At 30.8% G+C, this 41339-nt stretch carries 45 protein-coding genes, 3 pseudogenes and 1 riboswitch; of the genes and pseudogenes, 35 read left to right on the top strand and 13 right to left on the bottom strand.

Translation table 11 applies throughout. The features are described from left to right. The 4 genes from FYJ33_RS12900 to FYJ33_RS12885 all read left to right on the top strand — a co-directional run. A partial coding sequence (locus tag FYJ33_RS12900) for a site-specific integrase (protein ID WP_235900849.1) occupies nt 1-829 on the top strand: 829 nt, incomplete at its 5' end. Between the two features lie 118 nt (nt 830-947). After that, a complete protein-coding gene (locus tag FYJ33_RS12895) occupies nt 948-1835 on the top strand; it encodes a PIN domain-containing protein (RefSeq protein WP_154532130.1) in 888 nt (295 codons plus the stop codon). A 46-nt stretch (nt 1836-1881) separates the two neighbouring features. Further along, nucleotides 1882-2115 (top strand): hypothetical protein, encoded by a 234-nt coding sequence (locus FYJ33_RS12890; protein ID WP_154532129.1) that lies wholly within the window; start codon nt 1882-1884, stop codon nt 2113-2115. A gap of 143 nt (nt 2116-2258) precedes the next feature. Continuing rightward, the gene (locus FYJ33_RS12885; protein WP_154532128.1) at nt 2259-2603 is read left to right on the top strand and encodes a hypothetical protein; all 345 of its coding nucleotides are present in this window, start codon (nt 2259-2261) and stop codon (nt 2601-2603) included. 46 nt (nt 2604-2649) lie between these two features. Here FYJ33_RS12885 and FYJ33_RS16895 read toward each other — a convergent pair whose 3' ends face one another. Then, nucleotides 2650-3588, bottom strand: a complete 939-nt coding sequence (locus FYJ33_RS16895) for an acyl-CoA thioesterase/bile acid-CoA:amino acid N-acyltransferase family protein (protein WP_328598706.1) — start codon at nt 3586-3588, stop codon at nt 2650-2652. A 164-nt stretch (nt 3589-3752) separates the two neighbouring features. Between FYJ33_RS16895 and FYJ33_RS12875 the strand changes: the two genes are divergently transcribed. Both FYJ33_RS12875 and FYJ33_RS12870 read left to right on the top strand, forming a co-directional pair. Beyond that, nucleotides 3753-4358, top strand: a complete 606-nt coding sequence (locus FYJ33_RS12875) for a TetR/AcrR family transcriptional regulator (RefSeq protein ID WP_154532126.1) — start codon at nt 3753-3755, stop codon at nt 4356-4358. Between the two features lie 60 nt (nt 4359-4418). Further along, on the top strand, nt 4419-4724 hold the full coding sequence (locus tag FYJ33_RS12870; protein ID WP_154532125.1) for a DUF2268 domain-containing putative Zn-dependent protease: 306 nt from the start codon (nt 4419-4421) through the stop codon (nt 4722-4724). On the opposite strand, the gene FYJ33_RS12865 is transcribed toward FYJ33_RS12870, so the two are convergent. Continuing rightward, nucleotides 4696-4872: a helix-turn-helix transcriptional regulator gene (locus FYJ33_RS12865; protein WP_328598705.1), complete on the bottom strand. Its 177-nt coding sequence runs from the start codon at nt 4870-4872 to the stop codon at nt 4696-4698. The genes FYJ33_RS12870 and FYJ33_RS12865 overlap by 29 nt on opposite strands. A gap of 116 nt (nt 4873-4988) precedes the next feature. Here FYJ33_RS12865 and FYJ33_RS16475 point away from each other — a divergent pair, with 116 nt between their 5' ends. The 8 genes from FYJ33_RS16475 (at nt 4989) to FYJ33_RS16890 (ending at nt 13824) form a co-directional block, all read left to right on the top strand. After that, nucleotides 4989-5522 carry an HAD family hydrolase gene (locus tag FYJ33_RS16475; RefSeq protein WP_328598704.1) on the top strand — a complete coding sequence of 178 codons (534 nt, stop codon included), beginning with the start codon at nt 4989-4991 and terminating at the stop codon, nt 5520-5522. 135 nt (nt 5523-5657) lie between these two features. Beyond that, nucleotides 5658-6581: a phosphotransferase gene (locus FYJ33_RS12855; protein WP_154532123.1), complete on the top strand. Its 924-nt coding sequence runs from the start codon at nt 5658-5660 to the stop codon at nt 6579-6581. 98 nt (nt 6582-6679) lie between these two features. Further along, nucleotides 6680-7372 carry a response regulator transcription factor gene (locus FYJ33_RS12850; protein WP_154532122.1) on the top strand — a complete coding sequence of 231 codons (693 nt, stop codon included), beginning with the start codon at nt 6680-6682 and terminating at the stop codon, nt 7370-7372. Nucleotides 7373-7382: 10 nt separating this feature from the next. Next, a complete protein-coding gene (locus FYJ33_RS12845) occupies nt 7383-8369 on the top strand; it encodes a sensor histidine kinase (protein ID WP_154532121.1) in 987 nt (328 codons plus the stop codon). 108 nt (nt 8370-8477) lie between these two features. Beyond that, on the top strand, nt 8478-9329 hold the full coding sequence (locus tag FYJ33_RS12840) for an undecaprenyl-diphosphate phosphatase (protein WP_154532120.1): 852 nt from the start codon (nt 8478-8480) through the stop codon (nt 9327-9329). 15 nt (nt 9330-9344) lie between these two features. After that, nucleotides 9345-10094: an ABC transporter ATP-binding protein gene (locus FYJ33_RS12835; protein ID WP_154532119.1), complete on the top strand. Its 750-nt coding sequence runs from the start codon at nt 9345-9347 to the stop codon at nt 10092-10094. After that, on the top strand, nt 10091-11869 hold the full coding sequence (locus FYJ33_RS12830; protein ID WP_154532118.1) for an ABC transporter permease: 1779 nt from the start codon (nt 10091-10093) through the stop codon (nt 11867-11869). Before FYJ33_RS12835 ends, FYJ33_RS12830 begins: the two co-directional genes overlap by 4 nt. A 224-nt stretch (nt 11870-12093) precedes the next feature. Next, nucleotides 12094-13824, top strand: coding sequence for a carboxypeptidase regulatory-like domain-containing protein (locus tag FYJ33_RS16890; protein ID WP_154532117.1), 1731 nt, complete (start codon nt 12094-12096; stop codon nt 13822-13824). Nucleotides 13825-13897: 73 nt separating this feature from the next. Here the strand turns inward: FYJ33_RS16890 and thiC are convergent, their stop codons facing one another. Further along, nucleotides 13898-15199, bottom strand: coding sequence for a phosphomethylpyrimidine synthase ThiC (gene thiC / locus FYJ33_RS12820; RefSeq protein WP_154532116.1), 1302 nt, complete (start codon nt 15197-15199; stop codon nt 13898-13900). 69 nt (nt 15200-15268) lie between these two features. Beyond that, nucleotides 15269-15374: riboswitch (TPP riboswitch) on the bottom strand. Nucleotides 15375-15510: 136 nt separating this feature from the next. Here thiC and FYJ33_RS12815 point away from each other — a divergent pair. The 3 genes from FYJ33_RS12815 to FYJ33_RS16710 are packed head-to-tail and all read left to right on the top strand — an operon-like array spanning nt 15511 to nt 16562. Continuing rightward, nucleotides 15511-15996 (top strand): methylated-DNA--[protein]-cysteine S-methyltransferase, encoded by a 486-nt coding sequence (locus tag FYJ33_RS12815; protein WP_154532115.1) that lies wholly within the window; start codon nt 15511-15513, stop codon nt 15994-15996. A 22-nt stretch (nt 15997-16018) separates the two neighbouring features. Then, nucleotides 16019-16384, top strand: coding sequence for a zinc ribbon domain-containing protein (locus tag FYJ33_RS12810; RefSeq protein WP_154532114.1), 366 nt, complete (start codon nt 16019-16021; stop codon nt 16382-16384). A 43-nt stretch (nt 16385-16427) separates the two neighbouring features. Continuing rightward, entirely contained in the window at nt 16428-16562 is a 135-nt protein-coding gene (locus FYJ33_RS16710; RefSeq protein ID WP_268891466.1) for a hypothetical protein, read from the top strand. A gap of 242 nt (nt 16563-16804) precedes the next feature. Here the strand turns inward: FYJ33_RS16710 and nagA are convergent, their stop codons facing one another. After that, nucleotides 16805-17944: an N-acetylglucosamine-6-phosphate deacetylase gene (gene nagA / locus FYJ33_RS12805; protein WP_154532113.1), complete on the bottom strand. Its 1140-nt coding sequence runs from the start codon at nt 17942-17944 to the stop codon at nt 16805-16807. A gap of 245 nt (nt 17945-18189) precedes the next feature. Between nagA and FYJ33_RS12800 the strand changes: the two genes are divergently transcribed. The 4 genes from FYJ33_RS12800 (at nt 18190) to FYJ33_RS12785 (ending at nt 20848) form a co-directional block, all read left to right on the top strand. Then, nucleotides 18190-18915 (top strand): GntR family transcriptional regulator, encoded by a 726-nt coding sequence (locus FYJ33_RS12800; protein WP_154532112.1) that lies wholly within the window; start codon nt 18190-18192, stop codon nt 18913-18915. A gap of 102 nt (nt 18916-19017) precedes the next feature. Beyond that, nucleotides 19018-19749, top strand: a complete 732-nt coding sequence (gene nagB / locus FYJ33_RS12795) for a glucosamine-6-phosphate deaminase (protein ID WP_154532111.1) — start codon at nt 19018-19020, stop codon at nt 19747-19749. A 14-nt stretch (nt 19750-19763) separates the two neighbouring features. Next, complete coding sequence (locus FYJ33_RS12790) at nt 19764-20336, top strand: histidine phosphatase family protein (RefSeq protein ID WP_154532110.1); 573 nt, start codon at nt 19764-19766, stop codon at nt 20334-20336. Continuing rightward, entirely contained in the window at nt 20333-20848 is a 516-nt protein-coding gene (locus FYJ33_RS12785; protein WP_154532109.1) for a GrpB family protein, read from the top strand. Before FYJ33_RS12790 ends, FYJ33_RS12785 begins: the two co-directional genes overlap by 4 nt. 171 nt (nt 20849-21019) lie before the next feature. On the opposite strand, the gene FYJ33_RS12780 is transcribed toward FYJ33_RS12785, so the two are convergent. From FYJ33_RS12780 to murQ, 3 genes and pseudogenes are all read right to left on the bottom strand, one after another. Further along, entirely contained in the window at nt 21020-21856 is an 837-nt protein-coding gene (locus tag FYJ33_RS12780; RefSeq protein WP_154532108.1) for a MurR/RpiR family transcriptional regulator, read from the bottom strand. Between the two features lie 39 nt (nt 21857-21895). Next, nucleotides 21896-22132, bottom strand: a complete 237-nt coding sequence (locus FYJ33_RS17035) for a hypothetical protein (protein WP_407928911.1) — start codon at nt 22130-22132, stop codon at nt 21896-21898. Between the two features lie 7 nt (nt 22133-22139). Next, a pseudogene (murQ, locus tag FYJ33_RS17030) lies at nt 22140-22334 on the bottom strand (N-acetylmuramic acid 6-phosphate etherase); the annotation flags it as partial. A 128-nt stretch (nt 22335-22462) separates the two neighbouring features. Between murQ and FYJ33_RS12770 the strand changes: the two are divergent. After that, nucleotides 22463-23365 carry a PTS transporter subunit EIIC gene (locus FYJ33_RS12770; protein ID WP_328598703.1) on the top strand — a complete coding sequence of 301 codons (903 nt, stop codon included), beginning with the start codon at nt 22463-22465 and terminating at the stop codon, nt 23363-23365. Here FYJ33_RS12770 and FYJ33_RS12765 read toward each other — a convergent pair. Next, nucleotides 23340-23759: pseudogene (locus FYJ33_RS12765) on the bottom strand (PocR ligand-binding domain-containing protein); the annotation flags it as partial. The gene FYJ33_RS12770 and the pseudogene FYJ33_RS12765 overlap by 26 nt on opposite strands. Nucleotides 23760-24058: 299 nt before the next feature. On the opposite strand from FYJ33_RS12765, the gene FYJ33_RS12760 reads away from it, so the two are divergent. From FYJ33_RS12760 to FYJ33_RS12705, 12 genes are all read left to right on the top strand, one after another. Continuing rightward, nucleotides 24059-24568: a peptidase M56 gene (locus FYJ33_RS12760; RefSeq protein ID WP_154532106.1), complete on the top strand. Its 510-nt coding sequence runs from the start codon at nt 24059-24061 to the stop codon at nt 24566-24568. A 156-nt stretch (nt 24569-24724) separates the two neighbouring features. After that, complete coding sequence (locus tag FYJ33_RS12755) at nt 24725-25369, top strand: HAD family hydrolase (RefSeq protein WP_154532105.1); 645 nt, start codon at nt 24725-24727, stop codon at nt 25367-25369. Between the two features lie 41 nt (nt 25370-25410). After that, complete coding sequence (locus FYJ33_RS12750; protein WP_154532104.1) at nt 25411-25614, top strand: hypothetical protein; 204 nt, start codon at nt 25411-25413, stop codon at nt 25612-25614. A gap of 23 nt (nt 25615-25637) precedes the next feature. Continuing rightward, nucleotides 25638-26294: an HAD family hydrolase gene (locus FYJ33_RS12745; protein WP_154532103.1), complete on the top strand. Its 657-nt coding sequence runs from the start codon at nt 25638-25640 to the stop codon at nt 26292-26294. A gap of 176 nt (nt 26295-26470) precedes the next feature. Next, a complete protein-coding gene (locus tag FYJ33_RS12740; protein WP_154532102.1) occupies nt 26471-26983 on the top strand; it encodes a hypothetical protein in 513 nt (170 codons plus the stop codon). Nucleotides 26984-27102: 119 nt separating this feature from the next. After that, a complete protein-coding gene (locus FYJ33_RS12735) occupies nt 27103-28872 on the top strand; it encodes an aminopeptidase P family protein (RefSeq protein ID WP_154532101.1) in 1770 nt (589 codons plus the stop codon). 422 nt (nt 28873-29294) lie between these two features. Then, nucleotides 29295-31151: a DUF2207 domain-containing protein gene (locus FYJ33_RS12730; RefSeq protein ID WP_154532100.1), complete on the top strand. Its 1857-nt coding sequence runs from the start codon at nt 29295-29297 to the stop codon at nt 31149-31151. 40 nt (nt 31152-31191) lie between these two features. Continuing rightward, nucleotides 31192-31740, top strand: coding sequence for a LemA family protein (locus FYJ33_RS12725; protein ID WP_154532099.1), 549 nt, complete (start codon nt 31192-31194; stop codon nt 31738-31740). Nucleotides 31741-31746: 6 nt separating this feature from the next. After that, nucleotides 31747-34032 carry a DUF2207 family protein gene (locus FYJ33_RS12720; protein WP_154532098.1) on the top strand — a complete coding sequence of 762 codons (2286 nt, stop codon included), beginning with the start codon at nt 31747-31749 and terminating at the stop codon, nt 34030-34032. Nucleotides 34033-34077: 45 nt separating this feature from the next. Further along, on the top strand, nt 34078-36441 hold the full coding sequence (locus FYJ33_RS12715; RefSeq protein ID WP_154532097.1) for a DUF2207 domain-containing protein: 2364 nt from the start codon (nt 34078-34080) through the stop codon (nt 36439-36441). Between the two features lie 203 nt (nt 36442-36644). Beyond that, nucleotides 36645-36842, top strand: coding sequence for a helix-turn-helix transcriptional regulator (locus FYJ33_RS12710; RefSeq protein WP_321106732.1), 198 nt, complete (start codon nt 36645-36647; stop codon nt 36840-36842). Nucleotides 36843-36844: 2 nt separating this feature from the next. Further along, the gene (locus tag FYJ33_RS12705; protein WP_154532096.1) at nt 36845-37363 is read left to right on the top strand and encodes a hypothetical protein; all 519 of its coding nucleotides are present in this window, start codon (nt 36845-36847) and stop codon (nt 37361-37363) included. Nucleotides 37364-37415: 52 nt separating this feature from the next. Here the strand turns inward: FYJ33_RS12705 and FYJ33_RS12700 are convergent, their stop codons facing one another. The 5 genes from FYJ33_RS12700 to FYJ33_RS12680 all read right to left on the bottom strand — a co-directional run bounded on the left by FYJ33_RS12700 (nt 37416) and on the right by FYJ33_RS12680 (nt 40588). After that, the gene (locus FYJ33_RS12700; protein ID WP_154532095.1) at nt 37416-37592 is read right to left on the bottom strand and encodes a hypothetical protein; all 177 of its coding nucleotides are present in this window, start codon (nt 37590-37592) and stop codon (nt 37416-37418) included. Between the two features lie 425 nt (nt 37593-38017). After that, a complete protein-coding gene (locus tag FYJ33_RS12695) occupies nt 38018-38662 on the bottom strand; it encodes an ABC-2 transporter permease (protein ID WP_154532094.1) in 645 nt (214 codons plus the stop codon). Beyond that, a complete protein-coding gene (locus tag FYJ33_RS12690) occupies nt 38662-39519 on the bottom strand; it encodes an ABC transporter ATP-binding protein (protein WP_154532093.1) in 858 nt (285 codons plus the stop codon). The genes FYJ33_RS12695 and FYJ33_RS12690 overlap by 1 nt, the downstream gene beginning before the upstream one ends. Before the next feature lie 2 nt (nt 39520-39521). Beyond that, the gene (locus FYJ33_RS12685) at nt 39522-39896 is read right to left on the bottom strand and encodes a GntR family transcriptional regulator (RefSeq protein ID WP_154532092.1); all 375 of its coding nucleotides are present in this window, start codon (nt 39894-39896) and stop codon (nt 39522-39524) included. 293 nt (nt 39897-40189) lie between these two features. Further along, nucleotides 40190-40588 carry a class I SAM-dependent methyltransferase gene (locus FYJ33_RS12680; protein WP_235900848.1) on the bottom strand — a complete coding sequence of 133 codons (399 nt, stop codon included), beginning with the start codon at nt 40586-40588 and terminating at the stop codon, nt 40190-40192. 568 nt (nt 40589-41156) lie between these two features. On the opposite strand from FYJ33_RS12680, the pseudogene FYJ33_RS12675 reads away from it, so the two are divergent. Beyond that, nucleotides 41157-41339: pseudogene (locus FYJ33_RS12675) on the top strand (helix-turn-helix domain-containing protein); the annotation flags it as partial.

The raw sequence follows: 41339 nt of genomic DNA, 5'->3' as shown, positions 1-41339 counted from the left end.
TGCATTTTCCTTAAATTCCTTATCATACTGTTTACTCATTTCAATTCCTCCAATTCATCATATTTTTATTATAACTCTTTTTGAGAAATATCCACTTTTAACTTGTACTATTTATATTCTAGCTCCAGCTATCAGCAAAGACCAGATGAGAAAGTTCCTGAAGTTCGTGCATGATGATGTGGTGTACTGCAAATATTATGAAGTGGTCTACATCCTCTTTCACACAGGAATGCGAATATCGGAATTTTGTGGTCTTACACTGAAAGACATTGATTTGGAAAAGCGAATTGTTAATATCGACCATCAGCTGCAAAGAACATCAGATATGAGGTATATCATAGAAACTACAAAAACGGATGCTGGAACAAGGAAACTTCCCATCACAGAGGATGTAGCGCAGATGTTTCAGGCAATTATTGAGGACAGAGTACCTCCTAAGGTTGAGAAAGTTATTGATGGGTATAGCGGATTTCTTTTCTACGATGAAAATGATATGCCACTTGTGGCAATGCACTGGCAGCACCGATTCAATCACATGGTTGGCAGGTACAATGACATCTACCGGGTGCAGATGCCGAACATCACGCCTCATGTGTGCCGACATACCTACTGTAGCAATCAAGCGAAAGCCGGGATGACCCCCAAAACACTTCAGTACCTTATGGGGCATTCTGATATTAGCGTTACAATGAATGTGTACACACATATCGGGTTTGATGATGCAGAGGAAGAATTGAAACGAATGGAAGAGTTCCGGAAGGCACAGGCAGAAATGGAGAAGCAGAAAGGTGAAAAGCCAGTGTCACAGAAGATGTTCAAGGTAGTTTAATATTGAGAAGATAGATGATGCTCTGGTGTATGGCTGGGGCATTTTTTTGTGTGGAAAAAAACAAGGGTGTATGATAGTATTATTTTGAATAATTTTTTTCAAGAAGAGGGTGATTATTGTGGAAACACATTATTTAATAGATTATGAAAATGATGGAAAAAATGGACTTAAGGGATGTGAGAAACTTACTATTTCTGATTTTATTCACTTATTTTACACTGATAATTCAAAAAATACAACTCTTGATATTTTTACAAATCATGGTAAAGCGGAACTTGATATTAAAAAAGTTCCGGCGGGAGACCAATCGTTGGACAAACATTTAATTGCATATTTAGGTTATTTAGTGGGAAAGAATGCTAATATACAAACTGAGTATGTGATTATATCATCGGACAAAGGCTATGATAAAGTATGTGAGTTCCTACGAGATGAGTGTGGAAATAGCATATCTGTTTCGAGGAGAAGTACGATTGCTCTCAAACAAGTTACACAGAAAAAAGAAGTGAAACAAAATGCTGAAAAGAAAACTAGTGTATCTAAGGTGGATCCGGCAAAGAAAACAAAGCTGAATCAACAGATACAACAAGCTTTGAGTTCCTCTGAAACACAGTATAGACCTGGTGTGATGAATGAAGTTGCAAAGGTTGTAACCTCGTTGTATGGCAATGAAAAATTCATGAATGATGTTCATAATGCTTTGCGCGGGATGTATCCCGAGGACTATCTTGATGTATATGGAGACATCAAGTCTATATTAAGTAAATATGCAACAAATCAGGATAAGAAAGCTGATTGCGATAATAAAACACTACTTCATAATGAAATACAGCAGATTTTGAGTAAGGCAAATGTTGGCAAGGAAGTTATTGCTTATGTGCCGGGATTAGTAATTAAACATTGTGATGAGAAGAATGATTTGCAGACCATATATAGAGCAATAATACAAAAATTTGGTCAAAAGAAAGGTTTGGACATCTACAATAGGATAAAAAAACATATTTAGGAAAATTCCATGGCACAAAATGTAGGTCTGTTGGAGGATAAAAAGAATGAAAAAGCTTTTAAAGAGAATTGGTTTTGCCGTTTTGGTAATTGCTATACCGTTATTAATTGATATTTGTATATTTGGTAACTCATTTCCAAGTAATATTGAAAACCAAGCGTGGGCAGGCTTTTTAGGAAGTTATTTAGGTGGAATAGCAACCCTGGTGGCCGTTTTTATTACTATATCAGACAATAATAAAAAATTGAGGAGCAGAAAAAACTCGAGAAAGAGCAACTGACAGAAGAAAAGAAGTATGCAGTTAGACCATACCTTGATACTAGATATATTTTCTTTAATGAGAATTCGGAGTTTGGGCTAAATGACAGAGTATTTGACATTAAAGAGAGGACAGTAGAGAAGGTTCGATATGGTTTTACATCAATGGATGAACAGTGTATAAAAATGAGACAATCAGTACCCAATTATATATATTTGAAATATATAATTAGAAATATTGGTGCTGCCAGTGCCGTGGATATGAAGGTTAGTGTAAATGGTTTTTCTGAAAAAATATCTATTGCTAAAGATGAAACAGTGAATCTTTTTATGATTATTAGCATGGGAAAGGAAGAAACAGTGCCTTTTAGTATCCTATTAGATTATTGGGATGTGGAAAAGAGAGCTCATTATAATCAAGAGGATGGGTTTGAAATTTTGGTTAAGGGTACAGAGCAAATAATTAAGCCGAAAGAACATACTCTCCCAACTGAAATTAAAAATCCTTAGTAGTAAACTTTTCCGTTTTACTACCAATTTTACTACTAACAGGTAGTCACAACTTGCACCATCTTGCCTTATTTTGCCAAGATGACAGACTAAGAGCACATTTCACAAACATCCGAAAATCCTCGCAAAACAAGGCATTTCCGGGCAAAAAGGAGTAAATCAAAACTATGATAAAAGTATTATTCATCTGCCACGGCATCATCTTAATTATCATTGGCAGTGTATCTATAAATTTAAAGTGTTTACATGGAAGCTCTTTACCTTTGTAGCTCCAGGAAGAAAATTTTGAGTTTAATGATTTTTCTGTAAGTCCTGCATAAGTGATACAGCTAGGTGATGTGACTGCTATGAACCTTATATCGCTGAAAATAGATGCAGCTTCTAGTGCCATTTCTCCTCCTTTAGATCTGCCATAGATACCTATTTTATTTTTATCTACACTGCTTTCTGCTTTTAGATATCTTATTGCATTCTCCACGATTTCAAGAGGGATTTTTTCAAGTGAAGGAGATACTCCATCCATTCCAAAGTAGCATACAGCAAGAGCTGCAAAGCCTTCCATGGATAAACACTGAGCTATAGACTGGGCTTTTTCTATTCTTCCGTCACTGCCGCTTAAGACGATAACTGCAGGATGTTTAATAGTATCATTCTTAACAAAAAACCTTCCTTTAAGCATTTTAGAATCAACATCTTTACATAAAACATCATCAGTACAGTAATATCTCTTGATCGATTCAGTAAAAATATCAGAACCGATAGTAAAAGTAAAGTTTATTGTGTATGATCTGTTTTGTGGTACATCTTTGATTGACTGAGGTAAGGACTTATTTTTTACTCTAACTGTAGTCATTGAATAAATAATTCCCATCTCATCAGCGTCTTTATATGAACCACTAGATGGAGCAGTCTTTGATAAATCTAAAGTCCCATTTTTATCAGTATAAAACTCTCCAGAGGAAGTCCATAATGAATTATCAGGAATATATCTTATATCGGAATTAATATCCCTTTTTTAAAATTCGAGCATTTACTGAAATAAATAATAAAACTTCAGGATAATAATGTCAATACAATTTGAGTAATTACTCAAAAAAAGTTGACGCAGTCTTTTTTTGAATCTATACTGTAATAAAAGAGGTGGCAGAAATGGAAAAGAGTAATTTAAAGCAGAAGCGAAGCATTGTGATGCGTGAAAATATATTATCTACAGCGTTAAAACTTTTTTGTGAAAAGGGCTATCATAACGTTACAACAAATGAAATAGCCAAGGTATGTGGGATTTCAATAGGAAGTCTGTATTTCCATTTTAAAAATAAGGATGAAATATTACTGCAGATTCTCGATACTTATCACCGAAGCTTTATCGAAGACATGAATGAAAGAGTTGGAGATTCCGACGTAGTACTTAACAAAACTAATATTGAGCAGTACCTTCACATACTTATAAACAGTCTTATAGATACACATGAAAAATCTAAAGCCTTTAATAAAGAACTCATGGCTTTGTCATTTACAAAAGATGAAGTAGCAGAAATATTGTGCAGTGAAGAAACTATAGAGTTTGAACTGACAAAGAAATATATCAAAAGTATTGATGACTGCAAGAAGATAAGTGATATGGACAATACTGTATATGTGATTCTTGACATCATAAACAGCACAGTAAACAGAGTAGTCTTTAAGCCTCAGTCTGTTGATAAAGAAAAGCTGATTAAAACTGCTGTTGATGCAATAGTCAAAATTTTGTATTAATTTTAGAGAAAATTATTGACACTCCCGTAGCGTTAAGGTTGATTATTAATCTTGTAAGAAGTGATATCACTTGGAGATCCTGAACTTTTAAAGCAGAGTGAAGGATACGCTGGTAATGGCTCAATACCAGGATATATTCAGCTTGCAATTGTACCAGATGAGAAAAATCTAGCTAAATTAAATGCTTGTGCAGCGCATGAATTTCATCATAATGTTTTATTTTATAATGCTAAATGGAATTTCATGAATGTTTCAGTTGGACAGTATTTAGCTGTAGAAGGTCTTGCAGAGAGTTTTGCAGAAAGCATGTTTGGCAAGGAGTTTATAGGACCGTGGGTTACAAATGTAGATAACAGAGAAGCATAGCAAGTTTGGCGCTGGGACAGTACTGATTAGTTTCTATTGAACTTATTGTCTGCCTTGATACACCAACAAGTTCGGCGAGTTTTCCTTTATGGACATACTCTTTTTTATGAACCTGAGTTTGATGCTGAAAGAGGTTATAAAGAAATATTAGATTTTGCAGTAAAAAACAATAATAATCTATCTGCAGAAGACTTGGCAGAAAAGAGCTTAGAAATTAGAAAAGAAATATGTAAATATATTAGCAGTGATATTGAGATCAACAACATGATCTTTCAAAGGCTTGTTTTTGATACTTTAGGAATTGAGTATTCTCTTAGTGAAGAGGAGATTGAAATGAAATTCTGGGAAAAAGCAGAACCTATTTATCCAATGGAGCATGCTTTAGAAATGCTATGTTATCTAAAGAAAACTGGTATAAGGACAGGCATTGTAAGCAACATATCTTTTTCCAGCAGGACACTGCTTAGAAGAATTCAAAAGCAGCTGCCTGAATGTGCTTTTGAATTTGTTATTACATCAAGCGAGTATATGTTTAGAAAGCCTAATCCTTATATGTTTAAAGCAGCTATTAATAAAGCAGGGCTCAAGGCAGAGGATATATGGTACTGTGGTGACGGGATAAAACTTGATGTTGAGAGTTCAGCTAAATGTGGGATGTATCCAGTATGGTATGAAAGTGACATTAAATGTACATATAGGAAAGCAGATGCAGATTTAAGACCACAGTGTCCTCATCTTAATATTCATGACTGGCTGGAACTGATTGAAATACTAGACAAGCTAAAAAATACGTATTAGGAAAAACATCGGGTAAAGAATGTGCAATAAATTAAGAGCCTTTGTTATTTCTTAAAAGAACGTAAGGTGGCTATATTATGTTAAGTGGTTTAAAATTATTCTAAAGGTATATTAAAATTAAGGGGACAAAATAATATGAGTATTGAAAAAGTATTGGAGTTATATGGCATAGGAAAGAAAAAGATAGAGAAGCATTCTGAAAGTGAAGAAAGAGCTGTCTGGACTATAAATGATATGTACATCCTTAAAGAATCGAAGACCAAAAATGCAATAGATAAAAACATAAAGATAACAAACATGCTTATACAGCATAAGATTCCTGTTCAAAATAATCTGAAATCTTTAGCTGGACAAGATTATATAGAATATAATTCAAAATATTATGCACTTTATGAAAAAATAAAGGGACATACTATTACAGATTATTTTTATGGAGATTATGAAAAACAAGCTTATTATATTGGACAGTGTATTGGCAGATTACACGTAGGACTTAAGGACATATATGATGAAACTGATAATGATGAAATAGATGATAGTAATATGATAAACGAAGTGAATGGCTGGGCTCATAGTGAAATACAAGATTTTCTTGCTCAGGGAACAGTATCAGATTGTGAAACAGCAGAGTTTAGTAAATTATTAAGATATATAAGCAGTGATTTTGCAGAACTTTATAATATGCTTCCGAGGCAGATAATACATAGAGATATGCACGGAGAAAACATGATTTTTGAAGAAAGCAATTTTAAAGGATTCATCGATTTTGATTTATCTCAGATAAATGCAAGAATTTATGATCCATGCTATATGTGTACAGCAGCACTTTCCACAGTCTTTGATAAAGAAGAAATTACGAAGTGGCCACTCTTCGCTTATCAGATAGTTAAAGGTTACGATGACATAATACAATTAACAGATATTGAAAAGCAAAGCATTAAACCTATGATGATCCTCAATGAGATTATTATGACAGCATTTTTCTATAAATATGGTTATCAGGAAATTGCGCATACAAATCTTAAGATGGCACTGTACATAAATAAAGTTATTAAATAGCTTTTATCGAGTAACACTAATTGTGAGCTTTAGGTTTACTGCTAATGGAACTTATTGTATAATTATGAATAAATAACGGTTTGAGTGGGAGAAGTACAATGAATTACAAAATAATGATTGTAGAGGATGATAAGGAAATATGCAGTCTTCTTAAGGAATATATTGAAAAGTATGAGTTTACAACTCTTTATATTGATGATTTTGAGAAAGTTTTAGAATCATTTAATGATTACAAGCCTGATATAGTATTGCTTGATATAAATCTGCCTAAGTATGATGGATTCTACTGGTGCAAAAAAATTAGACAGTTATCAAAAGTTCCTGTTATTTTTATTTCTGCGAGGGTCAGCGGCATGGATCAGGTAATGGCACTTGAAAATGGTGGAGATGATTATATAGTCAAACCATTTGATATCGATGTAGTAATTGCCAAGATAAAAAGCCACATAAGAAGAGCTTATGGCGACTATGCTTCAAATAAGCACGAAGATATAGTGGAAATTGATGGTTTGAAGTATTATCCTGACAGACTGGAAGTTGCATTTAATGATAAAAATCTGATTATTACAAAGCGTGAAGGGGTAATATTAAAATATCTTATCAAAAAATATCCTAAGGTTGTAAGCAGGGACTTTTTGTTTGAAAAGATATGGGATGATGCTGATTTTGTTGAGGAAAATACGTTGAGCGTAAACATAAGCAGAGTAAGAAAAAGACTGCAGTCTCTTGGCATTGAAGAGGGAATAGAAACTATAAGGGGAACAGGTTATAGGATTAATAAAACCTGGTAGTGGCGTTGCTATGAAACTATTTTTAAAACATCATAAAAGTTACATAATTATATATTTTATAAGCCTTTTTCTTACTGTTTTATACAGTAATCTTAAAGGCTTTATTGGCGTGGGAGAAATTATATATATTTTTATCTTTAATACTTTCATACTCTTTTGTTTTCTTCTATATAGGTATTATAAAAATAAGCAATTATATGATTTATTTACAAGTGGCATTTCATCCATTGATGATTCCCTTGATGCTGCTAATGAATCTGAACTTAGCAAAGACGTATCTAAGCTTTTAATAAGGCAGTATGATTTGTACATATCAAATATGGAAAAGTGCGATAAGAAGTATAAGGATCATCTTACTTTTATCAATCAGTGGGTTCATCAGATGAAGACTCCTATTGCAGTTATGAAGCTGCAGCTTAAAGAATTTGAGGGTGAAGAGAGAGCTGCTGAAATGCAGGAAGAAATGGATAAGCTCATAAGAGGTCTTGATAAATCACTTTATTATGCTCGTCTTGATTCATTCCAGAAGGATTTCATTATAAAGAAAGTTAATCTTAAAGAAATTATTAGAGAGTCTGTTAACGAAAATAAAAGACTTTTTATTAAGAACAGAATAACACCAAGACTTGACATAGATAATGATATTACAATTCTGTCAGACTACAAGTGGCTTAAGTTTGTGGTTCAGCAGATTATAGAAAATGGCATCAAGTACTCTAGAAATAAAGGAACAATGTTGTTTATTGAATCTGTAAAAGATAAAGATAAAGTAAAACTGAATATCAAAGATGGAGGTATTGGCATTGCCAAGAAGGATTTAAGAAGAGTTTTTGATCAGTTCTTTACAGGTGAGAACGGCAGAAAGTATGGCGAGTCTACTGGCATGGGATTATATTTATGCAGGGAGGTTCTTACAAAGCTTGGACACGTGATTACTGTGGAATCAGAAATAGACAAAGGGACAACAGTAACTATAGAATTTATTGCTCATGATTAAGAAAACTTCAATCTTACATCTATGTCACGTTCATGTAAGTATCATAAATACTACATTACTTCTTATGACTGTAAACTTAGTTTATAAGTTGTAAGGAGGTATTTATTTATGGATATAATTTTTATTTTAAAAGCATTTTTTATTGCAGTAGTTGAAGGCATTACTGAATTTATACCAGTGTCTTCAACAGGTCATATGATTCTTGCAGGATGGGCAATTGGCTTTAATGGCGATTTTGTAAAGATGTATGAGGTCGTTATTCAGCTTGGAGCAATACTTGCTGTTGTGGTCTTGTTCTGGCATAAAATTAAAACAAGTATAATTGAGTTTTTTAAATTCATTTTTACATTTGGCAGGGAAGGAAAAACAGGATTTAAGTTTGGAATAAATGTGATAGTATCCTCTATACCTATTGGTATTATGGGTCTGCTATTTTATAAGAGGATAAAGGCAAAGTTTGTTCCTGAAGCCGTAATAGTAGGATTTATAGCTGGAGGACTACTTTTATTAATAGTAGAAAGTATGTTTAGAAAAAAGAAGTCAAAGACTCAGAATATTGATGACATATCATTCGTTCAGTCACTAACAGTAGGATTATTACAGGTACTTGCATTATGGCCAGGAATGTCAAGAAGTGCTTCAACAATAATGGGTGGATGGATAGCTGGATTTACAACTCCACTTGCTGCAGAGTATTCCTTCTTTATTGCTATTCCAGCCATGATTGGAACAACAGGCAAGGATTTATTAGAATTCGATTTTAGTATTATGACACCGACACTGTGGATTTCACTGATAACAGGTTTTATAGTAGCCTTTTTAGTATCTATGATTGTCATGAAGAAGTTTATCTCATTCTTAAAGAAAAAACCAATGAAAGTTTTTGCAGTGTACAGAGTATGTGCAGGAATACTACTTGCAGTACTTGTCTTAACTCATATTATAAAATTAACAGCATAAAGGAGAGTAGATTATATGGAAGTGTTAAATGTTAATAACTTAAGCAAGGTATACAGGGGTAAGGTACCTTATAAAGCACTTAACAATATCAGTTTTTCAATAGAAGATGGCGAATTTGTTGGTATTATGGGACCATCTGGTAGTGGTAAAACAACTCTTCTTAATATGATTTCAACTGTTGATAAACCTACATCTGGAGAAATTACAATCAATGGTAAAAATCCTTCAAAACTTAATGGCGATGAACTTGCACTGTTTAGAAGACGTGAACTTGGTTTTGTGTTTCAGGACTTTAACCTTATTGATACGCTTACTTTGGGTGAAAATATAATTTTGCCTCTTACTTTAGATGGAGTTGATGACAAGATACAAATTAATGAGCTTAAGAGGATTGCAGACATATTAGGTATTGAGAAAATTATAAATAAAAGAACTTTTGAAGTTTCAGGAGGACAGAGCCAGAGGGCAGCCATTGCTAGAGCAGTCATTCATAAGCCAAAGCTTTTACTGGCAGATGAGCCAACAGGAAATCTTGACTCAAAAGCAGCAGAAGATGTAATGGAGCTTTTTCAAAAAATTAATGAAGAGGAAAAGGTCACAACTGTAATGGTTACGCATGATCCTGTCTCTGCCAGCTACTGCAAGCGAATTCTCTTTATTAAAGATGGCCAAATATATAATGAGATTTATAAGGATGGAACAAATAGAGATTTTTATGAAGATATAATAGATGTGCTTGCCATGATTGGAGGCAGAAAACTATGAATATGATGGAGTTTTCTTATAGGAATGTTTTTAGAAATATAAAAGCATATGCTGCTTATTTTATCAGCAGCACTATTTCAGCATCATTAATGTTTTCATTTTCTATGATTATCCTTCATCCTGATTTTAATACAGACATGTTTCCTGATGCATTAAAAAATGCTTTATATGTATCAATATTTATAGCGTATTTCTTTCTATGCTTTTTTGTTTTTTATTCAGAAAGTGTATTCTTAAAAAGCAGGTATAAGGATTTTGGAGTACTTTATATAATTGGAGCTTCTAGAAAGCAGATTAAGAAAATGATCACTATAGAAAATCTGATTATTACATCATCAGCAGGTGTATTTGGTGTAATTATTGGTCTTGTTTTCTCAAAGATATTAATAGCTGCCTGTGGTAGAATTCTTGGCGTTACATCACTAAACTTTTATCTGCCTGTAAAGTCGATACTTATTACAATCACAGCATTTATAGTCATTGGATTTGTAGTTTCATTATCTGCTTCAATGATAATCACGGAAGATAAGGTGCTGAAGCTGCTAAAAGGAACAAGAAAGCCAAAAGCAGAACCTAAGTTTTCAAAGTTGTTAACATTAGTATCGCTGATCACATTAATAACTGGATATTTTCTTTCTGCAACAACAACACAGAAAAATTTTGCTTCAAGAGTTATTATAGTAACATCTATGGTAGTTGTAGCAACATATTTTATCTTTTCACAGGTCAGCATCAGGATAATACATTTATTGAAAAGCAGAAAGAAAATCTACATGAATAGGACAAAAATGCTTTGTATTTCAGATATGCTCTACAGAGTAAAAGATAATGCCAGAATGTTTTTCTTAATTACTATAACTTCTGCAGTGGCGTTGACTTCAATTGGAGGTATTTATGTTTACTGGAACAGCAAAGAAGCAGAAATTAATAGTTCATTTCCGCAGTCGTTTTTTATTTATGATTATTATAATCATAAAGATGATGTAGAGCGCAAAATATCATTTATTAAATCATCATTGTATGACAAGAAGGTTGATAGTAACAATGTATGCGGAACAATTAAGTATGTATCTGTTAAGGACATTGATGATACAGTATTAGTTAGCAGAAGTACATATGATGCGCTGAAAAAATCTAATAGTATGAGTAAATATAAATTCAATGAGTACAAAAAGAAAGTTTTACCGGCAATTTTCGACGATGTAAAAGTTGTTGATGAAGATGTATTTAACAGCACAGCTGGAAAGAAGATTTATTTTACTGCAGTTAATGTTAGTGACTATAAAACTACATTAGATATAAGCAGAGAGTACCTTGATAAGTTTAATTCACTTAAGCGAGATAAATACAGCAATGATTTTCTCAAATCATATATTCATGAAAGAACGAAAGTAGGCTACGGAGTACTGCTGTTCAGTTGTGTATTTATAGGACTTGTTTTCTTTATTACAACAGCCAGCTTCTTATATAATAAGTGCTACATGGATATCATAGAAGATAAGCAAAAATACTGTAATCTTAGCAAGATTGGTCTTACTTTTAAGGAAATAAAGAAGATATTGAACGTAGAGATAGGAATATTATTTGTGCTTCCATACAGTGTATCAATGCTTCATTTTATCTTTGCAATATCAGCACTGAAAAGTGCGGCAGATGTGCCAGTACTAAACGTAGCACTGCAGGTCATAGGTGTGATGATCGTGGTGCAGATAATTTATTACTTTATTATCAGGAAGAATTACATTGATGAAATAATAAAAGAGATTATAGTTTAATGTTCTGTATCAAAAAACTCTCGTTAGTATATTAAATAAAATATTTAATTATAGTTTTCATACTATGATAATATATTATATTTTTCGATAAGAAATAAATATCTAAAAGTACATTTATTGAAATATTTTGTCTTAAAAAAATTATATTAAAACAAATTCAAAAGTAATATACTTATGTAAGTAAATGGAAAAACATTTACAATATAACTTAAGGGGGAAGTCTTTTGAACTGGACTTGGATTAAAAAATTAGTTTATTTTATTGCTGTAGTATTCGTTATTATGATGATTCCTGCAGCCGGTGCGAGTGCTGAAACAGCAAAATGCTTTACAGTAAATGTGCAGAATACAAAGGAAAGCTACAAATATAATGAAGAGGTTCCTTATAAAGTAGCAGTAAAGAACAATAGCAAAAAGAAAGCAGTTAATGTTGTAACAAAGGTAACTATTCCAGACAACATAAAAATACTTAAAAGTGATGGCAAGATTGAGGGACAGACAATAACTTGGAATAATAATTTGATAAATGCTGATGAGTCTGTTAATCATAGTTACAGTCTTAAGGTAGAAAAGAATGAGATAGTTCCAGTTAAGTCTGTAACTAAAAATACAGTTACTACTTTGCCAAAGACAGGTGGAATAGGAGCTCCATTTTTCATAATAGCAGCACTTATAACAATACTTCTAGGTGTTAGTCTATTTAAGAAAGATATGAGAAAAGCTACACTTCCACTTGCTGTTGCAATATTAGTTGCTGGAGCTTTATTATTTGCAGGTAAAGTAATTCCTGTTAATGCTCAGGATACAAATGTTACTGAAAATTATTCACATACCATAAAGATAGGTGATTCAAATGTTGAAAGTAAATTTGCAATCACAGCATTTCTTGCAGAAGAAGCTAATCCTGTAAAGCCTGTAGCAGGAAAAGCTATAGTATGTGGTAAAGTTGTAGAAGCCGATAATGATACTGATCTTACTAATAATAAAGCACTTGAAAATGTAAAAATGACACTTACAAATAAACAAACAAAGGCTCAATATAATCCAGTAAATACAGATAAAAATGGACAGTATAAATTAGATAAGATAGCACCAGGAACTTATGCATTGAGTGCTGAAAAACAAGGATATAAAACAGTAAGCAAAAATGTAACAGTTAATAATAGCGATAATTCAATCACAATTGAGACTATAGAAATGCTTCAGAATGATATTGTTGGTATAGGAAGAGCTGAAGGACAGATTAATGATGCATTTGATGGTAAGGGTATAAAAGGTATAACTATAAATATTAAGAAAAATGAAAATGGTAACGTTGTTAAAACACTTACAACTGATAATAATGGAAAATACTCTGTAGACCTAGAAACAGGCAATTATTATGCAGAAGTCGTTGACAACAGACCAGAGATACAGGGGCAGAAAAAATATGTAGCAAATCATTTTATTATCAAAACTATTGCAAATCAGATAATAGGTAATCAGAACTGTACACTTACTCCTGTTCTTGAGGCACAGCAGATAAGAGTAGTGCTTACATGGGGCGAGAATCCAAGTGATCTTGATTCTCACCTGGTTGGACCTGCTAAAGATGGAAAGTCAAAATTTCATGTATATTTTGCAGAGAAAAAATATCTTGATGTTGCTGCATTAGATCATGATGATACGACAAGTTATGGTCCTGAGACTATAACTGTATATAAACCGGTAACAGCAGGAACTTACAGCTATTATGTTCATGATTATTCAAATGCATTAAAAAACAAATGTGATTTAATGTCAAAGTCTGGAGCAGTAGTAAAGGTATATGTAGGCGATAAGCTGGTTAAGACTTATAATGTACCATCAAAAGAAGGAACATTATGGCATGTATTTGATTATGATCAAGCGAGTAGGACATTTAAAGATATTAATTCTATGAGTTACCAAGAGAATGAGGTTAATGTAGGGAAGTAGAATCCATATTATACTCTAAAATGAGATTTATGCAGAGCTGTTGTAAAAATATAGCTCTGCTTTTTTGTTTCTACTAGTCCATTATGTCTACATCCTCTCCACGAAGAATTTTATTTATATTTCTTACAGCACACATTTTTCCGCACATTGTGCATGTATCTTCTTTTTCGGGTTTTGATTCTGCACGATATCGTCTAGCTTTTTCACTATCTATCGCTAAATCAAATTGCTTATCCCAGTCTAATTCACGTCTTGATTGACTCATATCATAATCCCAATCTTTAGCGTGTGGTATCCCTTTTGCAATATCAGCAGCATGTGCAGCAATCTTAGATGCTATTATGCCGTCCTTTACATCATCAAGTGTTGGAAGTCTTAAATGTTCTGCAGGAGTAACATAACATAAAAATGATGCACCATATGTTGCTGCTACAGCACCACCAATAGCTGCAGTTATATGATCATATCCTGGTGCAATATCTGTAACAAGTGGTCCAAGAACATAGAAAGGAGCACCTTTACATATTGTTTGCTGTAATTCCATATTGGATTTAATTTCGTTAAGAGGCATATGACCAGGACCTTCTATAATGACCTGTACATCTTTTTCCCAAGCACGCATTGTAAGTCTTCCAAGCTCAACGAGTTCACTTATTTGAGATACATCTCCAGAATCAGCAATACTTCCAGGTCTACAAGCATCACCAAGGCTTAATGTAACATCGTATTCTCTGCAGATATCAAGAATTTCATCAAAATGCTCGTAGAATGGATTTTCATTACCTGTAAGTTCCATCCAGGCAAAAATTATTGAACCACCTCTCGATACTATATTAGTATGTCTTTTACTTTGTTTGAACGCTTTTGCTGTTGAACGGTTTATTCCACAATGTATAGTCATAAAATCGACACCATCTTCTGCATGCATTCTCACAATGTCGATCCATTCCTTAGAAGTTATTTTTTTAAGTGCTTTGTTGTAATATACTACAGCATCATATATTGGTACTGTACCAATTATTGCAGGACATTCAGCAGTTAATTTTCTTCTAAATTTTTTAGTATCACCGAATGAACTTAAATCCATTATAGATTCAGCCCCCATATTAACGGCAGCCATAACCTTTTTCATTTCTATATCAAGATTAAGACAGTCTTTTGAAGTACCAAGATTAACATTAATTTTTGTTTTTAGACTATTTCCTATACCGTAAGGTTTTAAGCACTTATGATTTTTATTAGCTGGTATTACAACTTTACCTTCAGCGATTAATGATGATAATTTTTCTACAGGTATATCTTCGTATTCAGCAACTGATCTCATCTCATTTGTAATAATTCCATGCTTTGCAGCATCCATTTGTGTTGTATACATTGAAAATCCTCCTTAAAATAAAAATGACGTTTCATACCTGATTAAAATAAAACAGAAAGAAACGTCATTTAGTATCTTTATAAAACTTCCTACGTTGGCATTATCCAAATCAGGTATAAGGGTCGAAGCTAACATCTTCCTCTCAGCCTATTTATAAGCTCCCCTAAAATATTTATTTACTTCATACTATCAAATAATACAAATAATGTCAAATTATATTAATATAATTATGTTAGTTATAGTTAAATTATTGTTATATTACTTTTGAATTATGTTATAATTGATTAAAAATGGTGAATGGAGAACAATTTATGAAGGATGAAGTGTCAGTTTTATATAAATCACCAGTAGGAATACTTAAGATAACATCTAGAAATGAAAAAATAATACTTATCGAGCCTGTAGAAGACGAAAACTTTGTCAAAGGAGAGGCTATAGACGAAACTAATAAAGATTATAAGTTATGCTTAAAAGCAGTAGAACAATTAAACGAATATTTTCAAGGGAAACGAAAAGTATTTGATTTGCCGCTAAATGCTGAAGGTACTGAATTTCAGATGAAAGTTTGGAAAGCCCTTTGTGATATCCCTTATGGAGAAACAAGGAGCTACAGCGATATAGCTAAGGCTATTGGAAATACTAAAGCTGTAAGGGCTGTTGGTGGTGCTAATAACAAGAATCCAATTGCAATTGTAGTGCCATGCCATAGGGTTATAGGCAAGAATGGCAGCATGGTGGGCTATGGAGGGGGACTACCTATGAAAGAATACCTTCTTCAGCTGGAAAAAGCTTTATAGTAGATTTTATGGAGGAAGTACTATGTTTTTCATAATGGGAATAAGTGATAAAGAAGTAAAGCTGAATTTTGATCAGCTTGTAATTTGTAAGTGTTGTGGTAAATATGGCCACGTAGAAGTTTTTATGAGATACACATATTTTATGTTTTTCTTTATTCCTCTTTTTAAGTGGAATAAGAGATATTACGTGAGGATGAATTGTTGTAATTCAATATCAGAAATAAGCAGTGATATTGGTAAAGGCATTGAAAATGGAACAATAACAAGTATAAATCCAGATATTCTGCGTTTTGAAGGGAAAGGATATTCTGCAAAACGATGTAATAACTGTGGCTTTACAACTTTTGAAGATTTTGATTATTGTCCAAAGTGTGGAAGTAAACTATAAATACTAAAGTTTAGATAATAAATTAATAATAGGAGGTTGAACTATGAAACTCAAACAAAAATTACTTATTTTGTCTGCTGCATCTTGTGCAGTTATAGCTGCAGTTGGATACATAGCTAATACTGGTAAAAAGCAAGAAGAAAAGTCAGAAATGATTGCTGAAACTGAACAAAAATAGATGTTCAAAAAAATAACAGTATAGTGCAAGCGTAAATAAGGGTTGTAAGACATATTCCGAAGCCGACCTCGTTTCTTTATATGTCTTGCAACCCTCGAATTATAAACGGATGAAATAGCATTGTACCATTTTATTGAATTAACCTGTAAGTCCTTTGTTTTAAACGCTTTACAGCATTAAAATTTCACTATCTTTAATACAATTTTCTAGTCATTAAAATTAATTTCTGAAGGAATCACAAATTATTTTGAGAATTTAAGCATACCTTTTACGAATACTTTTTTTACATTAATATCTTTATCAAATAAAACTAAATCTGCATCATAGCCTTCTTTAATAAGTCCTTTATGATCATCAATACCACAGTGCTTAGCACCATTATATGAAGCCATTTTTACTGCTTCATTAAGAGGAATGTTACAGTTTTCATAAACATTTTTGACAGCCTTGTCAAGAGTAAGCACAGAACCTGCAAGTGCACCGTTTTCTAGCCTTGCTGCATTATTTTTAAGAATTACTTTTTGTCCTCCTAGTGAATAATCACCATCATCCATGCAGCATGCCATCATAGCATCACTTATAAGAAGAACATTATCAGTAGTTTTCTGCCTATAGGTAATCCTAAGAGCTGGATATGATATATGAACTCCATCTGCAATTGTTTCAGTTGTTATGTTAGAATCGAATATAGCACCTACGGTACCTGGTTCTCTATGTGTAAATCCTGTCATAGCATTAAAAAGATGAGTACCAAAGCTTATACCACATTTTATTCCTTCAATAGCTTCTTCATAAGTTGCTTTTGTATGTCCCATTCTGCAGGTAATACCCTTACTTGATAAATATTCAATCAGTTCATGGCAGCCAGGAACTTCTGGAGCGACAGTTATAGAAACAATAGAGTCTTCACACCCTGCAACCATCTTATCGTAATTTTCTGCACATGGTTTTATTAGATATTTTGGATTTTGAGCACCAATAGCTTTTGGATTTATAAAGGGACCTTCAAGATGAGCTCCAAGGACAATAGCACCGTCGGACCCTTTTTCTTTAACAGCTTTAACTGCTGTTACTGCTTTATGGATATCTTCAATTGACATTGTCATTGTAGTAGGAACAAAAGAAGTTGTTCCATGCTTAACAATTGTTTTTGCAATATTATTAATTGCTTCTTCTGTACCATCCATTGTGTCATATCCACCTGCACCATGTATATGTACATCGATAAATCCTGGAGATAGGAATAAATCTTCTGCATTTATGATTTCTTGATCATTGTTTATAACTTCAGGATTAATTTTATCAATCTTTCCATCTTTTATTAAAACAGAACCTTTTTCAATCTTATTTAAATATATGATGTTACAATTCTTTATTATCATTATTATCACCTCAAAATCTATTATTGGATATTACCAGTTGATATTGTTAATTATATGCTTTTATTAAAAAAATACAATAGAAAGCAATGAAATATAATGAATATAGGAAATTTACTAGAAAAATTTATTATGTTGACTATAAAATGAATTAAGTATATTATAAAGGTATAGAGGTAATTACCAGTTGGCGTTGCTTACTATAATTTTCTGATGATATAATAAAAATAGAGGAGCATTGTTTTATTATGAATAAAATCGATGATAGTTTAAGAACACCTAAGTATATTCAGCTTATGAAAATACTAATACATGATATAGAAAATTATATGAATGAAAATGATAAGCTTGATTCAGAAAGAGAAATATGTGAAAAATATGGTGTTAGTAGAACTACTGTAAGACAAGCACTTGATGAGCTTGAAAAAAACAAGTATATATATAAGATTCAAGGGAAAGGAAATTTTATTTCTTCAAAAGAAGCAAAACAGGATTTGATTAATTTCTATTCATTCACAGATGAAATGAAAAAGCTTGGAAGAGTTCCAAAATCAGAACTTATAGGTTTTGAAATAATGGAAGCTAACGATAAAACAGCAAGGAAGCTTGCTATTAATAAGAAAGAACTTGTTTATAAGATTTCCAGAATAAGAATTGCTGATGATATACCTATGATGTTTGAGGTGACTTATTTACCTTATGAGAAATTTAAAGGTCTTAAAAAAGAAATGCTAATGAAAAAATCAATATACAGCATATTCAAGGACGAATTTAATATAAGTATGAAGCTGGCAGAGGAAACATTTGAAGCTATAGTAATCAACAAGCTTGAAAGCATCTATCTTGGTATTAATGAAGGAGCGCCAGGTCTTAAGATTGAAAGAATCACATATGAAAATAAAGAAATCGTTGAATATACAGTAAGTATAGCTAGAGGAGATAAGTTTAAATATAAAGTAACACTTAATAATTAAGTAGATAAAATAATGAGCAAATGTTTTATTGCCATAACTGATAATTACCTGTTGTGGAAAATATGGCTTGTCATTATAAAATATTAAAGGAGATGTTTATTGATGAAAGTAATATTAACAGAAAACTATAATGATATGAGTAGAAAAGCAGCAGATATCATAAAAAATCTTCTTATAAAAAAGAACGATGCTGTGCTTGGACTAGCAACAGGAAGTACGCCGATAGGGTTGTATAAGTATCTTATTGAGATGAATAAAGATCACGTTATAGATTTTTCAAAGGTTAAAACTGTAAATCTAGATGAATATATTGGAATTGGCCCAGATGACAGCCAGAGTTATAGATATTTTATGAATACTAATTTTTTTAATCATATTAATATAGATAAAAACAACACTTATGTTCCAAATGGATTAGCTAAAAATCTTGAGGAAGAAGGCAGAAGATATGATAAAGTGATTGCTGATTTAGGCGGGATTGACCTTCAGATTCTTGGTATTGGTAATAATGGTCATATTGCATTTAATGAACCTAATAGAAAATTGACTGCAGGAACACATGTAACACCGCTTACTGAAAGTACAATAAAGGCTAATTCGAGATTTTTTGACTGTATTGATGATGTTCCTAAAACTGCACTTACTATGGGACTTGGTCAGATAATGAAAGCTAGAAAAATCATACTTGTTGCTAGTGGTAAGAGTAAAGCAGATGCTATAAGTAGGCTTCTTCACGGGAAAATCACAACAGAATGTCCAGCAACAATGCTTCAGATGCATAATGATGTTACTGTTATAATTGACAAAGAAATTGCAGAAAAATTAAAATTATGATGGAGGCAGTAAGTATGACAGAAGTTTATTTTGTGCGGCATGCAGAACCGGATTTATCAATTCACGAAGATTTTATAAGGCCACTTAGTAATAAGGGGAAAAAAGATGCTTATAATCTAGTTACATTCTTTAATGATAAAAAGATAGATGCAGTCTTATCCAGCCCATTCTTAAGGACTATAGATACTGTAAGAAATATAGCCTTTAAGTTTCAAGTTGAAATACAGACTGTCGATGATTTTAGGGAAAGAAAAATAGATGGCTGGATTGATGATTTTAATAGTTATACCAAAAATCAATGGTTGGATTTTAATTACAAACTCAAAAGTGGAGAAAGCTTAAAAGAAGTACAGTGTAGAAATATAAATGCATTAACTAAAGTTTTAAATGAATATAATGGACAAACCATAGTAATTGGAACTCATGGAACAGCACTTAGTACTATAATTAATTATTATGATCATACATATGGATACGAAGATTTTATAAAAATCAAAAATCAAATGCCATTGGTTGTGAAGATGGTATTTGAAGATGAAAAATGTATAAGTATAACAACAGAAGTTAAAGGGAGTGTTAATAAATGAGAACAAAACATGTTGTAGTTCTACCATATGATCAAAAGTGGAATGATGAATTCAATAAAATTAAGGATGAACTTTTAAAGGAACTTAATGGTAAGGTAATATCTATTGAGCATGTTGGCAGTACATCAGTTAAAGGTTTATCTGCAAAACCTATAATCGACATAGATATTGTAATAAAAGATTATGCTTCATTTGATGAAGTGCTTCATGGATTAAACAGGCTTGGATATGCATATGAAGGAAATCTTGGAATACCAGGTAGAGAAGCATTTAAATATGAGAATAAACCACAGTTTATGATTCATCATATTTATGTCTGTACCAAGGATTCAACTGAACTAAAACGTCATATATTATTTAGAGATTATTTAAGATGTCATAAAAAAGCTGTTGAAGAATATAGCAGAATTAAAGAAGAGGCTGCAGCTTTGTATCCTGATAATATTGAAAAATATATAGAATATAAAAGTCCAGTAATAGAGAAATTATATAGAGAAGCTGGAATTGTATAAATTAATTGTTTTAAGTTAATTTATATAAATCAATAATATACTTATATAATGTAAATTAGTAATCACAATTAATAGAACAGAGAAAAGAAAAAACTCCCGAAAGAGAGTTTAAATCCTAAAATTTATATTTATTTTTATTACTTTGATTAAAATTATGTGTTAGTTCTGTGATTATTTTCTTAACTTATTAACTAGATTTCTAGAAGCTATTAGGTTCTCCTTATGTTTATCAAGATCCTCCGAAATCATGCCTAGGTAAAGAAGGTCTGTGAGTATCAGTGATGCATTTCTTGATGTCACAGCTCCTAGTCTTAAATCTTTTTCTTGAGTTGGAACGTATAAAGCTAAATCAGCAAACTTCATCAGCGGACTTTTTATAAACTGAGTTATTGCAATAATTGTAGTATCTTTAGATTTTGCATATTCTATAGCTGTGTTGACTTCTTTAGTGTTGCCACTGTAGCTTATAGCCAGTGCAACATCATCTTTTGTTATGTGAGTTGTGGCTGCTAACTGTGTGTGAAAATCAGAATAAAACACTACGTTATATCCAAGACGTGAAAGTTTTTGTGCGAAATCTGTACAGCATATGCTAGAACTTCCTATCCCATAAAGATAAATCTTTTTTGCTTTCTTTAATGCTTCAACTGCATTTGCAAATGTATCAAGTTTTAATAGTTTGTATGTTTGTTCAACGGCAAGCGAATCAGATGATTTAGATTTCTTGATTATAGTTTTTAGTGAGTCGTGACTATAGATCTTTTCAGAAAAAAGTGGTACATCTTCACTATTATCCTTTGCAAGGTCCACTTTAAGTTCTCTAAAACCTGCATAGCCCATCCTTTTTGAAAAACGTATGACAGCAGCAGGTGACGTATCAGTTTTACGAGCTAATTCCTGTGTAGAAGTATACATAGCTTCATTTACATTGTTTAAAATGTAATTTGCAATTTTTTGTTCTGTAGTAGTGAAGTTTTTGCAGGATTTTATAGTATAAAGACATCCCATTTATTTTACCACCTTTCTGATTTATATAATATATGAATTTTATTTCTCATATAATGATCTTATTGCACTTGAGATATTCTCATTTTTATTTGAAAGCATATCAATACATGTATCTTTGTCTTTGCCCGTAAGTATCATAAGAATAGCTGCTTTTACGTTTTTACCACTTAGGTTAAGATATTTTTCTGCTTCTTCCAAACTGCAGTCTGTACAAGATATAATTATATTTTTTGCATGGGATATTAACTTTTCATTTGTAGGCTTAACATCAACCATAAGATTATGATATACTTCTTAAATCATCTTTTGCAAGAGTAAGAGAATCTTCTGCACCTTCTTTAGCTTTTAATAGTGCGCTAAAACCACCAGCTATGATTCCTTGGACTAGATCAGGATCAACTCCATAAGTTGGAGGACATTCACTAGCATCAAGCACACCAAGTCTGCCACTGGTACCGGCACCTATATATATTAATTGAACTAACAATAACATACATTTACTGATACATATTATACAGGGAATGAAATTTTTTTTCAAACTATGCATGTAAAATGAGAAAATTATTTTTTGAAAGTTAATAAATTAAACTTAAAGATGCATCTAATGTGGACGTAGTAACTATAAAGAGTATTGAGGGAGTTTTAGGTGTTGTCGAATCTGATACTCTACAAGTGGTTCTTGGACCAGGAAAAGTAGAAAAAATCGGAGCTGAATTTGCAGAACTTACTGGAATTCCCTTAGGAACAGCTGAAGAACCGACAGCTGAGGAACTTGCTAAAGAAAATAAGGCAGAAAGAAAAGCAATGCAGAATCATCCTGTACAAAGATTCTTAAGAAGAATTGCCAATATTTTTGTTCCACTATTACCTGGAATTATCGCAGCTGGTCTTATTAATGGTATATGTAATGTAATTAATGTCTCATCAAAAGGTGCTTTAAGTGGTATATGGTGGTATGAATGTATTAGAACAATAGGATGGGCACTATTTGAATACTTACCAATCTTTGTGGGTATGAATGCGGCAAAAGAATTTAAAGGCTCACCAATTCTTGGTGCACTTGCAGGTGCAATGTGTATAGCCAATGCAGGGATGCCTTTATTAACTAAGTTTAATAAAACTGAAGTTCTTCTTCCTTTTACAGGAAAGGTGTACAACCCTGCAGCAGGCGGACTATTAGCGGCACTTATTGCTAGTATATTCTTTGCTTGGCTTGAGAAACAAATACGTAAAATTATGCCTGATATACTTCAGACATTCTTTGCACCACTATTTACAGTTATAATTGGTGCGTTAGTTACTTTGCTTGTTTTACAGCCAATAGGAGCAGGATTAACAGCTGGAATCTTTGGAGGATTAGACTTCATATATACAAAGCTAGGAGCTATTGGTGGCTATATATTAACAGCTTGTCTTGGAACTGGATTTGAAAAGAATAAAGAAATAATAAAAAAAGCACATGAAAATAATGCAAAATATGCATTTACTTCACTTCATATTCCTGTGTAGCAGAGGCCTGAATGAAGTTATCGCTTAATTTTTTTGAAAGAGTGGCAATTTTAATTGAGTTATAACCATTCTGGGCCATAGAATTTACTACAATGTATAAAACTTCAGCAGCAGCTTCAATATTCTTTCTATTTACTTTTACTATATTTTCTGAAGATGAAACTAAGCTTTCTGCATTTACCCCTATTTCAGAAGCAGTTCTTCTTAGGTGGGCTATGTCAACAGCGCTATCTAAAATTTGTCCACCAAGTACAGTAGCAATTAATTTTCCTTCAACTTTAATAGGTGCAGAAAAATCTATAAGACCGGCATGACAAGTTCCAACAAAAGGCTTATTAGTTTTTGCTGCCTCTTGTCCCATTCTGTTGTGTGATGCAGCACATCTTTCACAACCTTTGTTAGTTGACTATAATATCGTATATAAAAACTTGAAATTTATATCTGTTGCAAAAAATGCTGGAAAATGATGAAATGAAGTAAAAGGAATATTTTCGAAAAACATAATTCCGTATCAAGGTGGATATATCAAATTTTCATCGAAAGGTAAAGGAATTACATTCTCAATATTGCTGCTAAATTTAAATTAAAACAACTAGAATTTGCAATGATCTTAGATTATAAGTGAATATTATGTATAAGAAATGGTATAGTACGCATAATAATCCCAAATGTGTTTATTGGTAGGTGAAATTTATGAGTAGAAAAAATAAATTTATAGTATTATTTCTGATAACATTTTGTTTTTGTGCAGTATTAACTGGAAGTTACACATATTTTACAAAAGCAGAAGAGATGAAATCTTTCAAAAGTGATTTATATAAAATATCATTAAAGTATGAAAGTACATGGGTTAAGAATTATAATTATAAAGAAAGATATGAGGGACCTAATGGATTTTTTCAAGTTGTAGCATCAACAGGAATTAATATGACAGTTGATGATATAGCTAGAATTGATGCTGAACATGTAGCAAAACCATATGGTAGCAACCCAAGAATATCCAAGATAACGATAGATAATGTTGAAGGAAGGCTTATTGAACCATCATCAGATCAGTTTAGTGAGTATCAGAATACTGCTGAAGTAGTTTTTAAATCACCAAAGTCTATCATTATTAATGGAGAAGTATATGATTATATAATTATATATGCTGATAAATATCATATTAATGATATTGCTAAAAGTGTAAAGTTTATTGAATAATTAAAAAGCTGCGTTTATATGGTAACAACTATATAAAGGTGGCTTTCTTATTATCTGGGAAATTGCATTGAAAAAGAAAAATTATATTTTATAGTGTTTATGGAATATATGTTATAATTAGAGCAAAGTTTTTAAGCGGAGGAATAAAAAAAGATTATGAATATTAATGGTGTAATTTTTGATATGGATGGTGTTATTTTTGATACTGAACGAATATATCTTCAGGTTTGGACTGAAGTATTTAAAAAATATGGACATGAAATGACTAAAGATTTTTATCTGCCATTGATGGGCCAGGGGACTGAAAATATTAAAAGAATTCTTTTTGATAAATATGGTGATAAACTACCAATAGAAAAAATGTACAAAGAAAAAGATGAAAAACTAATGAACATTGTTAGAAATGGACTTGTACCATTGAAAGATGGTGCAGAGGATGTTTTAAAATATTTAAAAAATAAGGGTTACAAAATAGCGCTTGCAACATCAGCAAGACAAGAAAGACTTCAATTACAGCTTACAGAAGATAATGTAAAGAAGTATTTTGATGCTATAGTTTGTAGCAATGATGTAAAAAATGCAAAGCCAGCACCAGATATTTTTTTAAAGGCTGCTGAAAATATAGATGTTGAACCATCTAATTGTATTGTAATAGAAGATTCTTCTTCAGGAATAAAGGCAGCATATAATGCTTCGATGGTGTCATTCCATGTAGAAGATTTAAAGGAAGCTGATGAGGAAATAAAAAAATATTCAGACAAGCAGCTTAAAAACATTAGAGAAATAATGAATTATTTATAAAACAAGATTAATTCTTATTTTATATTAGGAGGAATTAAAAAATGAAAATATTACTACTAATATTAACGATTATAAGCATTATCGTGTCATTAGGTACGTTTATATGGTTAAAGAAATCATTAGGTAAAGCAGTAGGAAAAGAAGAAGGTGATGTTAAAGATATTCTTAAAAAATTTGTTGTGATTGATGGTATATGTATAGCAGTAATAACAATTTGTGCAATATTCTTATTAAAAATAAAGTAAGATAATTAGATGGAGGATGGGTTATGACAGTAAAAGCAGTAATATTTGATATGGATGGTGTAATCTTTGATACAGAACGTGTTTACATGAATATCTGGAAGAATGTTTACAAAAGACATGGATTGGAGATTACTGAGGAATTTTATGTCTCGCTTATAGGAAGAGATAGAAACAGTATTATAGGAATATTACATGATAAATTTGGTCAGGAACTTGATACTACTATGATGTTTGCTGAATGCGATGAAGAACTTAAAAAGGCTATTTTACGTGGAGAAGTTCCTGTTAAGAAGGGTGCTATTGAACTTTTTGACTATTTAAAAGAAAACAAAATAAAAATGGCACTTGCTACATCATCATCAAAGGAAAAATTAGAAATGCAGCTTATGATTCAAGACTTAAAAGAAATCTTTGATGTCATAGTTTGTGCCGATGATGTAAGGACATCAAAGCCTAATCCTGAAATATTCTTAGTATCAGCAAAGAAGTTGGGAATGAACACGGATAGCTGCGTTGTAATTGAAGATTCACCTGCAGGCATTCAAGCAGCTTATAATGCAGGAATAAGATCTATTCATGTTGAGGATTTAAAAAAGGCAGATGATCTAATAATTGATTTATCAGAACGACAATTTAAAAGTCTTGTTGAGATTAAGGGATATTTAAAAGATTTAATTTAGATAAATTAAGTGTCATTTAAAGTTTTTACGTGCTCTTCAATAATCATTGTTCACATCGCATGTTAATATCACATATTTTAATCGATTTTTTATCATAGCTTTTTTCACATATGATATTAAATATATAACATAGAAAGCACTTTTTGAATATAACTAAATATTAGGAGGTGTGTTGCATGGATATTGATGAAGTTGGAGAGGTAATTTTTAATAACTTGAATGATGATAAAGATAATCAAAGTAATAGTTCTGAAAATGATTTTCCGTTAATGCAAAGGCTTATAGATGCATACGATTATCAGCTTTTAACATATCAGGCCTTTGGTCAGCTAGCATCTGTTGCAGGATATCTATATTGGTATGTATCAACTATTTATGGTATGCAAGTAATTAATAATAAATATTCAGCTAATAGAGAAGAATTAGTGGATCCTGATCCTGATATACCAGCATTAGCGGGAGCAGAAATTCTGCTAATTGCTCAGAGCGTTCTTCTACAGGTTTCTAGAAGCCAATATTTTAATTTTTATTTGAATTATAACCGCAATAATTTAAATACTGCAAAATCAGCTACCTATGAAATATATTTAGGCGATTTTATAGAACTTATTGCATATACATTAAGTTATCTTGGGACTAAACAGATTTATGAGATTAATCATTCTAATGATAATCCGTTTGTAGAATAGTAACTGATTGAAATGGCTAACGAAAAAGTGTAATATATGAGTATATATGTAAAATAAACAAAGATGTATTTAATAATTATCATTTATTTATATAGTACAGATAAAAGGGGGCTACACAAATGAATAATATAGAAAATTTGAGAGAGCTTAGAAAATCTATGAAAAAACACAACATAGATCATTACTTGATTCCAAGTGCTGATGCACATCAGAGTGAATATGTACCTGATTATTATAGGGGAAGAGCGTATGTATCTGGTTTTACAGGTTCAGCAGGAACACTTCTTGTATCAGAAAACTGTGCAAAGCTTTGGGCTGATGGCAGATATTTTATACAGGCAGCAAAACAGATTGAGGGAAGTGGCATAGACCTAATGAAGATTGCTACACCTGGATATGACACAATACATGAGTATCTTAAGAAAAACGTAAGATCAGGTGAGACTCTTGGATTCTATGGAAGATGCTACAGCGCAAATGACTATAAGACTTTTAAAAAAATAGCTGAAGAAAACAATTTTAAAATAAATATGGATTTTGATCTATTAGAAGAAACTTGGTCTGACAGACCTAAGCTTCCCAAAGATAATATATATATCCTTGAAACGAAGTATGCAGGCAAAAGCGCATCTGAAAAACTAAAAGAAGTAAGAGCAAAAATGGTAGATAAGAACGCAGAAAGCTATCTAATAACTTCACTTGATGATATAGCTTGGCTGTTTAATATAAGAGGTAATGATGTTATCTATACTCCTGTTGTTTTATCATTTGCCATAATAACTAAAGATTGTGCAAAACTTTATATAGATAAAGACAAGGTATCTAAAGAAATCGAAAAATCATTAAACAATGAAGGAATTACAGTACTTGATTATGATATGATTGAAAGCGATACTGAAAAACTGACTGGCAGAGTTCTTATTGATCCGGCCAAGGTTAATGCATCTTTATACTGCAGACTTAATAAAGAAAATGTAGTTGAAGAGAGAAATATAACTACAGATTTAAAAGCTGTAAAAAATGATATAGAACTAAAGAATTTTGAAAATTGTCAGATAAAAGATGGTGTTGCCATGGTTAAATTTATCAAATGGCTTAAAGAAAATGTAGGCAGTCAGAAAGTTACAGAGATGTCTGCTACTAAAAAACTTACAGCATTAAGAGCAGAAGGGAATTTAGCTAAAGGAGACAGTTTTGCAACTATTGCAGCATATAAAGATCATGCAGCTATGATGCATTATTCGGCAACAGAGAATACTGACGTTGAACTGAAAAAAGAAGGGTTATTCCTTGTTGATTCAGGCGGACAGTATCTAGATGGTACTACAGATATAACAAGAACAATTGTTTTAGGAAAGCTTACAGAAGAGGAAAAGAGAGACTTTACACTTGTTCTTAGAAGTCATATAGATCTTGCAAAGGTTAAATTCCTTAAAGGTGCAACTGGCGCAAACTTAGATGCTATATGCAGACTTCCTATGTGGGAAAATGGTCTTGATTACAAGTGTGGAACAGGTCATGGTGTAGGATTCCTGCTTAGTGTTCATGAAGGCCCACAAAATTTCAGCCAGAGACTTATAAATGTTCCACTAGAGCTTAATATGAACCTTACAAATGAGCCAGGTATCTATAAGGAAGGCAAACATGGTATAAGAACTGAAAACATGGTGGTTGTAACTAAGTTTATGGAAACTGACTGTGGTACATTCTATCAGCTTAAGACTGTAACATATTGTCCGATTGATCTTGACGGAGTTGATAAGACTATGCTTACAAGTGAAGAATTAGCTTGGCTAAACGACTATCATAAAATGGTTTATGAAAAACTTAGTCCATATCTAGATGAAGTGGAAAAAGAATTCTTAAAACACGAAACTAGAACAATATAATTTAGAATTAAGAACAGATAATAAATCAGTATGCAAAGCATACTGATTTATTTGTTTTAGATGAAGTATTACTCATTATATTTAATAAAGAATTTAAACATTCAAATTTCACACACATAAATGCAAATAACTGGTTGGAATGATTAAAATGTAGTAAAATAGATAAATAAGTAAAAGTTATGAGCTATCATTAGGAGGCATTTTATAAAACTATTAATACTCAAATTGATGATGAGTACATAAATGTAAGCAAGGTAAATGTAATTGGTCAAAAGTTTGAATTTGATAAAGATAACTATACTAGTAATATAGTAATTGGTGATAGAGATGCAGGATTTAATGGAGATAAAGAGTTCATAATTGAATATACAATTGATTATTATAAGAGAAAAGATAATAAAGAGGATTTATTTAACTTTGATGTGCTGCAGGATTATTATGATGGTGACATAAAAAGCTTTTACGCAAAAATAAATATGCCATGTAGAATAGATTCAAAAAATATAATGCTGTTAAGTGGTAAGTACAACAGTTATGATGGAAATGATTTGAATGTAAAACAGAAAATTTATGATAATATTATTGAATTATCAAAAAACAGCACAATAGAAACTGGCGGAAGCATAAAGATGAAAGTAGGACTTGATAAAGGCACATTTAAGAATATTCCAGACTTTAAATATAATTATGTTATAAAAAATATGGATGTTGATATACATATTACAAGACAGCAGGAATATTATGTGACGCAGAAGTATTCAATAGAAATGTTAAAAGAAAATGAAGATGATAACTTTTTAAGGATTATGGATATTGAAGCAAGTCTTGATAAAATTTATGATTTTAAGTGTAGTAGTAATGAAGTAGGAATTAATTCATTTTATGACTCATTAGAATTACCGAAGAAAAAAGGACGTATTGATTTTACAGTAACATATAAGCAGAAACCTGCGCTTGATTCTGATGTGAGATTCTGTATATATAATGGATCAAAGAATGTGAATGTTGAAAAGATGAATTTTAAAATAAACAGCGCAGTACCTATAAAAGATTGTAGGATTGATTGTGATGATGATATTAAAGATAGAATAAAAGTTGACAAGTCATCTAGAAATATAAAGATAGAAAGCAATGACTATCTTAATAAGAACACAATAATTGATGCAGAACTGGATATTGATAAGAGCAAATTTACTAGACCAATGAAAATAAGCGGACTTATTAAATTTTTCAGTGCTGCGATTTGCTTTTTTTTATCACTTTTTGTATATAAAAAGTACTGCAAAACTGAAATTATTACAGCTAAAAATAGGTATTATGAACCTGAATTTATTGACAGTTTAAAAGCAGGATATTTATTTAACAGTGAGTTTTCAAAGAAGAGTGCATCATCACTTATTTTTTACTGGTATTCTCATAAACATATAAACATTGAGTCATTTAGAAATAATGATGGATATAATTTTAAGATAACAAAGTTAGGGCATCTTGATGGTGAACATCAGGATTATGAGATAGATATGTTTAATAATTTATTTTTAGAAAGCAGCGAAGTTATTATCAATAAGAAAAATGGTAGTAATATGATGTATAAAATGTATTCATCTATAAAGAAGAAGTTTCTGGCGAATATGGAAAATGAGAAAATATTATGTGAAATTCCTTCAGTATTGAGGTATATAATTAATTTCAGTATGTATATTACTGTTGTTTGTCTTATTTACGACAGAATTAATGAGAGTAGAGATATGATTACTAAGTTTGGAATATACCTTGCTATTGGAGTGTTATTACTTAAGTTATATTCACATTTAACGAAGCGATGCAACATAGCTTATAAAAACAAGTCTAAGGGTAATATTTCATATAGATACATCTGGATATTTGTATCAGTACCATTTTTCTTGGTGATCTGTCTTATGTTCATATATAAGACAACACCATTCATTATTACTTTTATGACTATAATATTTTTATTTATGTCTATTACTATTAGGAATCATCCAATTAAGTGTAATGAGGTATGTAAGGAAAAGCAGCATTATCTTTTTGGATTACACAATTTCTTTAATGATAAAGATACAGCAGAACTTAATATGCTGTTAAGTTATAATGATCAATATTATAAAAAAGTATTTCCTTATATAGTAGCTTTAGATGATGAAAAGATCTTTATAAATAAAATGAAAAAAATATTATATGCTGATTTCTATGAAAGTGAAATATATTTCAGTTATATTCTTTCATGTATTTTGAATGGGAGTAACATAATGGTATAATTAAATGTAAATTAACAATTTAATTAAGGGGGAAGTTATTTTGATTTTTTTAGTATCTTTAGGAGTAGTTCTTTTAATAATTTTGGTGTGGTTTGTAATCACATACAATAAATTTGTTTCATTAAAAGCAAAAGTTGATGAGGCATTTTCAAGTATGGATGTATTTCTTAAAAAGAGATATGATCTTATCCCAAATCTTGTTTCTACAGTAAAAGGATATGCATCACATGAAAAGACAACATTTCAGAAGGTTGTTGAAGCAAGAGGAAATGCATTAAATGGGAATATTCAGGAGAGGGCAAAAGCTGAAGGAGAATTAAGTAATGCACTTTCTAAATTATTAATGCTTAAGGAAAGTTATCCTGCACTAAAGGCTGATTTACAATTTAAGCAGTTATCAGAAGAACTTACTAATATTGAAGGGGAAATTGAAAAATCACGTAGATATTATAATGGTTCAGCTAGACAGCTTAACGAATATGCTAGAAAAATTCCTAGTTGTATTGTGGCTTCTTTAGCAAGGGTAAAGGAAATAGAATACTTTACAATAAAAGAAGAAGAAAGAGAAAACGTAAAGGTTGAGTTCTAATATAAAATGAAAAAGAAAAAGTATAAAATTTTGTCGATAGTTTTAATTATACTAATGATAATTTTCTTCAAATATTTTTTAAGTGATTTATTTCTGGGAGCAGTAAAGAAACTTCCTTATGATGTTGAAAATATGGAAGTACTAGTAGAAGTAAATGATAAGAAACAGTATGAAGTAATAGAAAAACTAGATATTAGTTTCAATGGAACAAAAAATTATATTCAGACGGACCTTTTGGGAAATTCAGATTCTTCTTGTTATAGTGTTAGTGGCATATCAGTTTCAGGTGTGGATTATGAATTATACGGTAGCAATATTGTATTAAAAAGCAATGGTTATTTTAAAAAATCAAAGAAACAGGTAACTATAAAATACACATTAAATTGTTATAAAGATGAAGATAAAACAAAAGATAAAATGATTATAGATGTTTTAAGGTCAAAGTGGCCTCTAACTATTAAGCATTTTAATGCAGTTATAAAATATCCACCATATATGCATATGCAGAATGTTAACTTAAGTAGTGAAAGTTCTTATTATGCTAAAAACGGTAATCAATGTCTTAATAAAGCAGAATGTAATCAACAGGGTAACGTTATAAATGTTAAAGCTGACAACATTGTTTATAAGTATGCACCTATTACAGTTAATGCTACTTTTGAAAATAATGCATTTATGAAAGCGCCTGAAAAGAAAGTTGATTATATAATAAATGATGAAGAAACAAATATAGGTATCAATAAAGCTCAGGAATATATGGTTAATAAGAAATATAAAATAACTGTAAATAATTCTGATGTGAAGATAAATCTAAAACAGTTTTTAAGCAGTCATGGTGTTCTAAAGATTCATGACGTGAGATGTAAGAATGAAAATATTAGATATGAAAGCAATTCTGAGTATTTGTATCTGCCTAATGATAAGGGGATTTATGAATTTACAGTATCATATATAGCAATACCAGTCCTTGACGATGATATTATTTTTAATCTAAGGGATCATTCTGGATTCACAGATATTAAGAAGTCAAAGTTCATAATAAAGAGTGAAGTTCCTATTAAGGACTATAATGTTATGTCAAATGTCAAGTATAACTCATCAAAGAAAAATAATGAAATAATAGTGGAAAATACAGAAGATTTAAAATGTCAAGGGAATATAACAGTTAATATAATAACTGATAAGAATGCATTTTCAAGACCAAGTCCAATAACAACATACTTATCTGTAGTTACAGCTGCTTTATGTGTACTAGTTGCGTTATTTAGATTTTTTAGGTATGGCAGAGATCCAAAGGTAACACCTGTAGTTGGTGTTTATCCACCTGAGGGTTTGAATACTGTAGAAACTGCTTTTATACTAAATGGTGCTATGAAAAGTTCAGATATAACATCATTAATATTTTACTGGGCATCACATAAACACTTAAATATAATTATGGATAATGATGGTGAGAAAGCTAAATTTACGCTTGAAAAGGTATCAGATCTTGATAATAGACATAGAGATTATGAAATCAAACTTTTTAATAAAATATTTAGCAAAGGTGATGGCAGAAGAGTAACTTCTGATCAATTGCGTAGGAATTTACTTGGCGAAATATTTAAAGCTAGGTTAAAGGTACAATTTTCTTTTAGGGGAGATAGAAGTCTTGAGGATGAGCTTGCGCAGAAAAAAAGTTCAAAAACATTATATTTATGCTGTATTACTATAATACCACTTATAATAACAAGACTTATAGCAAGCTATATAGAGTTTAATAAAATAAGTTTAGCACTTATTTTATTTGTATCATTCTTTTCAATGATTATATTTTATTGTTTTGCATCTTCTCTAAATAATTTATATAGACTTAGCAATATAAAAAAAATCAGAAATATAGTTGTTGCAGCTTTGGCAGGTTCTATAATATTCGCTATAAATTATAAAATATACAGTCACAGAATTATTCCTTGGTATGTAACTGCAGGTTCTATACTGCTTATGATGACAGGGCTATTTATTAGTGCATTTATTACAAGGATTAGCAAGTATAAGGCAAAGCTTGCAGGAGAGGTATTAGGATTTAAGATATTCCTTGAGACTGCTGAAAAAGACAGACTTGAGATGTTAATAAATGATGATCCAAATTACTTTTATGATGTGCTACCTTATGCACAGGTATTAAATGTAACAAATACATGGACAGATAAATTTAAGGATATAACTTTAATACCACCGTCATGGTATAAGAGTACAGCTAAATTCACATTTAATGTTCTTTTTGATATATTAATACATCTTGCGCTTTAATCCTTAATCTATGAAGTGTTCAGTACAAGTGAAAGGGGATAGTTAATGAAAAAGTATAGAGGGATTTTATTTCTATCGTTTATGTTTATCTTATTTTTTATTAAACCAACTTCAGTATATGCTTCTGATGTTGGATATTATATAAAAAATATGAATGTTGATGTAAAAGTAAATAGTAGTAGGCAATACATTGTTACTGAAAAGATAGATGTTTATTTTAGTGAAAGAAAACATGGTATTATTAGAAAAATTCCTACAGTAGGAAGTGCTGAGTCTTGGACTGTCAGTGATGTTTCTGTAGCTGGGGCTCCCTATACTGTAACTAATGGATATAATGTCGAAATTAAAATTGGTGATAAGGATAAGGAGATAAAAGGAGATAAGTCATATATAATAAAATATACACTAAACCATTATGCTGATGAAGAGGAGGATGGTGATTATTTATATCTTGATGTACTTGGTTCTCAATGGGATACAAGCATAGAGAAATTTAATTCAACAATTACATTTCCATTTATGATGACTCTAAATGATTATAAAATAACAAGTGGAACATATGGTTCAAAAGAAAATAAACTTGGTGTAAAATGTAGTGTTAATGATAACATAATAAGTATTAATAGTGATAAGAAAATAGATAAAAATAATGCTATTACAATAAATGCTAAATTTAATGAGGGTGACTTTTCTTCTGCACCTAAATATCAATATAATTGTATTATAAACAGCGAAGAAACAAATATTGATATAACAAAAAATCAGGAGTACATCGTTAAGAAGTCATATAGTATAGATATGAATGGACTAGCAAGTGATGCAATGTTACCAGTGCTTCAAGGCTATGAAAGCGGCTCTAAGCTTTATGATTTTAAATGCAGTAATGATAAAATAAAACTAATTTCAGAGAATCGATTTTTATGTATTCCAAAAGAAATTGACACATATGACTTTACTGTAAGTTATAAGATTAAGCCGCCTATATTTTCAAAACTTAAATTCAATCTTTTTTCATCATTTGGAGAAAATAAAATTAAAAACCTCAAAGCTGTAATCAATTCTTATGTACCAATAAATAAGTATTCTGTTTCTGGAGCAGAATGTGATACTACGAAAAATAATAATGTAATTACAATAACTAATAAGAAAAATTTAAAAAGAAATCAGAGCTTAGATCTTACAATAGATTCAAATATGGATGCTTTTACAAGGCCTATGCCAAAAGCAGCAGTTACTTCTTTAATATTTGCAGCTATTATTTTTGTAATAGCAATTATACTATATTTTATGTTTGGTAGAGATGAGAAACTTTATCATATTGTAGAATTCTATCCTCCAGACGGAATTAGCAGTGTTGAAGCAGCTTATATCATGAATGGTTACTGCAGTAATGACGATATAACAAGTCTTATATATTATTGGGCATCACATAATCATATAAAGATTAAATTTAAGGATAAAGGTAAAAAGAGTGACGGATTTAAACTAATTATGCAAGATACTCTTGATGATAAGCATCAGCAGTTTGAGATTGATTTGTTTAATAGTATATTTCTTAATGGTAATCGTAAGACTGTATGTAGTAATGATTTAAAGGATTCAATATATAAAGATGTTAGTACAGCAGCTAGTAGTGTGAAGAAAGTATTTAAAGGTGAGAAATCTCTTTATAATAAAAAATCATCTATAGTACGTAAATTATACTTTATTGTATCTTTTATACCACTTATACCATTAGTAATGAGTAGAGTTGCAGAAAGCGGTTATGATTCAATTGATGTTTTCTTTAGAGTAGTCTTTTCAATGATAGGATTAATCTTATTTTACGGAATAACATGCAAATTCAATGATTTTTATAGAATGAGCAAAGGAAGAAAAACTTTTTGGACTGTATTTGAAGTAGTTATGTATTTTATTATTTTTTGCGTATTTTTAGGCAATTATATGTATAATATAATTCCTTTTAGTATTGTGTTTTGTACAGTATTTTTATTATTTGCTTCATTTTTTGTTACAGCATTTCTATCTAAGAAAAGTAGGTATAATGTGGATATAACATCTAGAATACTTGGTTTTAAGGAGTTTATGATGACTGCTGAGAAAGAAAGACTCGAAGCTCTAATAGAAGATGATCCAGAGTATTTCTATAATACTCTTCCTTATGCTCAAGTGCTGGGAGTTACAGATGTATGGAAGGATAAGTTTAGAAAAATTACAATGGAGCCACCTTCTTGGTATGATGGTAACATTGATACGTTTGATTGCTTTGCATTGAGCAGAATAATTGATAATATGAATACAGTGACAAGTGATATGACATCAGCTCCAGCATCTTCAAGTTCTAGTGGATTTGATGGTGGCGGATTCTCAGGTGGCGGCTCAGGCGGTGGCGGCGGCTCAAGCTGGTAGAATTAAATTAGCAATTAAAATAACAGATACCTAATAATAATATGAGATTCACATGCGTTATGCTTGTGAATCTCTTTTTTGTATAGTAGACTCGTTATAATTCATATGAGACTAACAGAGGAAAATATTCCATACAAAATGCAATATATAGTTGACATTAAGGCGGAAATATATTACTATAGATACATAGGGGAGGTGCTTTTGTGAAAAATATTAAAATGAAAATGGCAAGAGTTGAATCTGATTTGTCACAAGAGGAACTTGCACAATTAGTTGGGGTGACAAGACAGACAATAGGCATGATTGAAGCAGGAAAATATAATCCTACTCTTAATCTTTGTATTAATATTTGCAAAGCATTAAACAAAACATTAAATGATCTATTTTGGGAGGAGAATTAAAAATGGATGAAAGACAAAAACTAAACTCAGTAAAGCCGCTAGCTATAACAGTAGCAGTAACTTACATTTACTTATTAGTTGAGACATTTTACAAATTTATCAGCACAAAGGATATATTTAATTGTACATGGGAAATAGGATTACTTGTATTAATGCCGATTATTATATGTGTGGTGTTAAGATCTGAAAAAGAAGTGATGATTCCTAATACTCTATCTGGAAAAGAAATTGATAAAAATATGACACCAAAAGCAAAGTCAAATAGAAAAAGATCATATCTGTTTGATAGCATATTATTTGCAGGAGGATTAACTGCAGCAAGTATAGCTGTATACTGTTTTGGAGTAAAAGATGCAATAGATATTTATCTTATTCCTAACCTATCTGAAAGTGCTTCAATGATGGTGAGCTTTTTCCTCGAATTTACTGGTCTGTTTATTGTGAGCTATTTAGCTGATTATATTTGGGGAGAACACAGCGTAAAACAATATAATAAAATTATTAACGAATTTGATGATTAGAATAATCAAAAGGTCTGTATCAATAGTATCTGATACGGACCTTTTGATTTAGCTATTTAGTTATATTTTTATGACATTGTAGTGCACCAATTAATGATAATATTATTAAAATTCCTAGAATCCATATATTATTAGTATGATGATTAATTAAATCTTCTATAATTTTTATATCTAAACCTATAGTGACAATTAAAAAAACATTTCTTCTGAATTTCATTGAATAAAACATTACGCCACCTCTTAAAACTCTTTTTTTGCAAAGATATTTGTTGAGACGAGAAATGAAGCAAATGTTAGAATTGAGGTTATACCAACAGCTAGAATAGGCAGCATGTAATGCAGGCTATTAATAATATTCATAAGTGATGTTACTTTTACAGGAGGAATCAACTTTGTAAAATAGAATAATATGCATATAGCTAACATAAACAATGCTGCAAGTACATAAAGTGATTTAGTTGATCCTAGCTTGAATGATATCAATAATTGGTGCTGGAGCTAAAAGCATAAAAAACATCTTAAAGAAACTTGAATCTCCGTTGGGGATAAATAAAGCTGAATCGACAGCAGTGATCAACAAGATTATTAATATATTCTTTTTTGAAACTATAAAGTCTTTTAAAATTAAACCTGACGTTTTTTATACCTCCTTATTTAAAATTCCTTTTTCGCAAAAATATTAGTAGATATAAAGTATGATGCTAAAGCTATTACTATAGTTATTCCGATAGCCAATATTGGTATTATGTTTGCTAAACGATTAAAGATATTAGATAAGTTTGTTATATCAGTTTTAGAAACTACTTTAGATAATGCAAATGTCAAACCAACAGGTATGAATAATACAAGAAGCATAACAAGTCTTGCTTTTTCAGATCCTAACTTGAAAATTATCGGCATGTTGATACTGTCATAGATTATGCCTAAACAAAAATATAATACTGTCATAAAAATTGTCTTGTTTATATCTAATGAGTTAGATAATGTTGATGATACTGTTAATAGAATAAAGCATAATAATCCTGAACATAATAGGAAAATTATCATTAGAAGATATTTGCTTAATACAAGGTCTTTTCTTTCAATTGGCATTGTGGTAGCAAATGAATTCCATTTTGAAGTGTCATCAAAAGCTATTGCACTCATTACTGGGAAAGCACCTAAAAAAACAAAGAATGCACATATGAAATCTATTTTTCCCTGTGGCAGAAAGATTACAGAATAAAATACTATGATAGCTAATTGTATTCTTATATATTTTTTTAAATTAATAAAATCCTTTAAAATTAATCCAGTCATTATTTTTCACCTCTTACGTAGAATAGCATTATATCATCAACTGTACATCTTTCAACGACAGTTTCATTGTTATGTTTCATAAATTCAGGTCTGTTATCAATAAGTACCTCATAATTGTAATTACTCTTTCTATAACGTATGATATGAGATTTATCCATATCATTAAAAGCTCTTGCTCCACATTTAACAATACCCATATTTTCACGAAGTTCATCCTTGCTCTTTGAAAAGACAATCTTGCCTTCATGAATAAAAGTAATATAATCTGCAATCTTATCTAGATCTGATGTTATATGTGATGATAAAAGTATTGCATTATTTTCATCCTGAATAAAATCAAGGAATATATCTAGAATTTCATCTCTTGAAATTGGGTCTAAACCGCTTGTTGCTTCATCAAGAATTAGTAGTTTTGCATGATGGCTCATGGCAGCAGCTAGAGAAAGTTTCATCTTCATACCTTTTGAGAAGCCTTTTATAGTTTTATCATCTGGAAGTTTGAATTTATCCATGAATTTATAAAAAGTATTTTCATCCCATTGCCTATAAATTCTTTTTAATATGTTATTAATATCTTTTATAGTCATTGTTTCTTGAAAACAGTTATCATCAAAGACAACACCTATTGATTCGTTAATGGTAACATCATTCTCATAGTTTTCTTTGCCGAATAGTGTGATAGTTCCACTGTCTTTTTTTATAAGATTTAATATAGATTTAATTGTTGTAGTTTTACCAGCACCATTCTCACCTATAAAACCCATAATACTACCACGAGGAATGTCAAAAGAAACATTATCAAGTTTAAATCGTGGATAAGATTTAGTTAAATTTTTTACTGATAATATATTTTCCATGTTTACTCACCTTCATATAAAATTTTTATTATTTCAGTTATTTCTGGTAATGATATGTTGCTCGATTTGGCGATATCAACAGCTTTCTGTAGATATTCCTCAACCTTTTTCTGCTTTTCTTCTTTAATAAAATCTAAGTTCTTTCCAGCTACAAAACATCCCTTTCCGGCAACTGTTTCTATAAAACCATCTCTTTCAAGATCGGAGTAAGCTCTTTTAGTTGTGATTACGCTTATTCTTAAATCCTTTGCAAGCTGTCTCATACTTGGAAGGGGTTCTCCCTCGCTTAGTTCACCAGAGATTATCATGTTTTTTATCTGGCTTGATATCTGCTCATATATTGGTTTTTGATCTGAATTACTAATAATTATTTCCATTTAAGCACCTCAAGTTGTTATACTGTATATACTGTATATACACAGTATATGATTATATACACAATATGTCAATAGATATTTATAAAAAATATAATTACTAATTAAAAAGGTGAAGGTCATATTTAAAGTTAAACATGACCTTCACCTTATGTTACTTTGTGATTAGTGAAGTTTAAGATTATCCGAAGGTATAAATGGACACTTTTTCTCTATGATTTTTTTTATATTCTGGATAGATGCAAACTTCTTTATCTAATGTAAATGGTGAATCATTTTCAAGATAATATATATAATCATCTGAAGGGTAGTATAATAGAAGCGTGATTTTCGTCTTTCTCTACTTTATATTTTTCTGCGTGAGTGTTAAAAAATTCTATTTTAGATTCCTTATTGTTATGTTTTTCAAAGTAGCTTTTTTTGTTGTGATTACATTCATCTATATAAAATGAATTCATTTCGATTCCTTTAGCATTAACATTAAAGAAATGATTAGCGTAAAAATTTAATCTGCCTTTACCACAACCAAAGTCTATTAAGTTATCATTTTCGTATATATTAAATTCTTGAAATAAAGTTTCAAATACGTGATAAGATGTGGGCTCATATCTATGGTAATGTATTGATCTATAAAATTCTTTCTGATCACCCTGCGTTTTTATATTAAGTAATTTTTCATATTTCTGCTGATCCATATTTTAATCCGCTCTAAGATAAAGATTAAATTGTGCATTCTTAATATTATCATTAATTACGCATAAATCAGCATGAAATAAAATACAATTAATAATATTCTTAAATATTGAATAAATTCACAGATATGAAAAATTGGTAGTTGTATATAAGTAATGTTTATTTGGATTTTATGTATATATTAGAAAAAATATTAAAATTTATGTAAACTATTGCAATGAAGATTATAATGTCTTACAATAAAGGAGTGAAAACAATGTAATTGTTTTCGTAACCTAAATATCTTTGTTAAATTTGTTAGTTGAAAGGAGTACACTAAGTGTACTTTTTTCGTTATAAGAGAGAAGTGTATATCATTGTAGGCATTAATTTTAGAAATACGTAAAAGATAAAATTTTGATATTTTAATATTATGATGAAATTATCAAATATAGATTGCTTATGCTAATCTAAAAGTGTACCAATAATTAACTTCTGCTAAACAAAAAATGTACCACTCAACCACTCCTCCATTTATAATAAAATTGTCGACATTTTATATAAGTGGGAGGATTTTGAAAGGTGATTGAAATGGTACAATATGATTATATCAGATATCTTTATTTTAACGAAGGGCTTAGTCAAAGAAGTATAGCCAAAAAGATAGGAGTACATCGAAAGACCGTAAAACGGGCGATTGAAAATCCCGAACAAAAATATAACCTAACTGCGGTTAAGGACAAGCCTATAAACGGAAAATATGAACATTTAGTA

The organism is Inconstantimicrobium porci (assembly GCF_009696465.1).
GTDB lineage: Bacteria > Bacillota > Clostridia > Clostridiales > Clostridiaceae > Inconstantimicrobium > Inconstantimicrobium porci.
The sequence above is the reverse complement of the archived record's forward strand: the minus strand, read 5'-3'. Positions and strand labels throughout refer to the sequence as shown.

Excerpts from the sequence above, each read along its gene's own strand:
- FYJ33_RS12890 (WP_154532129.1), top strand. The coding sequence starts at position 1,882 with ATGAAAAAGCTTTTAAAGAGAATTGGTTTTGCCGTTTTGGTAATTGCT.
- FYJ33_RS12885 (WP_154532128.1), top strand. The coding sequence starts at position 2,259 with ATGGATGAACAGTGTATAAAAATGAGACAATCAGTACCCAATTATATA.
- FYJ33_RS12875 (WP_154532126.1), top strand. The coding sequence starts at position 3,753 with ATGGAAAAGAGTAATTTAAAGCAGAAGCGAAGCATTGTGATGCGTGAA.
- FYJ33_RS16475 (WP_328598704.1), top strand. The coding sequence starts at position 4,989 with ATGATCTTTCAAAGGCTTGTTTTTGATACTTTAGGAATTGAGTATTCT.
- FYJ33_RS12855 (WP_154532123.1), top strand. The coding sequence starts at position 5,658 with ATGAGTATTGAAAAAGTATTGGAGTTATATGGCATAGGAAAGAAAAAG.
- FYJ33_RS12850 (WP_154532122.1), top strand. The coding sequence starts at position 6,680 with ATGAATTACAAAATAATGATTGTAGAGGATGATAAGGAAATATGCAGT.
- FYJ33_RS12845 (WP_154532121.1), top strand. The coding sequence starts at position 7,383 with ATGAAACTATTTTTAAAACATCATAAAAGTTACATAATTATATATTTT.
- FYJ33_RS12840 (WP_154532120.1), top strand. The coding sequence starts at position 8,478 with ATGGATATAATTTTTATTTTAAAAGCATTTTTTATTGCAGTAGTTGAA.
- FYJ33_RS12835 (WP_154532119.1), top strand. The coding sequence starts at position 9,345 with ATGGAAGTGTTAAATGTTAATAACTTAAGCAAGGTATACAGGGGTAAG.
- FYJ33_RS12830 (WP_154532118.1), top strand. The coding sequence starts at position 10,091 with ATGAATATGATGGAGTTTTCTTATAGGAATGTTTTTAGAAATATAAAA.
- thiC (WP_154532116.1), bottom strand. The coding sequence starts at position 15,199 with ATGTATACAACACAAATGGATGCTGCAAAGCATGGAATTATTACAAAT.
- FYJ33_RS12815 (WP_154532115.1), top strand. The coding sequence starts at position 15,511 with ATGAAGGATGAAGTGTCAGTTTTATATAAATCACCAGTAGGAATACTT.
- FYJ33_RS12810 (WP_154532114.1), top strand. The coding sequence starts at position 16,019 with ATGTTTTTCATAATGGGAATAAGTGATAAAGAAGTAAAGCTGAATTTT.
- FYJ33_RS16710 (WP_268891466.1), top strand. The coding sequence starts at position 16,428 with ATGAAACTCAAACAAAAATTACTTATTTTGTCTGCTGCATCTTGTGCA.
- nagA (WP_154532113.1), bottom strand. The coding sequence starts at position 17,944 with ATGATAATAAAGAATTGTAACATCATATATTTAAATAAGATTGAAAAA.
- FYJ33_RS12800 (WP_154532112.1), top strand. The coding sequence starts at position 18,190 with ATGAATAAAATCGATGATAGTTTAAGAACACCTAAGTATATTCAGCTT.
- nagB (WP_154532111.1), top strand. The coding sequence starts at position 19,018 with ATGAAAGTAATATTAACAGAAAACTATAATGATATGAGTAGAAAAGCA.
- FYJ33_RS12790 (WP_154532110.1), top strand. The coding sequence starts at position 19,764 with ATGACAGAAGTTTATTTTGTGCGGCATGCAGAACCGGATTTATCAATT.
- FYJ33_RS12785 (WP_154532109.1), top strand. The coding sequence starts at position 20,333 with ATGAGAACAAAACATGTTGTAGTTCTACCATATGATCAAAAGTGGAAT.
- FYJ33_RS12780 (WP_154532108.1), bottom strand. The coding sequence starts at position 21,856 with ATGGGATGTCTTTATACTATAAAATCCTGCAAAAACTTCACTACTACA.
- FYJ33_RS17035 (WP_407928911.1), bottom strand. The coding sequence starts at position 22,132 with ATGGTTGATGTTAAGCCTACAAATGAAAAGTTAATATCCCATGCAAAA.
- FYJ33_RS12760 (WP_154532106.1), top strand. The coding sequence starts at position 24,059 with ATGAGTAGAAAAAATAAATTTATAGTATTATTTCTGATAACATTTTGT.
- FYJ33_RS12755 (WP_154532105.1), top strand. The coding sequence starts at position 24,725 with ATGAATATTAATGGTGTAATTTTTGATATGGATGGTGTTATTTTTGAT.
- FYJ33_RS12750 (WP_154532104.1), top strand. The coding sequence starts at position 25,411 with ATGAAAATATTACTACTAATATTAACGATTATAAGCATTATCGTGTCA.
- FYJ33_RS12745 (WP_154532103.1), top strand. The coding sequence starts at position 25,638 with ATGACAGTAAAAGCAGTAATATTTGATATGGATGGTGTAATCTTTGAT.
- FYJ33_RS12740 (WP_154532102.1), top strand. The coding sequence starts at position 26,471 with ATGGATATTGATGAAGTTGGAGAGGTAATTTTTAATAACTTGAATGAT.
- FYJ33_RS12735 (WP_154532101.1), top strand. The coding sequence starts at position 27,103 with ATGAATAATATAGAAAATTTGAGAGAGCTTAGAAAATCTATGAAAAAA.
- FYJ33_RS12720 (WP_154532098.1), top strand. The coding sequence starts at position 31,747 with ATGAAAAAGAAAAAGTATAAAATTTTGTCGATAGTTTTAATTATACTA.
- FYJ33_RS12715 (WP_154532097.1), top strand. The coding sequence starts at position 34,078 with ATGAAAAAGTATAGAGGGATTTTATTTCTATCGTTTATGTTTATCTTA.
- FYJ33_RS12705 (WP_154532096.1), top strand. The coding sequence starts at position 36,845 with ATGGATGAAAGACAAAAACTAAACTCAGTAAAGCCGCTAGCTATAACA.
- FYJ33_RS12700 (WP_154532095.1), bottom strand. The coding sequence starts at position 37,592 with ATGTTTTATTCAATGAAATTCAGAAGAAATGTTTTTTTAATTGTCACT.
- FYJ33_RS12695 (WP_154532094.1), bottom strand. The coding sequence starts at position 38,662 with ATGACTGGATTAATTTTAAAGGATTTTATTAATTTAAAAAAATATATA.
- FYJ33_RS12690 (WP_154532093.1), bottom strand. The coding sequence starts at position 39,519 with ATGGAAAATATATTATCAGTAAAAAATTTAACTAAATCTTATCCACGA.
- FYJ33_RS12685 (WP_154532092.1), bottom strand. The coding sequence starts at position 39,896 with ATGGAAATAATTATTAGTAATTCAGATCAAAAACCAATATATGAGCAG.
- FYJ33_RS12680 (WP_235900848.1), bottom strand. The coding sequence starts at position 40,588 with ATGGATCAGCAGAAATATGAAAAATTACTTAATATAAAAACGCAGGGT.